Raw genomic sequence first — 56,888 nt, 5'->3', positions numbered from 1 at the left:
CAGAGGCATCGACCACGCGCAGGCCGGCCACGCCCTTCATGCGCAGATGCGGATCGAGAACGGCGGTTTCATCGTCCTCGCGGCCCATCTTGATCGTACCAACTGGGTGAAAGATCGTGCTGGCAATGTCGCCTGCCAACCGGGCCAGTTCCTCATCGGTTTGATATTGGATGCCCGGTTTGAATTCTTCTGGCTCGTAAGCTTCCATAGCGGGCTGAGCCATGATTTCGCGCACCTGCCGCAGGCTTTGGGCGGCCACTTTCCGATCTTCGTCTGTGTCCAGATAATTGGGCGTGATCTGGGGCGGCTGACGGAAATCCCAAGACGCGATGCGGACATGCCCACGGCTGGTCGGGTTCAGGTTGCAAACACTGACGGTGATAGCGGGGAAATCATGCAGGTCTTCACCAAACGCCTCAAGGCTCAGCGGCTGGACATGGTATTCGAGATTGGCGTGCGGGCGCGTCGGATCCGAACGGGTGAAAGCACCCAACTGGCTGGGCGACATGCTCATCGGGCCCGAGCGTTTCAGCACATATTCCAGACCGATCTTGGCCTTACCTACAAGGGAATTGGCCAAGGTGTTCAGCGTCTTGGTGCCCTTGACCTTGTAAACCGCACGGATTTGCAGGTGATCCTGCAGATTTTCGCCCACATAGGGCGCATCCATCACCACATCTATCCCATGCTCTTTTAAAAGGGCCGCCGGACCAATCCCCGACAGTTGCAGGATTTGCGGTGAGTTCACGGCACCAGCCGACAGGACCACCTCTTTTGAGGTCGCGACCGCAATGGGTTGTCCTTTGTGGTGAACGACCGCTCCGGTGCAATGCAATCGACCGTCTTCGCCTTTTTCAAAGGTCAGCTTCTCGACCTGCGCCTCGGTCCATATTGTCAGGTTCTGACGCGACTTGGCGGGGCGCAGAAACGCCTTGGAGGTATTCCATCGCCACCCCGCGCGCTGGTTGACGTCGAAATAGCCCACCCCGGCATTGTCGCCTGCGTTGAAATCATCGGTCTTTGGAATGCCGTTTTCGACCGCAGCATCGGCAAAACTGTCCAGAACATCCCAGCGCAGACGCTGTTTTTCGACCCGCCATTCACCGCCATGTCCATGCAGGTCGGAAAACCGGCTGTTGTCGCCGGTGTGCGGGTCGGCGCCATCGTCCAGCTTGTAGTGGTTCTCATGAGCCTTAAAGTCGGCCAGCGAGTTTTCCCAACTCCAGGCCTCTTCACCGGTAAGCTTGGCCCAGTTGTCATAGTCGCGGGCTTGGCCCCGCATATAGATCATCCCGTTGATCGAGGAGCACCCGCCGAGCGTCTTCCCGCGCGGGTAAAGCAGGCTGCGTCCGTTCAAACCTTTGGCTGGCTGGGTCTTGTACATCCAGTCTGCGCGCGGGTTGCCAATGCAGTAGAGATAGCCAACCGGGATGTGTATCCACGGATAGGTATCGGGCTTGCCCGCCTCAAGCAGCAATACCCGGTTCTTCGGGTCAGCACTCAGCCTGTTGGCCATCAGGCATCCGGCTGATCCGCCACCAATCACGATATAGTCGAACCTGTTAGCGCCGTCAGACATGTTCGTCTTCCACCTGTTCTGTCGTTTCGTTGCCAACTGCGCCGCGGGCGAAGCGATGAACCGTCCTGGTTCGTGCTGACCTAAGGCAAGCCGGTTTTGATGATTTCTGAAGCGCGCTTACAGAAAAAGCTAATGACAATTCGCACAATGCCATATTAGTAAATTTTATATGGACCGGTTTTCGAACATTAACACCATTCTGGCCTTTGTGACGGTGGCTCGTGAAGGCAGCGTTTCACGCGCAGCCGAGGTGTTGAACCTGACCCAACCGGCCATCAGCCATCAGATCAAGCGTCTTGGTGAAGAGACGGGGCTTACGCTGTTCAACCGAACGCCGACCGGGTTGCAGATTACCCATGACGGAGCGGCGGTCCTAGCGAAGGCGCAAAGAGTTCTCGATGCAGTCAGTGACTTCCACCGCAGCGCCCGCCAGCGCGTCGGTCGCCTGAGTGGAAAACTGACAATCGGCACGATCGTCGACCCGGAGTTCATTCGGTTGGGCCGTCTGTTGGCACATCTGCGCGCCGAGCATCCGGGCATCGAAACCGAACTGGTACATGGGGTCAGCGGAGACATCCTGACATGGCTCAGGCGGGGTCGGGTCGATGCGGGGTTCTACCTGTGTGGACCCGATGACCTTTCCAGCATCGAGTTGGACGGAGGCGATCCGGTGCACGCCATAAAGCTGGCCGATTTCACCTATCGCGTGATCGGGCCTGCTGGTTGGCAGAAGCAGGTGGAAAGCTCCGACTGGTCTTCGCTTGCAGCCCTGCCTTGGATTGGCACCCCCGAAGCCTCTGTCCACCATCGCCTTCTGGCCAAGGTTTTCGAAAGTCAGGACAGCCGCCCGAACGTGGTCGCCTTGGTGGATCAAGAAGCTTCGATGCTTGAAATGGTAAGATCCGGCATTGGCCTGAGCCTCTGCCGCGACTCCATCGCGCTCCATCAAAAACAATCCTTCGGACTTGCCGTCTGCAATTCTGTGTCGGTTCCTGCTTGCCTGTGTTTCGTGGCGTTAGAACGGCACAAGGATAGCCCGATGATAGCTGAGACATTCGACCTGCTGCACCGGTCCTGGTGAACTGGTTTTCAGAAGCGGCACAATGACTGACGTTGAAGCTGTGGCGGTTATCGAACCGCCCTGATCAGATGAAAGACCTTTTAGTCGCAAAAAAGGCAACACCTCGCCATTTTCGCCTCACGTCTTTCATCCAGCGCCTAGGCTGGCTTTCTGTTCAGACGGCGAAGCCGCCTGTTCTCGGTAGGCTACCGCGTGGTGAACGTGGGAGTGGGGCGAGGCAACGCTATTCTAGAATGGTGGTGCGGCGCGCAGGCGCAGCTTAAGAGAGGGTGCAGTTTGTTAGGGTCGCCCGTGGGGGAAGTCAGCGCCTTAACCACAAACAGAAGAACGTGGTACTGTTCCACGCTGGATCAATCCCCCAGCGGCTGCGGGCCTGTTCGTCCGTGATAGGCAGTCAGCGACGCCCGGATCCGCCGCAGGTTCTCTTTGGTCTCGTCCGTCATCTCTTGCGCCACGGTCATTGCCAGTGCATCGACGATGGCAAGATGGGCGTATCGGGACGCAGTTGGTTTGTAGATGTCGCTGTCTTCCGGCAGGTCGGTCAGCAGGGCGATCTTTGAGGCATTGGCCAGTCGCGTATTTGGCCGTGTGATGCAGATCGTTGTTGCCCCGTAACCGTTGGCGACTTCGGCTGCGGCGACGATGGCGTCCGCTTCGCCGCTGGCTGAGACCAGAAAAAGCACATCCTCGCCCCGCAGTGACGCGGCGCGCATCTGCAGGACATAGCTGTCATTGGTGAAGAACGACGGGATACCCAGCCGGAAAAACCGGTTGGACGCTTCCTGCGCAACAAAGGACGACCCGCCGCCGATGCCGGAAAACAGGATCTGGCGCTTGTCCAGACAGGCGTCTCGGGCCGCTTCCAATGCGTTTGTATCGACCTGACGGCGCATGGTCTCCATGGTAGCGAACATGGCACCAAGTACCTGATCGATGGCGGTATCCGCGTCCGATCCTGCGTTGCCGGGATTGCCAAACAGGTATTGCGCGCTGACCGCGATGTTCTGCGCAAGGCGCAACTTGAAATCCCGAAACCCTTCGCAACCAAGGCTACGGCAGAACCGGACGACCGTTGGCTTGCTGACCGCGCATTGCTCGGCCAGATCGCCAATCGCCATGGCGCTGATGTCGTTCAGGTGCTCTTTGACATAGTCCGCGACCTTCTGTTCCTGAACGGCCAGCTTGATCTGACCGCTGTGCAGGGCCGAGATCAAATCCACAGCGCCCGAGCGCCCTTTGTGGGGCGGGAATTCGTTCTGGCCGGAGGGTTGGTCGTCGTTCGGCACGGTTTGGCCTTTCTGCATTTTCATGAAACTTAGTTACACAATTTCTTGTGAGCAAACAAGAAATGCCGGGAAATTGGGGAATGTATAGCAAAATGTCGTAACTCAGTAACATTTTTTCGTTGATTTGACGTCGATTCCCGCGCAAAATGAAACTAAGTTACAGATTCGCGATCTTGGGAGGGATGCGAATGTCCAACTGGTTTGCTGGCGCAAGCGCGCGGATAAACTCTGTCATCGAGGGGATCGTTGCCGCGCTGATGCTGGCCCTGGTTCTGGATGTCTGGCTGGGTGTCATCGACCGCTATTACTTTCACTGGCAATTGCCGTGGCCCGAGGTGTTGGCGCGATACCTGATGATCTGGGCGGCGCTGCTGGCGGTGTCCTCGGGGATTGCGCGGCGCGATCACATCGGGCTTACGGCGTTTGTCATGGTGCTGCCGCGCCCGGTTCGACGCCTTTTGTTGATCGTGATGGACATTCTGGCGCTGGCCCTGTTCCTGTATGTCGCCTGGTTCGGCATCAGCTTTGCCCAAAGCGGAGCGCCGAGGCAGGCCATGATCTTCGGCGCAAGCCTTGCCCCGTTCTATGCAGCCATTCCCGTGGCGGCGGCCTTGTCGGCGGTGCAACTGGTGCTGGTCCTGTTTCGGGATCTGGGTACTCAGATCGACGAACCACCTTTTCCCCATGAGGTGGAGGATATGTCGTGATCGTCGCCGTCACATTCGTCGCCCTCATCCTGTTTGGAATGCCCATCGGGTTCGCCATTGGCCTGGCCGGAGTCGTTGGCCTGATCGACGTGGGCGGAACCCAGTTTCTGGCAATCGGGCCCAGCAAGGTCTTCAACGGGCTCAACATCTTTCCCTTTCTCGCCATGCCGTTCTTCATTCTGGCGGGCGAGATCATGAACGATATCGGGATCACCAGCCGCCTTGTAAAGCTGGCGCAGGTTCTGGTGGGCCGGTTTCGCGGCGGGCTGGCCCACACGAACATGCTGGCATCGGTGTTTTTCGCGGGGCTGACAGGCTCGGCCACGGCGGATGCGGCGGCCTTTGGCCGGACGCTGGTGCCTGCCATGGTGAAAGAGGGTTACAGGCGCGACTACGCCTGCGCCGTCACGGCAGCGGGGTCGATCATCGGCCCGACCATTCCGCCCTCGGGGCTGATGGTGGTCTATGGCTCGCTGATGGGTGTGTCGATTGCCGGTCTGTTCGCCGCTGGTGTCTTACCCGGACTGGTCATCTGCCTAGTGTGCATGGCCGTCATCGCCATCGGCGGCAAGCGCGAGAACCTGCCCAAAGCCCTGCGCGGTGCCACCCCGCGCGAAGTCTGGGAGACATTCGTATCTTCGCTGACGGCTCTGGCGATGCCCGTGATCATTCTGGGCGGTATTTTGGGCGGTATCGTCACACCAACCGAAGCGGCCTCGATCGCCGTCGCCTACGCACTGTTCATCGGTATCTTCGTGTACCGGACGCTGACGTTCAAAGGCTTCTACCGGATGCTGGTGCGCACGGCGCGTATCACCGGTGTGATCTTCGTCATCATCGCCTTTGCGGGCATTCTGGGCTGGTGGATGAGCTTTGAGCGCATCCCGCAACTGATCGCCGAAACCGTTCTGGGCCTGTCCGACAACCGGTATGCCGTCATCGCCATCATCATCGGGCTGTTGCTGATCGTCGGCATGGTGATGGATATCACCGCGATCCTGATCATCCTCGCCCCGGTTCTGGTGCCGCTGACACAGCAGGTCGGGCTCGAGCCGATCCATGCCGGGATCATTTTCGTGCTGGCCCTGAATATCTCGCTGATGACGCCACCTGTGGGGGCCTGCCTGTTCGTGTTGTCCTCGGTCACGGGTGAACGGCTGGAACGGATATCGCTGAAACTCTTCCCGTTTCTGATCGCGGAAATTGGCATCCTCTTTGTCTTTGCCTTCTGGGAAGACGCGGCCCTGTGGCTGCCCCGGATGTTGGGCTTTGCCCAGTGACGAACTCATCAAAACCAAACCAACAGGAGAAGTAACATGAAGAAACTGCTCACAACCGTCGCGATGACAGCGACCATGATGGCCAGCACGGCGCTGGCCGAAGGTGGTGTCATCAAGTTCGGCCATGACAACAAGACCGACCCGTTTGAAAATCCGGCACATGCCTGTACGGCCGTGTTTTCGAACCTTGTAACCTCGGGCACCAATGGCAGCGTGTCGGTTGAGGTCTTCGGCTCGAACCAGCTGGGATCAGCGGCCGAGCATGTGCAGCAGGTGCGCGACGGGATCATTCAGGCGACGCTGACCTCGACCGGTGCGTTGGCCAGTTACTATCCGCGCATCGATGTGCTGAACCTGCCTTTTGCCTTCAACGGCAACGCCGCGACCTATGAGGTTTTCGATGGCGAATTCGGCGAAGCTCTGGCCGCCGATATCGAGGCCGAACTGGGCGATGTTGTCGTGCTGGGTTTCCCGGATACCGGCGGTTTCTTTGCCGTCACCAACTCGCAACGGCCGATCGCGGACCTGAAGGATTTCGACGGCATCCGCATCCGCACCATGACCCTGCCGTCGCATCAGAAGATCGTGCAGGCGCTGGGGGCCGAGGCTTATCCGCTGTCCTGGGGCGAGGTCTATTCCGGGCTTCAGACCGGCGTGATCGACGGGCAGATGAACCCGGTTCCGATCATCTCTTTCGCCAACTTCGCCGAGGTGCAGCAATACCTGACGCTGACCAACCACCTGTTCTCGCCCTATACTTTCATGATCAACCGCGCCTTCTTTGAAAGCCTGTCCGAGGCTGAACAGGCCACGATCCGCACCGCCGCCGAAAACTGCGTCACCGCCAGCCGTGGCCTGTCGCGCATCATCGAAGCGTCGGATCGCGGGCTTGCGGGGCTGATGGACCAGATTCAGGTGACCGCGCTGAATGACGAACAGCGCGCCGCGATGGCTGCAGCAACGCAGCCCGCGTTCGAGGCGCATGTTCAGGAGAATCTCGACGAAAAGGCCAATGAACTGCTGACCAGCTTCAAGGCCGCGGTCGATGGCGCCAACAGCGCCTCGTATCTCGACTGATCCTCCCAGACTGCCGGAGACAACCGGCAGCACCTTACGTCGGAGGCCGCGATACGGCCTCCGACCTCACCAGCGAATTGGAATGAACATGCGCGTCTTTTGTGCGTCCCTTGCGACCGAAACAAATACGTTTTCCCCCCTGCGCACGGATTTCTCCGATTTTGAGCAGAGCTTTTACGCACCACCCGGCCAGCACCCCGAGACGCCAACCCTGTGCAGTGCCGTGTTCCCGGCATTGCGGAAACGGGCGCAATCCGGTGGGCTGGAGCTGATCGAAGGCACCGCCACCTGGGCCGAGCCGGGCGGTTTGCTGAACAAGGAAACATGGCAGCGGCTAAAGCAGGAAGTGCTGGATCAGGTCACAGCCGCACTGCCGTTGGATGGAGTTGTTCTGGGGCTGCATGGCGCGATGATCGCCGAAGGGTGTCTGGATTGCGAAGGTGTGCTGATCGAAGCCATTCGGGACATTGTCGGGCCGGACACGGTTATCGGCACCAGTTTCGACCCGCACAGCCATCTCAGCCGGAAGCGGGTCGAGAATGCGGATGTCATCACCGTGTTCAAGGAATTTCCCCACACCGATTTTGTCGAAGCGGGCGAGGCCTGCGTCGATCTGACTCTGCGCGCGATCAAGGGCAAAATCCGGCCCGTCATCTCGGTGTTTGACGTCCGGATGCTGGATGTCCTGCCAACCAGTCAGGAACCCATGCGCAGTTTCGTGGACCGGATCAAGCAGATGGAGACCGAAGGCGAGGTTCTGTCGGCCTCGGTCATTCATGGCTTCATGGCCGGGGACTCGCCGGATTTGGGCGCCAAGATCATCGTGCTGACCGACAATAACCCGTCCAAGGCAGATCGCATCGCCCACAATCTGGGGGCAGAGCTGTTTTCCTTTCGGGGCCAGACCAAACCCGACTACCTAACCCCTGCCGAGGCCCTGTCCAAAGCGGCACAGGCCCCGCGCGGTCCTGTCGTTGTGGCCGATGTCTGGGACAACCCCGGCGGCGGCGTGGCAGGCGATTCAACCCTGATCCTGGAACAGGCCATCGCACGCAATATGACCTCGATCGCTTTTGGCACGATCTGGGACCCGATGGCCGTGCGCCTGTGTCATGCCGCAGGTGAAGGCGCGGAGTTCGATCTGCGCTTTGGCGGGAAAACCTCGGCGTTGGCTGGCAACCCAATCGACGCCACGGTCAAGGTCCTGCGCAACCAGCGTAACGCAGTGCAAAGCTTTGGCGCATCCGTTGTTCCGATGGGCGATTGTTCGGTCATTCAACTGGGCGGGATTCAGGTCGTTCTGAATTCGAACCGCAGTCAGGCATTCTCGCCCGATCTGTTCACCAATCTGGGCATCGACATCTCGCAAAAGAAGGTGCTGGTGGTGAAATCGACAAACCATTTCCACGGCGCGTTTTCCGACGTCGCAAGTGAAATCATCTATGCCGCCGTCGAAGGCCCCTATCCGAATGATCCAACCAAAACGCCGTATAAGAACCTCACACGCGCGATCTGGCCCATTGTCGAAGACCCCCACAAGGAGGCCGCAGAATGATCTTTCCCGAAATCGACACTCCGGCGGTTCTGATTGATCTGGACATCGCCGAGGCCAATATCGAGCGCTTTCAGGCCCATTGCGCCAAACATGGGCTGGCCGTGCGACCCCATATCAAAACGCATAAGCTGCCATTGCTGGCCAAACGGCAAATGCAGGCCGGGGCCATTGGCATCACTTGCCAGAAGGTCAGCGAGGCCGAGGCGATGATTAGTGAGGGTGACATCGACGATGTGTTGATCACCTACAACATCCTCGGCGATATGAAACTGTCCCGCCTGCGTGCGCTGGCCGAGAAGACGCGCCTGACCGTTGTGGCCGACAACACGGAAACGGTAGACGGGCTGTCGCGGTTCTTTGCGGACGCGGCTGAGCCTTTGGGCGTGCTGGTGGAATGCGACACGGGTGCCGCGCGCTGCGGCGTGACTTCGCCCACGCAGGCGTGTGAACTGGCCCGATACATCGGGGGCAAGCCCGGCCTGACATTCCGAGGTCTCATGACCTATCCGCCGGTTGGGCAGGAAGGCGCGGTTCAGAACTGGCTCAGCACCGCAAAAACCCGGATCGAACAGGCCGGGCTGACGGTCAGCGTGATCTCGAACGGCGGCTCTCCGGGCATGTGGCAGGCGCAGGATGTACCGATTGCGACCGAGTACCGGATCGGCACCTATGTCTACAATGACCGCTCGTTGCAGGCGCGGGGTATCTGTACGTGGGATGAGTGCGCCCTGAGCGTTCTGACCACTGTGATCTCGGTTCCCGCCCCTGACCGCGCCGTGATCGATGCCGGGTCCAAAGTGCTGACATCCGATCTGCTGGGGCTGGAGGGGCACGGGTATGTTTTGGGCCGACCAGACATTCTGGTTCAGGGCCTGTCGGAAGAGCACGGCGTTTTAAAGGCCGACAAGATCAACCTCAAGGTCGGCGACCGTCTTCGGATCATTCCAAACCACGCCTGCGTGGTGACCAATATGGTAGATCAGGTCGAAACCGTTCGCGGCAACAGCCAACTTGGCCCTTTGCCGGTCGTCGCGCGGGGGAAAGTGCAGTGATGCGTTGGGAATGGCGGCGCGATGAGTGACCTGATTTGTCTGGGTGAGCCCCTGTTTGAACTGAACGCCCACCCGGACGGCACCTTCCAAAGCGGCTTTGGCGGCGATGTCTCGAACGTGGCGGTCGCCGCGGCCAGACAGGGCGCAAAAAGCGCACTGATCTCGCGCGTTGGGGCTGATCACTTTGGCGAGCAACTGAGGGGCTTATGGTCGCACGAGGGGGTGGATCATACCCATGTCGCACAGGTTCCCGACGGCGAGACCGGTATGTACTTTGTCTTCCATGACGAGGGCGGACACCGGTTCGTCTATCGCAGAAAGGGTTCTGCCGCGAGCCGGATGACCCCGCGCGACGTGCCCGAGGAAACCATCGCAAATGCCGGGATGTTCTACACCTCCGGCATCAGTCTCGGGGTGAGCGACGACCTGCGCGCGGCAACGCAGTACGCGATCCACACAGCGCGCACCGCCGGGGTTCCCGTTGCCATCGATCCCAATCTGCGCACCGCCCTGTGGTCGCTGGAACAGGCCCGCGCGGTCACGCATGACGCAATGCGAAACTGCCAAATCGCGTTACCCGGACTGGACGACGCACGGCAATTGACGGGTCTTCACAGCCCCGAGGACATCATCGGTTTCTACCATGATCTGGGGGCTGAAATCGTAGCCCTTACGCTGGGGTCGGACGGCGTCGCACTGTCACAAGGCGGCGGTATCCACAGCTTGCCCGGATTAAAGGTCGATGCCGTGGATGCCACCGGTGCCGGTGACTGTTTCAACGGCATTTTCCTGTCCTCCTACCTGCGCACGAGGAACGCACTGACATCCGCCGAGCTTGCCAACCGCGGCGCGGCGCTGTCGACCACGGGCTTTGGCGCCGTCGCCCCCATCCCTTACCCAAACGAGTTAACAGAAGGAAAAACCTGAATGTCTGAGAAAAAGATCCAACGCCTGGGCGATGACAAAACCGGAGCAGGCGGCCAGCCCTTGCCCTTTGCGCCCGCGGTACGTGCCGGAGATTTCGTGTTCATCTCAGGCCAGGTCGCGATGAAGGAAAACGGCGAAATCGAACCTGGCGGCATCGAGGCGCAAACCCGAAGAACCATGGAAAACCTGATCGCCGCTCTGGCACTTGCCGATTGTACGCTGGACGATATCGCCAAGGTCGGCGTCTGGCTGGACGATCCACGTGACTTCTGGACCTTCAACAAGGTCTACGCGAGCTATTTCCCCAACGGAGGCCCGGCCCGATCCACTGTCCGCTCGCAAATCATGGTCGATGCGAAAGTCGAGATCGACGCGGTTGTTTATAAGCCGGTTGGGTGATCCGTAGACGGGCCAGATTGCAGGAAGCCGACGTTCACAATACCTTCGCTACTTTGGCGTCAAACTTGAAGATGCACTTGCAATCGCAAAAGCGATTGAAATTTCGCCAAACATGGATGAGCATTGGCACAAGAAACTGGGCGCGTCTGAACGCGCCCAGTTTCGTCAAGTCGCGACGTGCGACACGTCTTTGTCAGGCGAGTATATGTCCAAGATGTTCCAGTGCCCGGTCGTTGGCGTCGGGTTGTTGATCATTGGCACGTCGAGCACGGTTGGCTTGCCGCTCGCGATTGCCGCTTCCAACGCGGGCAACAACTCATCAGCCGCGCTCAGCCTATGCCCTTCCGCACCATAGGCCCGCGCGATCTCGGCATAGCCCGGTCCGTTGGCGGGCGCTTCGGCTGATCCGGGGAAGGTTGTTCCATAGGTCAGACCGTAATGCGCCTTTTGCAGACCTGCGATGGTGCCGAAGGCGTTGTTGTTCATCACCAGCCAGATGATGCCCAGATCAAGTTCGACCGCCGTCGCCAGCATCGAGGGGTTTTGACCGAAACCACCATCACCAACCAGGCTGATCACCACGCGATCGGGTGCTGCCAGTTTCGCGCCGATCGCGCCCGGAGGGCCAAAACCCATCGTGGCGAACCCGCCCGGCGTCAGTATTGAACCGGGTGTCAGGATATCGAATTGCTGCCCGACACCGTTCTTGTTCCACCCAACGTCCGTGGTGATGATGGCATCCTCAGGCAGTGCCTTGCGGGTATCTGCCAGAATACGCTCGGGCATCATCGGAAAGGCCGATGAAGTCGCCATTTCCACGTTGCGCGCTTTGAAATCTGTTCGGAAGTCAGCGATCTTCTGTTCCAGCGCGGGGCGGTTGAAGCCGTCGGGATACATCTCGCGGGCAACGCGGGTCAGAACGCGCAGTGCGGCTTTGGCATCTGCGACCACACCGATCTCGGTGGGATAATTACGGCCGATTTCCTGCGGTTCGATGTCGATATGAATAACCTTTGAGCCGGGAATGTTGAACGTATAGCCGGGATACCAGCTGGAACAATCGGCCTCTTTGAACCGGGTGCCCACGGCAAAGATGTAGTCGGCATTCAGGCAGGACTGGTTGACCAGTTGGGTGCCCCAAAACCCGGTCATGCCCAGCACAAGCGGATGATCATCCCGCAATGCGCCCTTGCCCATTAAGGAATGCGCGACGGGCAGGCCCATATGTTCGACAAACTCGCGCAACTCCTCACTGGCCTGCGCCAGAAGGATACCGCCGCCGACATAGGCAACCGGGTTTTCGGCCTTCGCCAGTGCTTCGACGATCTCTCGCGCTGTTTCATCGTCAATCGACGGTTTCTTGAGCGCGCGCGTGTTGTCGCAGATACGGTCGAAACTGTCCGATGGGATCACCTCGGAGAAGATGTCCATCGGCACATTGACCAGCACCGGCCCGGGCTGGCCGCTTTCGGCCAGATGGAACGCCTTTTCCAAGATTTCCGCCATCAGGTCCGCGCGATCCACCCGCCAAGCACGTTTGACGAAGGGGCGATAAATCTCCCACTGGGCGGCGTCTGCGTGCAGGTTCACCTCTTGATGCGGATGCTTGCCGTAGTAATGCGTGGGAATGTCGCCTGCGATCACGACCATCGGAATACAGTCCAACGCGGCATTGGCGACCCCGGTGGCACAGTTTGTCAAACCTGGGGAGAGGTGTGACAAAACCACCGAGGCCTTGCCCGTCACGCGGGCATATGCATCGGCCGCGTGGCTGGCGATTTGTTCATGGCGCACCGTGACGAAATCAATCGGGCTTTCGGCCAAAGCGGCCAGAACCGCGATGTTTGTATGGCCACAAAGCCCGAACACATGCTTGACGTCACGGCGTTCGAGGAAATCAACGATATGCTCGGCGACGGTTTTGCCGTCCAGTTTTGCCCCGTCCATCACGCGACCTCCTGTCCGTAGAACTCACCGAACAGGTCCGGTTCCGAGGGGCGATCCTCGGGGATCGGACGGCTGACCCAGGTGTAGTTCATCATGTGTTTCATGGTGACGTTTTCATTGGTGATGTTGCCGCCCCAGATGCCGCAGCCCAGGCTGCTGGTCATGGGCATGCCATTGGTCCATGCACCAGCGTTGGCCTTGGACTGAGGCTGTCGAACCATCATGCGGCTGACCGGAGCCAGACGCGCCAACCGATCGATGTGATCGTCATTGTGGCTGTAGATGCCGCAGGAATGGCCCTTGCCCCCGGTGTTGTAGATTTGGCTGACTGTGTCCAGCGCGTCATCGAACGTGTCGAAATGGTACAGCGCCATCAGAGTGGTCAGTTTTTCCTTGGAGAACTTGTGCTGCGGCCCAATTTGCCCCTGATTTTCAACCATCAGAAACTTGCGATCTTCGGGGATGCTAAAACCGGCGACCTTGGCCGTTTGCTGAGGTGGGCAGGCGATGGTCGGGAATGTACGGTTTCCCTTTTCATCCCACATGGCTGCTTCGAGCATGGCCTTCTCTTCGTCCGAACACAGGTACCCGCCCTCGGCTTGAAGCGCCTTGACCATTTCGTCGTAAACCGAGCGCTGGATGATGATGTTGCCGTCGGCCGAGCAGCCCGACCCAAAGTCGGAGGTCTTTGAAATACGAGTGTTCTGCGCCGCGATGTCCAGATCGGCTGTCTCATCGATGACGATGGAGGAATTGCCCGCGCCGACGCCATAGGCCGGACGTCCGGAACTGTAGGCCGCTTTGACCATGGGCTTACCGCCCGTTGCCAGAGTCAGGTCGCAAATCTCCATCAGATGTTGCGTCAATGGGATCGACGGTTTGCGAATGGATTGAAACAGGTCTTCGGGCGCGCCTGCTGCTCGACAGGCTGCGCGCATGACCTCGACCATTTCAAAGGTGGTGTGGGCGGTTCGTGGGTGTGGGCTGAAGATGACCGCATTCCGGGCATTCGCGGCGGACACGCCAGTCACCGGCGGTGTCATCGCCGGGTTGGTCATGGGGATCAGGGATGCGATCACACCGGCGGGTTTGGCGTATTTCACCAGCCCTTTTTCTTCGTCGACTTCGACGATCCCGGTCGACGGCGTGCGCAAGACATCACGCAGTACCATATGGATTTTGAACCGTTTCGCAGGGCGTCCTTCACGATCTCCGATACCGCCTTCGTCCACGCCCTGCTGGGCCAGACGGGTAAAGGTCTTCTCGTTCCCCGCATACCACGCAATGGCCTGAGACAGGCGGTCCAGCCTGTCCTGATCCCAATCCTCGATCTCGGCCATGGCAGCGCGGGCGCGTGCCAGCATGTCGCCCGCCATGTTGCGGTCGTTTTCAGTGAGCTCTTTGCCCATGGTGATCCTCTTGGTGTTTTAGAATGGCTGCAACGGGCATACGGCGCTGTGACCGCGCCGCACCGAATGTTCGCTTGGCGTGGCTGAGACAGCGACGCGCGTGTTCTTCATATCCCAACTCGGCAACGCGGCTTTGGTTGGGCAGTTCGATGGAATAGTCTACGGGTGGCATCCGTTCGATGATGCCGGTGAAATCGATCCATCCCTCTCCGGGATAAAGCCGCGCATCACGGGCCAGCTGGATCATGCCCTCGCGCGTATCGGCGATGCCGGGCAGGCAGTCTGAGATATGCAGGAAGTGAAACAGGTCTGAGGGGACGTGCAAGAGCTCTCCCAAATCCACACGGCTGAGGTGCAGATAGAGTGTATCGACCAGAATACCGCCATTGGGCTGATCGGAAGCGCGGACAATATCCAGCGCCTCATCCAAGGTGCGCAGGCGGGAAAAGCTGGGAAACTCAAGGTCCACCGTCAGCCCGTAGGGCGCGGCCAGTTCGCAGGTTTCGGAATAGGCGTCGATCAGAAAGTCACGATCATCGCGGGTGTTGGTCCACGCGCTCATGATCATGCGCTTGGCGCCCAGTTCCCCGCCGATCTCCAGAGAAGGCTCAAAACTGCGTGGGTCAACATCTTCGGTGATGCGCGCAATCTCGATATCCAGAACCTTCAGGCCAGTGGTAGAAAGAGCGGTTTTGGTGGCCTGCACCTGCGCCTTGTCGATCGGGGATTGAGTGAATTCACCAGGCACATGCATCGGAATGAACCGGGGGCTGACGGCATCGTACCCGGCCCGCGCGGCGATATAGACCAGCTCGGGCGGCGTACATCCAATCAGCGTCAGATGCGCCAAGGAATAGAGAGAGGGGCCTGCGCCAGCCTCTTCGGGTTTCACCATGAACGACAGCTCCACGTGTCTGCGAATCTCAAATTCATCACATGTAGTAAAAAATATCTGATATTTTTAAAAATATCAACTTTTAATGCTGGGCAGGAGATGGAAACGCCCGGACAACGGCCCGGGCGTGTTTGATCTTCGTGCTGGCAGGACTTTAGACGGTGACCCAGTCGCCTCCGGACTGGTGTGAGCGCACAGAGGCATCAATGAATCGGACGCCATCCGCGCCTTGACCGACACCGGGATATGTCAGCCAATCGGCCGGAACGGTGACACCATCCCGGCGCGCGGCCACGGCCATGGCAAATTCCGTATAAAGGTTGGCCCAGGCTTCGATAATCCCTTCGGGGAAGCCGCGCGCAGTACGGACCAGACGTTCCGCGCCGGGGCCAATACCGTGCCCGTGACCTCGGCTGATGATACGGTCCGGCTCTCCGAACCGATTGAACTTCAGCTGTTCCGAGTTCTCAAGGTCCCACTCCAAGCCCCCTTCGCTGCCGAAGACCCGCAACCGCAACCCGCCCCGGTTTCCGGGGGCAAGGCGCGTTGCCATCAATGTTCCCGGAACCTCGTTTTGATAGCGGGTGAACATGAACACCGTGTCTTCCAAAGGCTTTGGCGCACCGCAGACATGGAACTCGGCCCGCAGATCGGTCATGGGCAGGCCCGAGACAAAACTAGCAAGATGCGCGGCATGGGTGCCGATATCGCCGACACAGCTGGTCGGACCAGAAATCTTTGGGTCCAGCCGCCATTTCACATGGGGCGCATCGGCCACATCTTCGGGCGTCATCCAGTCTTGCATGAACTCAACAAGGATTTGGTTGATCTTGCCGATGCCGCCTTCGGCCACGATTTGCTTGGCCTGCCGGATGACCGAAAAACATGACATCGCGTAGCCGACGGCAAAAACCTGCCCCGTGCGCGCGGTGATCTCCTCAAGCCCCTCCGCCTCGGCGACTTCATTGGTCAGTGGCTTGTCGCACAGCACGTCAATACCCGCCTCCAGAAAGGCTTTGGCCGCTTCGAAATGAACATGGTTCGGGGTGGTGATCATCACCGCGTCCACACCATCAGGCCGTGCCGCCTCGGCCTGCGCCATCTCGTCGAACGACGTATAGCACCTGTCTGCTGGCAGGAACCACTCGGCCCCGCGCGCCTTGCTGCGCGCAGCGTCAGAACTGAGCGCGCCTGCGGCGACCTCCCACCGGTCGGTCATCCGGGCCGCCGTTGCCTGCGTGACAGAGATTCGCCCACCGCCAACAACGCCCAGCCGCAAACGGCGAGACAAGCGGGGAAAAGGGCCGTCAAAATTAAGGGTTTCGGGTAGAAGCCGCTCAGCCATTCTGAACCTCCATGTCCGGGGCCCGTGCGCCTTCGGGCAGGATTTCAACCGCCATGAAGATGCTGGGGGTGATCGTCTCGTACTGATGCCAGGGATAGTTGCCTTCGGCGTCATACATCGGCTTGTGCGTCGTGCCGGGGGCCATGAATTCTTCGAGATAAAGGGTTTCAACGTCCCGTTCGCGGCATTGCTGCATTTTGCCAAAGCCTACGATTTGCGTATGCACTTCGCGAAACCCCGGAACCGGGCAGAACGGATGATCCTTATGCAATCCGACATTCAGTGGAACCGAGCCCGAGTGGTACATGGTCAGTCCAACGTTACCCACGAAGACCTTTGGCGACATGTAGTGGCTGACACCGCGCAGACGCTCTTCCTGGCGAACATCAAAGGCTGAAGGCCACGTATCTTTCACCCATGCGAACAGCGCATTGTCATCGGCGTGGGCGTCGAAACCATGAACAATGACTGCACGTTCCACGTTTTGGACGGTGCTGTTCTGCACGATCACCGACGAAAGCGGCGCAACGGTCTGATCCTCGACCGCGAGGTCCTTCCCCCCGAGGTTCAGAACAATGGCACGACCCTCGACAGATACTCTGTCTTCATCAGTGATGTGCTGGACGCGAAAAAATGGCTGGGCAAAGTCGAGTGTCTCAATCGGCATGAACCAATTCCTTCCTCTCATCGTTAAGGAAATCGACCGGTAAAGGCACCGGAGCCGCGCAGCGGCTTTCTATCGTCTGATAGGCACCAAATTTCGGTGCCCGTTCAATCGCGTCCATGACTTCGAAAACGTGATAGGCCAGCGCGCCACTTGCACGGGGTTGGCGTCCTTCTTGTGCCGCCAGGGCCAGATCCAACAGGCCGAGGCCACGGCTGTCTTCGTTAAATCCATATTTGTTCTCGACCACCTGCCAGTCTTCCCGACCGGTTGGGCGGGGCTGATGCGACCAGCGCGATGTGTCCCGCGTTTTCAGCCAGACATCGCCCTGAAAGATGTTGGCCCCATGAACCGGGTCAGGGTCGGGGATACTGATGGTCCCGTCTTCACCGTAGATTTCGAACCGAGGCGTTTCGCTGTCCCAAACGTCGAAACTCATAGTCATTGACCCGATGGCACCGGACGAGAACTGCAGCAGGCTTAGGGAGTGTGTGTCGACCTCGACATCCATCCATTCACCGTTGCGAGCGCCATTTTCGATCATCCTTTTGTCGAACGTGCGTCGCGCCATTCCGGCGACGCGGTCAACGGGGCCAAGGCAACAGACCATCGCCGTCAGGTAGTATGGCCCAAGGTCCAGCAAGGGCCCGCCACCCGCCTTGTAGTAGAAATCCGGGTTGGGATGGTGGCGTTCGGTGCCGTGGGTTCCGACATGGGCAAAAACCCCTGTTGGTTTGCCAATGGCACCCTCGTCGATCAAGCGCCGAACGGTCTGCCAACGACCGCCCAGAAACGTGTCGGGCGCGCAGCCGACCAGCAGCCCCTTTTCCGAGGCCATGTGCAGGATCGCCCGTCCATCCGTTCGGTTCATGACCAGCGGCTTTTCGGAATAGACATGCTTGCCCGCCTCCAGCGCGCGCAGGCTGATTTCGGCATGGGCGGCTGGTATTGTCAGGTTCAGGACGCAGTCAATCGCTGGATCATCGAACACCTCATCCGGCGTGCAGGCCCTGGATATACCGTATTGATCCGCCTTGGCGCGGCTTTCCAAAGGATCAAGGCTGGCGCAGGCCACGACCTCGACGTTCGAAAATTTTGATAGTGTTTTTAGATAGATATCGCTGATACGACCACAGCCGATAAGGCCGACCCGGAAGGATTTCGATGTCTCAATTGTCATCATTCCTGTCTTCGTAGAGGGGTAAGTAATTCGGGGGCATGGGCCCTTTGTTGCGCCCGCCCTGGCCCATCTGTTCCCAGGCGTGGGCGAGTATTCCAACCGAGCGGGACAGGCAGAACAGCCCCCGCGACAGGGGCGCGGGAAAGCCAAGTTCGCAAAAGATCACCGCCGTTGCGCCGTCGATATTCATGGCGATGGGCCGACCGCCGCGTTGGCGGCCAAGCTCGGCCTGAACCTCTTCTCCGATATCGGCAAAGCGGCCAGATACTGTGCCTTCTGCCGCCGCGTCACGAACAAGCTGCATCAGCCGGGGGGCGCGTGGATCGACGGGTTTGTGAAATCTGTGGCCAAAGCCCGATACGATCTTGCCGTAGGTCTCGCGCCAGCTGTCCAGACCGTCCCGAACCGCGTCATTCAACGCAGCCCCCGCATCCATGCGGGCGGCGATATCATAATACAGCTCGGCGCATTGCTCCCCTGCCCCGCCATGTACATCGCCCAGCATGTTCACCGCAGTCGCCATCGCGTTGTTGAGACCAACCCCGCAGGTCGCAGCCATACGCGCCGCCGCGATCGACGGGGCCTGTGGGCCGTGATCCACGCCTGCGACCAATGCAGCCTCGAACAAACGCGCCTGCGCGTCGCTGGGCAGATCGCCCCGCACCATCAGCCAGATCATCTGCGGGAACGAGACGTTCCCGATCAGGTCCTCGATAGGATAGCCACGAAAAGCGATCTGGCCGGGTTTCATGTCGATGATCGAGGTTCGCCACCAATCGCGGACCGCGCGCTCATCATTTGTCATCTGTGTGGTCATTGCGTCTGCACCTCTTTCACCGCTTGGGTTTTGCTTTGTGCAGCAAGGCGAATGGGCGCGTTGCGCGCGCCATACCCGGCATAGCCCGCGCGGCGTTCAACAATTTCAAAGAAGAAGCCGTTAAAGATGGGGCGGCTGTAGATCTGAAAATATTCGGCACCCGCTGCCCGGTCGAAAAGGATGTTGCCCTGACGCATCTGGGCGATCAGATCGTCATCCAACCCGAAAGTCGCTTGCAGATCGGCGTAGTAGTTTTCCGGAATCGTCAGGCTGGGAAAGCCGGACTTGCGCAATTGCGCCGAGGTTTCAAATATGTCGTCCGACTGAAAGGCGATGTGCTGAACGCCCGCTCCGAAACCGTCTTCCAGGAATGACGCCGCCAAAGTCCGACGACCAACGGCCCCGTTCAGGTTCAGGCGCACTTCGCCCTCGGGGCTTTCGATAGCCTGGCTTTGCACAACACCCGACGGGTCGGCGACGTTCACGATGGGCGACTTTGCCATCTCAAAGGTCGAAATGTAGTAGAGCAGCCAGCTTTGCATCTCATCGTGGCGCATGGTCTGGGCCAGATGGTCGATGCGACGCAGACCGGCGGGTTGGGTCGCCTTTGTTTTCGCAACCGGCTCGAATTCGATATCCCACACCCGATGCAGATCGGATTTCTCATCGATAAAATGAACGACGTTACCACCGACACCCCGAATGGCCGGGATATCCAGCTCTCCGGTTCCTACCGGCTGCGAAAAATCCGGGGCCCCCAGCGCGGTAGCCCGCTGAACCGTCTGATCCGCATCCTTGACGCGCAATCCCATGTCACAGACCGATGGGCCGTGGCCCAGCAAGGCTGAATGGGCGAAACCTTCCTTTTCGGTATTCACCACGATGTTGATCGCGCCTTGCCGCCACAGCTCGACGGATTTGCTGACGTGCTTTCGCTCCATTCGAAAACACATGGCTGACAGCATGTCTGCCAGCTGCGCACCGCTTACCTCGTCGGCTGTGAATTCGACGAACTCAAAGCCTGACGCATAGACACGTTCGGGCAGTTTCGGGATGCCATAATCTGCGCTTGGTTCGGTCCGCGACACCTCATCCAGAAGGTTTACCAGCGACCTGTAGCTGTCTCGGGCCAGTGTGCGACCTCCGGGTTGGGGGGCCGCCTCGTTGACGCGGGCGATGGACCAGGGCCCCTTGTACCCGGCGCGGGACAACACCCGCACAAAGCCCGCAAGGTTCAGCGCCCCAAGCCCCGGCAAAAGCCCAAAGTGCCGTTTGAGCCTGCGAATATCCATCTCAAGCCGGGGTGCATCGGACAGTTGTACATGGAACAACCGCTCTCCGGGGGTGTCCCTAAGACGGGCTGGTTTGGACCCGTCGGCAAGCGAGAAAAATGAATTCAGGGCCAACCCGAAATGAGGGCTGTCAATCGCCTCGACAATGCGCAGCGCCTGTTCGTCCGAGTGGATAAGATCGGACCATGGCAAGCCCATATAGGCCAGACGCAGCCCCATCTGTTTGGCGATCTCGGTCGCCTCGCCAAGGTCCGCGATCACCTGTTCTTCGGTGGCATCAGTGCCCACTTCGAACGCGGACCCCACAAGCAAAAGATCTGTGCCCAACGCATCCATCAGATCGAATTTACGCTTTAGCCGGTCAAAGGCGCGTTCCCGCCCCGGGCCGGTCTGACCTTCGAGGTTATGGAACGGCTGCAGCAGGCAAATCTTCAGGCCGAGGTCCGACGCAATATCGCGGATGTGCGAAGGCGGCCCGTCAAACGCGGTCAGGTCAGGTTCGTGCAACTCGACGCCGTCAAACCCAGCCCCGGCGATGGCATGCAACTTCTCTGCCAGATCGCCGGGTATGGAGGTTGTCGAAACCGACAGGCACATTACCCCTGATACCCGAACAGACGCGGCAACCACAGGACCAGATCGGGCATCAGCATCATGATCATCAGCGCGAAGATGAGCACAGCCAGAAAGGCCCAGATTTCCGAGATGATTTCACGCAGCGGAATGTCCGTCACGGCGTTGATCACAAAGAGCAGAATACCATAGGGCGGCGTGATCAGACCGATCATCGAGTTCACGACGACCAGCACTCCGAAATGCACCAGATCGATCCCAAGCGCCTCGCAGGTTGGGATGAACAGGGGCACGATCACCAGAATGATCGTTGTTGCGTCCAAGACGCATCCCAGCGCGAGGATCAGCAGGTTGACGAGGATCAGGAACACAATCGGGCTGACATCCGAACCCTCCAGCAGGGCCGAGATCGACTGTGGAATCTGTTCCTGAATGACGATGAAGTTCAGGATGAACGCACCACCAATGACCACCCCAACGGCTGCGGAAGACCGCGCGCTGTCGACGAACACCTGATAAAGACCACGGAAGGTCAGTGCGCGGTAGAACAACGCTGCCAGCAGCAGGGCGTAGAAGGCAGCCACGGCGGCGGCCTCGGTCGGCGTGGTGACGCCGCCATAGATACCATAGAGCAGGATCGCGGGCATCAGCAGCGCCGGGAACGCATTGGCGGTTTTAGCGGGCAACTCGCGCAGTGGAACAGGTTCTTCCAGGGCAAAGTTCCGCTTTCCAGCCAGATAGTAGTTCATCGCCATGAGGACGACGCCCATGATCAGACCCGGCAGAATACCGGCCAGGAACAGCGATCCGATAGAGGCCTTGGAAACGAGCGCATACAGAACCATCGGGATCGAGGGCGGAATGATCGGACCAATCGTCGCCGATGCCGCCGTGATTGCGGCTGCGTAACCTCGGCTATAACGGCCATCCTTGGTCATCATCTCAATGATGATCTTGCCGATCCCCGCCGCATCCGCGACGGCAGAACCGGACATGCCGGAAAAGATCAAAGACGCCACAACGTTGACGTGCCCAAGACCGCCCTTGAACCGCCCGACCGCAGCGACGCAGAAATTCAGCAGACGGTCCGTGATCGAGCCCGCATTCATGATATTGGCGGCGACGATGAACAAAGGCACGGCAAGCAGGATCGTGCTTTTGTAGAAGCCTTGCAGGATTTTCTCACCCGCAAGCGCGACGTCCAGACCAGCGACACCCAGATACATCAGTGACGCCAACAAGATGGAATAGCCGATAGGTGTCCCGATGCCTGCCAGAACAAAGAGTGTGAGCAGGCAGGAAAGAAGTTCAAAGCTCATTTGCTTGCGTCCTCGTCGTCTTCCACGTCAACGCGGGGATGATCGTCGACCACGTTAAATCCCACGACCATTTCAAGTTCGGTTTTAGGTGGTCCATTGCGCATGATGTCGAAGAACAGCCATGCATAGCGCGCGGCTACGACCAGCATGAACACGGCATAGATCGAAAACACCGTGCGCAGCGGTACCTTCTCGCCCGAGAACGGGTTGCGCACGGTCGCGGTCTTGCGGATTTTCATCCAGTCTATGTAGTCCCAGGTCGGCAGGAAGCTGTAGAGCATCCCAATGACGATCGCCGCAGCCGCCAGCATCGCAAAGACCTGACGGACACGTCGGGGTACCGACAGGTAGATAATGTCGAACTTCACGTGATCCCGCTCGCGCACAATGAAGGCGCAGCTGAAGAAGATCACCCAGACCCAGAGGATGCCGATCAGTTCAAGCGTCCATCCGGCGGGGGTGAAGAAGTACCGCAACAGAATTTGCAGCAGAAAGATCAGGAAGATTGCCGCCAGCATCCCGCCGGCAATCGCTTCGGTCAGTCGGGAGAACCCCTTTATGAAGCCTTTCATGGTGGTTCTCCCTTCCGTGATTGGTCTTAGTTGCCCAGCGCGTTGATCTGTTCCAGAACGCCGTCCGGCCACGACCCCGCAAACTCGCTTTCAAGATACATGGACTGCACCTGATCGCGGAATGCGGCCAGATCGGGCTCATAGACTTCCATGCCCTGCTCTTTCAGGAAGCTGACCAAATCCTCTTCCTTTTGCAGCTGCTTCTGGCGACCCGATTCCGCTGCTGCGTCTGCAGCTTCCTGAACCTTGGCCTGTTGTTCCGGCGTCAACCCGTCCCAGACCTCTTTGCCGATGGCGATGTAGTTCAGGTCGACCAAGTGGGACGTCAGGATTATCTGATTGGTCACTTCGTAGAACTTGGCATCCACCACGGTCGGCAGCGGGTTGTCCTGGCCGTCAACGGCGCCGGTGGACAGCGCAGTATAGACCTCGGAGAACGCCATCGGAGTCGGGGCAGCGCCCAGCGCCTTGCCAAGGAACTGCCACGCATCAGTACCCGGCATCCGCAAGTTCACGCCTTCCAGATCGGCCGGAGTTGTGACCGTCAATTCATCCTTGGGCTGGCGCAGGTTCACCTGACGACGACCCAGATACATGACCGACAGCAGTTTGACGCCCAGTTCATCCTCGGCCTTTTGCTTGAAGGCATCCATAAGGGGATCGTTGAAGACGGCCACCTGATGCGCTGCGTCCTGATGGACATAGCCGGCGGTAAAGATCGAAAACTCGGGAAAGAACTGTGCCAGTTCCTGCGCCGAGGTGATCGACATCTCCAGATTGCCCCGGCTGATGGCGTCCAGCTCGGTGCCTTGCGCGAAGATGGTGCCGTTATAGCTGGGCTCATAACTTGCGAAATCGGCGACCATGGGCGCAAAAATCTCGGCCATGGCGACCGAGCGCTGGTCGGTCTCCGATCCCGACGTTGCCATTCGAAGTTGCACTTTGTCTTCCGCCAGCACGCCACTTGTTGCGCTGAACAGAACACCGGTTGCGACCAGGGCTGACACAGCAGCCCGGCGGGTAAGATTGGTAATCACTTTGCTCCTCCCTGAGACATCATGATGTTTTTTGACGATTCCGAGTTTTGACCTATTTTGGACATTTTGCAAGATTTTTTACAAAATATCTGATATTTTAGATTACCGAGATCTTAGCCTGCGGTGACTGCTGATAGCTTTCTATCCTAACGGTTTTCCCCGTCCGGCAGGAATTTTGTATTGCTTCAATGACTTGAAGCGTTCTCAGCCCCTCCCACCCGGAGACAATCGGCTCTGCCTTGTGGCGCGCCACGTCAACAAAATGCCTGAGCTGATTGACCAAAGGGTCCGAAGCCCCCTTTTTCAGCGCCGTTGACGAGATCGGAGTCCACCAATCCCGTTGCCCGCCCGGATAATTCCAGAGCCGAAGGTCAGGGACGGATAAGGACCCATGAGATCCCCCGATCATATAGCTGCTTTCCGTGGTTGATGGGTAAATCGGATATTCCTGGGACGTCATCTCCCAACTCCACGGGGCAACGATGCTGTCGGACACGGTTATTGTCCCGATCGCGCCACCTTCGAATGTCAGCAACGCCCCGGCCACATCTTCGTTGTCATACCCGCGTTGCGACGCGGCGGACTGCGCCTGTACGGTCACGACCTCTCCGGCCAGATAGCGCAGAAGATCGACGTCATGGACCAGATTGACCGAGATGGGCCCCGCCCCTGGTTTCTTGCGCCAGGGCGCAGCCTCAAAATACGCGTCTGGCTTGTAAAACCAGCAATTCGCATGAACCGCGCGAACATCGCCGATCTTCCCGTCTGCAATCGCTTCCTTGGCGGACTTGATCAAAGGGTTGTACCGTCGATGATGCCCGACCATGAGCGGCACATCTGCCTTCGCAGCCTCTTGTACCAGCTCAAGCGCTGCATTGGCTTCGACAGCAATCGGTTTTTCGACCAGAACAGGGCACCCGTGTCGGACGCATGTCAGCCCCTGTTCAACATGCAACGTCGTCGGGGTCGCAAGCACAGCGCCGTCCGGTGATTGGTGGGCAAACATATCCTCGAGGGTCTTGTAACACGCGACACCATGCTCGGCGGCATATGCACGGCCCTCGTCGCTGGGATCGACGACCGCCACAAGATCGACATGACGCAACGCCCGGATCGCGTCCGCGTGGCGGCGTCCAACAAGGCCAATGCCAATAATGGCAATGCGAAAGTTCTGAGACACTGTGTTTCCTTCCGGAGGGTTCGGACATCTCCGAAACCTGAATGTTCGACCGAGCAGCGTTGCCCAACTTGACCGCGACCGTATTGGGGTTTTAGCGATTCCGCAATAATGTATGATATTTTTATTTTTACCATACATCAGTTTGGATTGCTGATACCCCTGAAAAATGCTAATTGAGCGAAGAAACCAAGAATATCGGGTGAAACGCATGGCGAAGCAGCCGTCTACGATAGGTGCAAGCACCTATCAGCGCATCAAGCGGGATATCATCTTCGGAGAGCTGCAGCCCGGCTCCAAACTGAAGCTGGACGCCTTGAAGGAACGCTATTCGGCAAGCCTGTCGACACTTCGCGAGACCTTGAATAGGCTTGCCAGCGACGGATTTGTCGAAGCCCCCGAACAACGGGGTTTTCTGGTCACGCCGGTCTCTCGCGAAGACCTGACCGAGATTTCAGAGCTTCGGGTCCTGTTGGAATGCCACGCTTTGGAACTGTCCATTGCAAACGGTGATACGGATTGGGAAGGCAACCTGGTTGCCGCTCATCACAAACTGCACCTGATGGAACAGCAGCTTCTAAAGGGTGACGAGTCCGAGAAAGAAACCTGGAAACGATATGACTGGGAGTTTCACCAGGCGATGATCGCGGCCTGCAATTCCAGGAATCTACTGTCTCTGCACTCGATCATCTACGACAAGTATCTGCGGTATCAGATGCTTGTGCTGACCTATCGCGGCGAAGAGGCCGTCAAAGAGCACAAGGGCATGTTCGATGCGGCATTGGCCCGAGACGCTGGCACCGCCAAGAAGCTGTTGGAAGATCACATCCGAAACGGTCTCGCACACACGCTGGAGGCTATGTAGGGCGGCATACAGATAGCGTGCTTTTACCTCTTCAGGTCGATTTGGAAAAGACTATCTCAAAATTCCACAGCTACATCGAGAAATTTGTGAACGGCCCTAGGCGGCCGTTCGATCTTGCTCGCTAACGTTGCCCGCGCAATCCGCAACAAGGGCATTCGCTCCGCTTGATCGATTTCGGTTGCGGAAGAGGTCAGGACGGCGAGACGGAACGACCGTTCGCTTGGTGACAGCGAACGGTCAGGCTGAAGCGAGACAAACGCTGAATCGCTAGAGCCCCGTGTCGTAGCTGGTCAGTCGAAAGCTCTTTGGTTTGACCAGTTCGCCCATGGCCGCAAACTCGTCCGCCCAGCTTTGTGCTTGCGCGTTCAGGGTCTCCATATCTGGGCGATTGGTCCAATAGTTTACGCAAAGCCAAATACCGTTTTCACCTTGGCCCACGGTACGGTAGAGCAGCGTGTCGTTCTGGTTCATTTTTTGCGTGATGGTCTCAAAAAACGATCGAACATCCGAGGGGTCTGCGCCGTCGGCTTGTTCAAACAAAACGATCTCAACATGTTTCGGCACACGCAGATCATCCGCGCCTACTTTCTGGGTCTTTCCTCCCTTCAATCGCCTGAGTGGCATCTGCAAAGCTGTCGGACGGTCGTCGGGTTGGGCCAGCGGCATGCCGTCAACAGGCCGCGCGCCAAAGTAGAGATGGCCGGCTGAGACATAGAGCACCTCATATTCTGTGGTAGGCGCATTCGCCGCTATCCCCATGACTGAGCATCCGGTTTCAAACACATTCTGCTCATTGCCGACGGACCACTCTTCAGGTCCACAAGCGCCCGTCTCGGCTGAGTTCAGAAACCCCGCGAAGCCTTCCAACTGCGGCGTGATGGTCAGATAGTCGTTGACGATCAGATCAACGTTACGTGCGCCCTGCGTCACTTCGGATGCCCCTAGGATGTTGACGTCACCGCCAAACTTCAACTCCAGAAGCGCTGCGGAACAGTTGGCATCGGAATAAGTGGTGAAATGCGCATCGATGCGGCCGGGTGCAAACGTGATCGAACGCTTAAGGTACCAAGGTGCGACGCCATCCTGCCCGACCTGTGGGCGCAGTTCGCAAGCAATGCTTTCCCAAGTCCCGTTAAGATCAAACGCGCTATCCTGTGCCAGGGCAGGTGTGGCCAGTACACTGGCAGCAAGGAGGCAAAGTGTTTTCGAGGCCAGTTTCACAGTCTTATCCCCTTTCGGCTCATGATACTGCAACGCTGACAGAGCAGATGACATGAATCAAATCGATGAATACAATGCTTGCATGAGCAAGATTAATGGAAGCCTCGCAGCCCTCGACTTGAACCTGATCACCGCATTGGATGCGCTTCTGGACCGACGATCCGTTTCGGACGCAGCTGACGCCGTAGGTCGCACACAGTCTGCAATATCGCACAGCCTCGCGAGATTGCGCGACCATTTTCGCGATCCAATTCTTGTTCGTGACGGATGGACGATGCGGCTCACTCCATTTGCAGAAAAGTTGCGTCCCCGTGTAACAGCCGCGGCCGAAGCCGCAAAACTGATGTTCACAACCGATTTCGAGTTTGACCCTGCCACGACCACACGCCGCATTCGTGTTGCGACGCCGGACCTTTGCACGTCGCTGTTCACGGATTTCATCGGCGACCTCGCGAACGCGGCTCCGCTCGCTTCCGTTGAATTCATTGAAGGGAACATGGCGCGGCAAGCCGTTTTGAGCTCCAAGGCAGACGTTGGTTTGGGCTTTGGCCGCCAAAAATCGGACACGAACCTGGTTCTGCACAGAATTGCGCCACTCGACTGGTGCACGTTCACGCCCGAAACGCATGAATACAGCCGGAATCCGACAACAGAGGTTTGGAGCGTATCTCGACATGTCCTTGTTGGATTAGGTGGTGCGCAAGAAGGGCCGGTGGAAAAGTTGCTCCGCAAACACGGCATCGGTCGCCATGTCGTTTGCTACGCGTCAAACTTTTCTGCTGCGCTTAACCTAGCTTCGGAGACAGATGCACTCATAACGACATTGCGCGCGCCGTTCGGGAAAACAGCACGGCTTTTGGGGATGTTGGCCCAACCAACTCCGTTTGCGATGCCTCAAGCGACGGCCACGCTGATGTTCCGTGCCGATCACGGGAATCCGTTTTCAATCTGGTTGAAGAAGCTCTGCCTGGGCGCTATTTAGACGGTGTTCATACACGGCCTACATTTGGTGAATTGGAGTGGGCGCGTCAATGAAGTTAACGCAACCGTTCTCCAACTGCGAAATGGTGGGTAGGCCTGCTCCAATCGTGCGAATTTCCATAGAGGTCACTTCGCACGAGGCACTATAAACTTCCTGTGGATTTTACCTGGGGGCAGTGGAAGATCCTCGAACGACGACAGAACCTTCAATCATAAGATCTTCATCAAAAACGTTCTTTCCATCCAGCAGACGGGTTACCGCGGCGTGGCAAAGTTCCATTGCAGGTTGTGAAACGGTCGTCAGGCGGGGGATTACATGCAGTGCAAGGTCAATGTCGTCAAACCCGACAACTGACAGGTCATCGGGCACTCGTAATCCTAGATCATTTGCTGTCCGCAGCGCACCAATTGCCATCTGATCATTTCCGGTTGCTATCGCACTTGGTCTGGGCGTTTCAGATTGGGTGAGAACCTGCCGCGCAAGTGCCTCGCCGCTGTCATAGTCAAACGTGCCTTCCAGTACATTAAGTGCCACATCGTCAGCACTCGATGCGAACCGTCCTACAGCTTCGACAAAACCCTGTTTTCTAAGCCTGCCAACTTCGGTGTCTTGTGGACCGGCCAGGTAGGCTATCCGTCTATGGCCAAGATCAAGCAGATACTCGGCCGCTTTTGCGGCCGATGCGGAATGATCGATACTCACAAGTCCCGCGGTGCCGAAGCGACGGTCCAGAGACACGATCGGGATGTCAGAGTTCCCCAGTGTGGCGTTGCTGGAATCGTTTGTTGCGACAATGACAAGCCCGTGCAGCGACTGTTCGAGCAATGCCGAGATCTGACGTGCTTCTGTTTCCGGATCGTCCATGGTTGTTGTCAGCATCACGGTGTAGCCGCGCGCTGACGCCTCTTTTTCGATCCTCATCGCCAGCTTTGCAAAGAACGGATTGGTGATATCCGGAACAACAAGTCCAATCACATTCACCTTCTTCGTGCGCAATGCGCGCGCGGCCTGATTTGGCTTGTAGCCAAGATCCTCGACCGCCTTAAGAACCTTTTCCCGTCGCGCTGGTTTTACCGTGCTGTCATGCGACAGAACTTTCGACACCGTCCCGACCGAGACCCCCGCAAGCCTGGCCACATCTTTTACTGTTGCCATATCCGAACCCGATTTAGCCTGGCCGAGTAGTTTACGGCCACAGTTGGTATTCTCAACCATTTGCCAAACAGTGGGAATATGACCTTTTCCTGAAACTTTCCAGTTGGTGTTTGAAGGGCGCGGATGTTGACGCCCCGCGCTGCGTGGTTGCAAACGCCGCTGCATCCATTGCGGTTACAATGGCCTGATCGATGGTCTCTTTGGCGGCCAATCCGTGTGCAAGGGCACCGTTAAAGCAATCACCCGCTGCAACAGTGTCGATTGCGGGGACATTCGGCGCGGTCATCTGACCGTCCTCGCCATCAATGCACCAGGCAACACCCAGCCTGCCCATTGTAACTATCGCGCCCCGCCGCACCGAAGAACACAGCGCGCGCGCGGCGATGCGTGCCTCATCCAGTGTGGTTGGCAACGTTCCGAGAATGAGGTGCGTTTCATGCGTGTTGGGTGTGATGATGTCTAAGGCTTTCAGGATCGATTCACTCCAGAACGGAACAGGCGCGGGCGCGGGATCCATGATGACCAATCCTCCGGCTTCATGCGCAATGCGCGCGGCGGCCAGAGATGCTGAGATCGGAACCTCGTTTTGAAGCAGCACAACAGTACTTTGCCGCAGGGCATCCGCGTGGCGTTCAACCATCTTCGCATCCATGACAGCATTCGCCCCTTGCGAAAGACGAATGATATTCCCTCCATCGGGTCCGACATCGATAAATGCCATGCCCGAGGACCGATCCGGCAGCTCAGCAACCCGCAATTCGACGCCCGCTGCCCGAATGTCGGCAACGGCGTCGTGGCCAAAACTGTCTTTGCCGACGGCGCCGATCATCGTCACCTGACTGCCCAGCCTTGCAGCGGCCACTGCCTGATTGGCACCCTTGCCGCCAAGTGTGATCTGGGTGCTGCCCGCCGCGACCGTCTCGCCAACTCCGGGCCAGCGCTCGAGATACGATGTCAGATCGACATTGATGCTTCCTACGACAGAAATACGGGTCAAAACGCCACCCCGCACACCAGAATGACATTTGCGAAAGGTGTGGTTTCACCTGTGCGAATGATTGCCTTTGCCTGTGATGTTCGCACCTTGAACTCTGCATGTGGCAGGACGGACTGTCCTACCGCCGCACCCTGATTGGCGGGCCAGACGGTCAGCAGGTCAGTGATCTTGCCGGTGACTATCGTGCTGGCTTCGGTCGTAAGTATCGCGTGTTCCACAATCAACTCACTTCCCAGTGCTGTCAGGACCTGCTGCAGATCGGGCACGCCGGCCGTCACAGCAAGGTCGATTATGGGTACGCCCCTAGGGTGTGGCAGCCCTGCATCTGCCACCACAACTTCATCGAGGTGGCCAAGCTCGGCGACGAGGGCACTCAGGTGCCGGTTCAGGAGGACGCCGCGTTTCACGACGCCGAATACTTTGCGCGATAATGATCAAGAATGACCGCTACCACGATGACAACACCGGTGATCATCTGCCGCATAAAGTCACTCAGGCCGATCAGGATCAGACCATTGGCCAATACGCCGATGATGATGGCCCCCAAAAGCGTTCCGATGACTGATCCACGACCACCGCTTAGGCTGGTGCCACCAATGATGACGGCCGCAATTGCGTTCAGTTCGAACCCAATTCCTGCAATCGGAGAGGAGATGTTCAGACGTGCCATATATATGATCGCTGCTATCCCGGCGGTCATGCCACAAATCGAAAAGGCTGCGACCTTATACCAGAACACGGGATGACCGGCCAGGCGCACAGCCTCTTCATTGTTGCCGATCCCATAGATCAGACGCCCGAAAACGGTGCGGTTCAGCACGAACCAGGCAACTGCGACCAACCCAAGCGCAACCAGAAAGACCACCGGCACGCCATAGATCAGCTTTGAGCCAAACTCTTCGAAGGCAAACGGAAAGGAGTAGATCGTTTGCGCATCCGAGATCTGAAGCGCCGCGCCCCGGGCAATGTTCAGCATGCCCAAAGTGATGATGAAAGAGGGCAGAGCCCAGTAGGCGCTGATGGCCCCATTCAAAACCCCACACAAGGTTCCCGCCAGAACACCGGCCAATACGGCCAGAATGATCAGCTCTGTTTCGCCAATTCCGGGCAGTGTGATGGCTTTGCCTGCCACAATGGCGGCGAAGGCCATGACGGACCCGACGGACAGATCGATGCCTCCGATCAGGATCACAAAGGTCATTCCAACGGCCAGGATCAGATTGATCGTAATCTGCGTCAGAATGTTGGTGATGTTATTGGCAGACAGAAAATGTTCGCTGGCAATCGAAAAGAAAACCACGATCACAAGCAGGGCCAATCCGATACCTGCATTGTTGACGATAGATCGTAAAGACACAGCGTTCTCCCTTGATGCAGGCGGAATTGATTCAATCGTGCTCATGCCGTTTTCCTTTCAGTGTCGCTCTGCTGCCCGTAGGCGAGATGGAGGATTCGTTCCTGTGAAAATTCCGTCCGCTCCAGACTGCCCTGAATGCGGTGATTGGCCATGACGAGAATACGGTCCGCCAGTGTAATCAGTTCGGGCAGTTCCGAAGAGACAACGATCATCGACATACCTTCGGACACCAGATCGCGCAGGATCGAGTAGATTTCTGCCTTGGCACCAACATCGACGCCGCGTGTCGGCTCATCCAGCAATAGAATGTCGGGATTCCGAGCAAGCCATTTTGCCAAAACGACTTTCTGTTGGTTGCCGCCGGACAGGCTGGAGGCCGCATCCGACAGTTTCCCGTATTTCAAATGCAGTCTGGCACCGCTTTGGGTCGCCAGTCGTCTTTCTTCGGCAAAATCCAGAAGCCCGCGCTTTGTTACCGAGGCCAGATCAACCAGCGTCGTGTTTGCCGCTATCGGCATATCGAGGATCAGACCTTCTTCTTTACGGTCTTCCGTCACGAAACAGATCCCGGCCGAGATTCCATCCCTTGGGCCCTTGATGTTCAACGGCGCGCCGTCGCGGAACACTTGTCCCGACACAGTTGGATCGGCCCCGAATATGGCCCGCAGAACTTCGGTGCGTCCGGCGCCCACCAACCCGGCAATTCCAAGAATCTCGCCCTTGTGCAGATCAAAAGAAACGCCGTCGGGCCCGGGATTGGCCATGGTGCGCAGGTTTTGAACCGAAAGGGCGATGTCGCTGCTTTGTTTGACCTCGCGCGCATGCGAGGCGTCGACCTCCAACTCGCGCCCGACCATATACCGGACAACGTCCGCCGATGTTACATCTGATATGTCTTTGGTCACGACCGTCTGACCATTGCGGAACACCGAGACACGCTCGCAAATGGCAAAGACCTCTTCCAGATGATGCGATACGAACACGACGGTTACGCCCTTCGCCCTGATCCCGGCCACGATCTTGAACAACCGCTCGGTTTCGCGCTCGGTGAGCGTGGCTGTCGGCTCATCCAGAATAAGGATGCGGCTTTCGCTTTGCAGGGCGCGGGCGATTTCAACCAACTGCCGATGCGCAATCCCAAGTGTTCTTACGGGGGTCGAAACGTCGATGTCACTTAGCCCGATTGCATCCAGTGCCAGCCGAGCCCGGCGCTTCATTTCGCCCCGGTCCAGAATGCCAAACCGTTTGCGCGGCAGATGTTCGATCGAGATGTTTTCCGCGACGCTGAGATCGTTGAGCAGATTGAACTCCTGATGAACCACCTGAATTCCGGCTGTTTTTGCGTCATGCGGGTTTGACGGCTTATACGATTGTCCGTCCAGTTCCACTGTGCCTTCGTCAAAGGGGTGGACGCCGGAAAGCACCTTGATAAGGGTCGATTTTCCGGCGCCATTCTCGCCAACAAGTGCGTGGACCTCGCCCGCGATCAGGTCAAAACTTACCCCGTCAAGAGCATGCACGCCACCAAAGGACTTTCGCAGGTTCTTCACAGTCAGGAGTGAGGTATCAGCGCACATTGGATCGACCTTGTTCAGCCAGAGTGATGGATGCCCGATTAGAGGGGTAACGGGCATCCGCAGGAGTTGCGTCTTATTTGGTAACCAGTTCGATAGGTGTCTTGACCCACCCTTCCAGTTGCGGCCCACCGGCGATGACTTCGAGGGCCAGATCGATCGAATTCGCGGCCATGTCGGCACCAAACTGATCCACCGACGCAAGCAAGCGACCATCCTCGATCATCGGAAGAACCGCTGGGATCGCGTCAAATCCGACCACCAGAATGTCGTCGCGCCCCGCAGATTCCAGCGCCTTGACCACACCGATGGCCATCGAGTCATTGGCTGCCATCACGCCCTGAATATCGGGGTTTGCCGTCAACATGGTCGAAAAAACCTGATTGGCTTCTTCGGTTTCCCAATGCGCAGTGCGGCTGTCGAGCAGATCAAGCTTGTATTCCGCAACCGAGTCTTCGAAGCCCATGCGCCGCTGATTGGCATTGTCTGCACCGGGGTTGCCTTCGATGATGACGACCTTGCCACCCTCGCCCAGAGCTTTGCCCAAAGCATCACCCGCCAGTTTCGCCCCGCCGCGATTGTCCGGGCCGACAAAAGCCAGTTCCACGCCCTGCTGTTCCTTTGCGCCTTCGTCCAGTGCGACGTCAAAATTGACCACAATGATCCCCGCTTCCATCGCGCGTTTCAGCGGGCGGACCATCGCCTTGGAATCTGCCGGGGCAACGACGATTGCGTCGACGCCCTGCGTGATGAAGTTCTCGACCGCATTGATCTGGGATTCAAAATCCGTCTCGTTCTGCATCCCGACGGCAATCAGTTCATAGTCGCCACGCTCGACAGCGTGCGCCTCTGCCCCAACCAGCATGTTTTGAAAAAACTCATTGGCCAGCGACTTCATGATCAGGCCAACAACCGGTTTATTGTCAGCCGCCGCCACACCTGCGGACAATAGAATTCCGGTCGCTGCCGCGGCAGCGAATTTCATGAGCTTCATAAGAGCCTCCCTAAGTTTTCAGCTTGTTCGGAAAGGCAATCTTTCACGCCGATCCACCGTCTTTATACGAAGCCATCGAATCGCTTTTCTGTCAATATGAAACGTTTCATAATTGAATATTCAGGACCCGCCGAAAACACTTACGGCGCGCCTTGGAAAATTTACCTTATTATTTTCAACTGCTTACCGACCGTTCGCCACGCGGCGGATTTATGGCAACTAAAAACGATGGAACCAGGGACCCACGCTGAAGCGCAACGATGATTTTCGCAGCCGAAAGGCAACGGAGGCACTTTCCGAACATTCCGTGAAAGCAATGATTCGCCATCGAAACCGTCGCGAAACAAGTGCTGAAACAACTTTGTTTTCTGGCGCCCGGAATCGCAGGTTTTGATACCGGTGCCCCGCGGTTGAGAACCGCCAAGCCGGTTCAGGCAACGTTGATCATGCCTCGCCTTACAGTTCGGGTGTGCACACTGTTTCAGCGCGATGCTCAGCAAATGTATTGGAGAACGGATGATCTCAAATTTCTAAGTCTGCATTTGGCCGGCCTTCAGCGCTGCAATATGTATTCGTTTACATTTTTATGTAATCGTATACATTTTGAACAAAGAATCATCGAAACTGGGAGGAAAAACATGAAAAGGTTTGTCACAGCCAGTGCGATCGCAACTGCGATTTCTTTAGTGCCAATAATGACATACGCACAGTCGGAAGTGGTTGTTTGGGTTGCCGGGGAACCCGGGCAAACAAATGTCTACGATGATCTCGCCGAAGCCTATAATGCGCAGAATTCGGATGTTACGGTGACAATCGTCAAGAACTCTTCCGACCTGTTTAACCCCGCTTTGATCCCCGCCCTTTCGGCTGGCGAAGGGCCTGATCTTTTCTCGTTTGGAACCGGCCCGGGTCAACCGGCGGCCCTTATTGCGGGCGGCCTCGTCGCCGATCTGACAGATGCCTATTTCGCAAATGACTGGAGCAGCACAATCCCCGAAGGCATCGTGGTGCAGACATCAAGCGACGGCAAGCTTTGGGCCTTTGGCAATGAGGTCGAGACGACCGGTATGTTCTACAACAGGGCAATCTTTGACGAACACGGAATTTCCGTGCCCACCACATGGGCTGACATGGAAGCCGCCGTGGCGAAACTGCAAGAGGCGGGCTTTGATACACCCATTGGTCTCGGCGCTGCCGACAAATGGCCCGTGTCGCATTGGCAGTCCATGATGTTTGGTCGCTACGCGGGTCCCGAAGGTATCGAGGACGTTCTATTTGGCGATGGCGCATGGACTGACGAGCCCTTTGTGGCTGCCTCGGCAAAACTGCAAGAGATGGGCAAAGCGGGCTGGTTCGGACCGACACCGGTTGCAATCGGATATGGTGAACTGATGGACCGGTTTTGGGCCGGTGAAGTGCCGATGACCTTCACCGGACCTTGGGTGATCGGGGGCGGAACCGAGGCTGCAGGTGATCGCATCGACGACTTTAGCGTCTTCGCCGTGCCGCCACTTGAAGATGGCCAGATAATCCACCCCACCAACTCTATCGGCAGTGGCTGGTACATTCGCGAAAGCTCTGACAACAAAGACGCCGCGATTGACTTCATGAACTATATGTTCGCGTCGCAAGAAGGTCGCGTCGCGCTGTTGAACGCCGGAACAGTTCCTGTCGGTCCACTTGATCAGGCGCTGAGCGAGGCCCAGATGCCCGCGATGGCCGTAGACATCTGGAAAGCATCGGACGATCACGCAGCAAACGGATCCGTTCCGGCGTTTCTGGACACCATCACACCGGGAAGCCTGACCACGGTTTCCTATGATGGGCTGCAGGCCCTGCTTCTGGATGTCATGACGCCCGAAGAATTCACTGCGGAAATGCAATCCGCATGGGCCGCCGCGAAGGAAGCCGGTGAAATCATGCTGCCGGGTGGCATCGCCGAACGGTAAGGCCTTTCGGCAAAACGCCGGTCCATGGGCGCCGTGCCTGTGGACCGGCGCACTCCCTAAGAACCACTCGCATTAGTCGAAGGTGGAGCCATGTTTCTCGACCCGGATTCCAAATTAGCGCAGCGCCTGAACCCTGTTCTGTTTCTGCTACCCGCACTGACGATCTACATCGTCTTTGCGATCTACCCGACCTATTCGGTGCTGGAATATTCCTTTACCGATTGGGACGGTATCAGCCCCGAACGGAATTTTGTCGGGTTGGAGAACTATCAAAAACTGTTCTCTGACAAGATCTTCTGGGAGGCCTTTCGGAATACATTTGTCTGGTCCGGCGTGATCATCGTTATCAATGTCGGTCTTGGCCTGGTGATTGCCGCTATGCTCGCGCGGGTTTGGAAAGCGCGATTGCTGATCCAAACATGCATCGTTCTTCCGGTCGTGATCTCTCCGATGGCCGTCGCCACGATCTGGCGGTGGATGTATCAGCCGACAGGTGTCATCAATCAGGTGCTTGAGAATATCGGGTTGGGGGCTTTCGCCACCCCATGGCTGGGCAGCCCCGATGTGGTGTTATACGCGCTGGCCTTGGCACATAGTTGGTCGACAATCGGGTTGAGCGTCATCATCTTCCTTGCCGGACTTCAGGCCGTTGACGAGGACCTGTACGAGGCCGCGCGGGTCGATGGTGCAAATCCGATGCAATCCTTCCGCTATGTCACTCTGCCCGCCCTTAGGCCTGTCACGGCTGTTGTCTTCATTCTGACACTCACGCAATCGTTCAAGGTCTTCGACATCGTCTGGGCCACAACTCAGGGCGGCCCGATCCGGTTCAGCGAAATTCTATCGACCTACATGTACAAACGTGGGGCGCTGGAGAACCAGTATGGCTATGGGTCGGCCATTGGCGTCGCGCTGCTGGTGATCGTCAGTATTGCAACGATCATCTACATGCAGATCCAGAACAGAGAGGATCGGTGATGGGACGCTGGATTTTGCTGTTCATTCTCGGCGTCATCGCTGTTGTGATGGTCTCTCCGCTCATTCTGACGGTCTTTACATCGCTGAAGCCCACGACCGAATTGGTGAATCCTCCGTGGTATCCGCCGATCGGCCTGACCTTCGAGCATTATGCGCGCGTTTGGACCGATGGTGGCTTTAGCGTGTATTTCTTCAACACCCTGATCATCTCGGTCGTTGATGCTGTTGTCATGATCTTTATCGCCTCGCTTGCGGCCTATGCCATGGTTTTCATGGAGTTTCGCGGCAAGGTGGTGCTGCAAATCCTGTTCCTGATTGGATTGATGATCCCTGTGACGGCCATTGTCCTGCCGCTGTTTCAAATCGTTCGGTCCTTTGGCCTTCTCAACACCCATTTGGGTGTCATCTTCGCGGACCTTGCCCTGGCCGTGTCGGTTTTCGTCTTCATGTTCTCATCGTTTTTTCAGGGCGTCCCCAAGGCGCTGCACGAAGCGGCCCGGATCGACGGTGCGACCGAGTTTCAGATTTACCGCCGCGTCGTCATGCCGATTGCCACACCCGCAGTGGTCACAACCGCACTGCTTGAGTTTCTCTGGAGCTGGAACGATCTGTTGCTGCGACTGCTTCTGTTGACCCAGGACGAAATGCGCACGCTGTCGGTGGGTCTGTTGAACTTTCAGGGGACCATGACCCGCGACGTGACCGGATTGTCCAGCGGTACCGTGATCATGGCGATCCCGGTCGTTCTTTTGTTCCTGTTCTTCCAACGCCACTTCGTGCGCGGCATGACCGCGGGCGCGGTGAAGTGAGGCGAAACATGTCGAAACCCCTGCTCATCCTGGATCAACACTTTCGCCAGTTGGAAGAATTATTCCGACCGTCTTCCTACACCGCCTTGGGCGAGCTTTGCGACATTCATGGTGGCGTAAACTGGCCGATGCCGCGTAAGGATTTTCTGGCCCATCTGCCAGAGGCAGAATTTGTGGTGGCAGCGAAACCGGAACTGACCCGACCAGAGCTGGATGGCGCCAAAAACCTCCGGGCTGTGATCGAGGTTTCGGGCACCTTTCAAACCGGTCTCGACTATGATGCGTGTTTCGAGCGCGGTATCGAAGTGTTGTCTTGCGCGCCGGGATTTCGACGCTCGGTCGCGGAAATGGCGCTTGGTCTGATGATCGCAGGCAGTCGCGGCATCGTTGATGAGCACGAACGCTTCCGCGCCGGATCCGAAAGGTGGTTCAACGACAATATCGGCACGGATTTCTCGCTTTACGGTCAACGCATTGGGTTTGTCGGATTCGGGTCCATCGCGCAGGAATGCGTACGTCTTCTTGCGCCATTTTCCCCAAAGATCGAAGCCTATGATCCGTGGCTGAAAGCAAGCGGAACAGTGTTTGACGGTGTCGAATTCTGCGATTTGGAGCAAGTGACCACCAACAACCGCCTTGTCGTCATCGCGGCAACGCCCACCGACGAGAATTATCAGCTTGTGTCCCGAACCCTTATCGAAAAGATGAAACCCGGGACGCTGGTTGTTGTGATCAGCCGGTCTCATCTCGTCGACTTCGACGCCCTTGTTGAGGTCGCCAGCGCTGGCCGCATTCGCGTCGCCAGCGACGTGTTCCCACAAGAACCGGTGTCCAAGCGCGCCGCGTTGCGACAGGTCGACAATGTCATCTGGTCGCCGCACCGTGCAGCTGCCGTGGAAGGTGGCCGCCACCCGATTGGAGACATGATCCTGCATGACGTCGAAGCGATTTTGTCAGGGTCCCCTGAACGGCGGCTGCAAGCTGCGTCTTTGGACACCGTAAGAAACATCATCCGTGCGCCACTGGCGGCCGGGTAAGGGAGGAAGAGATGGCTGGAGTTGAACTCAGGAACCTGTCCAAGGCTTATGGTAATGTCGAAGTGCTTCATGACATCAACCTGTCAATTGCAGACGGGGAATTCATCGTCTTTGTCGGCCCTTCAGGATGCGGAAAATCTACGCTGCTCAGGATGATTGCAGGCCTTGAAGAAGTGACCGGAGGCGATCTGATGATTGGCGGCAAACGCGCCAACGATCTGTCGCCGCGCCAACGCGACATTGCCATGGTGTTCCAGTCCTATGCGCTTTACCCCCAAATGACAGTGGCCGAGAATATGGGGTTCTCGCTCAATCTTGAGCGCCGTTCGAAAGATGAAATCCAAAAGAAGGTGCAAGAGGCCGCCGATGCGCTGAAACTTGACCCATTCCTTGACCGTAAACCGGGCCAGCTGTCCGGTGGTCAAAGGCAGCGCGTGGCCATCGGTCGCGCCATTGTCCGCAACCCGCAGGTTTTTCTGCTGGACGAACCGCTTTCGAATCTTGACGCGGCGCTTCGTTCGGAAACTCGGGTGGAAATCAGTGAACTGCATCAACGTATGGCAACAACGATGATCTACGTCACCCATGATCAGGTCGAGGCAATGACCATGGCGGATCGTATCGTGGTCCTGAACGGCGGCTATATCGAACAGGTCGGCAGCCCAATGGACCTGTACAACCACCCCGCCACCGAGTTTGTCGCGGGGTTCATCGGTTCACCCAAGATGAACTTCGTCAAGGGCCGTTATGCTCAGGCCGTAGGTGCCTCGACCTTGGGCATTCGGCCCGAGCATTTTGCCGTCGGTCAGGCTGACGACGCATGGGAAGGCAAAGTGACTCTGGTGGAACGGCTGGGCCACGACACAATTCTATATGTGCGGGTTCCGGATGCAGGTGTTCTGACCGTAAGCCTTGATGGTCAGCAGAACCAAAATGTAGGAGACACCATCCACTTGCGACCCCAACCGGGATTCATCCATAAATTCAATGACCAAGGGCGGCCGATCGCCGCCTGAATCAAGTTGGAAGAAGATATGAGTTCAAAGCGTCCAACCGTCAAAGATGTGGCTCGCGAGGCTGGTGTCTCGATCGCAACCGTCAGTCGAGCCATGTCGCGCCCGGACGATGTGAAAGCCGCAACGCGCGAGCACGTGTTCGAGATCATGAAACGGCTGGGCTATCGGGCCAATCAGGCGGCAGGCGACCTGCGGCGTGGGCGCAGTAAAACCCTGCTTGTTCTGGTCTCTGAGATCACGAATGCCTTTTTCGCCGAGTTCTTCAAGGGCATCGAAGAAGAAGCGCGCGCGCATGGTTACGTCCTTCTCATAGGCGACACCTCGGAAGACGCCGAAAGCGAGCGCGCGTTCTCGGACATGCTGTTGATGAACAAGGCTGGCGGGTTGATCCTGAACACAAACGGCTTTCTCGAGGACTTGTTGCCCAGCGACGCCAACGGCGCCTATTCAGGCCCGCCGGTCGTTTCTTGCGGCGGGCACAAAGAAATTGATCTGCCGACAGTGCGAACGGATGACGTCTTGGGCGGGCGTCTGGCCGCCGGGCACCTCATAGAACTTGGGCACCGCGATATCGCTCAGGTGTGTGGACCGCTACACACCAATGGGTTCGAGCGCCGCTATCACGGCTTTAACCAGACGTTGAAAAACGCGGGCATCCCACTGCAAAAAGACCGTGAATTGATGGGTCAGCTCTCGGTCGATTATGGTCTGGAGGCAGCCGAGCAATTGCTGGCATCGGGCAATCTGCCGACTGCGGTATTCGTTCACAACGATGAAACAGCCACCGGATTGCTGCACGGGCTGGTGCGCGCCGGAGTGCGGGTGCCGGAAGATATTTCTGTCATCGGCTATGATGACATGCCCTATGCCGCCATTTTCAACCCGGGCCTGTCCAGCATACGCCTGCCACGCCGCGACTGGGGACGTCTGGCTTGCCGAAAGCTCGTGTCGATCCTGAACGAAGAAGAAGGGGCCGACCAACCGATCATTATCGCCCCCGAACTAATCCCACGTGCAAGCACCGCCGCGCCACGAAACAACCGCTAATCGGAGCCTTTCATCATGATCCGCGCCGTCGTATGGGGCGAAAACGTCCACGAACAGACCAATCAGGTAGTCGCCTCGATTTACCCCCGTGGTATGCATGACTGTATCGCCGGCGCGCTCAACCAAGACCCGGAAATCGAAGCGACAACCGCAACTTTGCAGGAACCGGAACATGGTTTGCCCCAAAGCCGACTGGACGGAACTGACGTGCTGCTTTGGTGGGGGCACGCCGCACATGGCGGCGTCTCGGACCAGGTTGTAGATCGCATTTCAGATGCCGTTTGGGGAGGGATGGGATTGATCCTGTTACACTCGGCGCATTTTTCCAAAATCTTCAAAAAACTCATGGGCACGCCATGCTCAATAACCTGGCGCGAAGCTGGTGAGCGCGAACGCCTTTGGGTGACAGCCCCCGGACACCCGATCACGTCAGGGCTGCCGAACTATTTCGAACTCGAGCATGAAGAAATGTACGGCGAGCCTTTCAGCGTTCCGGACCCGCTTGAAACGGTTTTTGTCAGTTGGTTTCAGGGCGGCGAGGTCTTCCGGTCAGGCCTGACCTACCGCCGCGGGGCCGGTAACATCTTCTATTTCCGGCCAGGGCACGAAACCTATCCCACGTATCATGACGAGACTGTTCGACTGGTTCTCCGCAACGCGGTGAAATGGGCAAAACCATCCACAACACGCATCACCGATGTCCACGCCGCGCCCAATCGAACGGTCGAAAACGCAATTGAACCTATCGCAGAGCGCGGTCCAAAACTGCACTCGGACGGGGAAGATGGGTTTCGCTAAGTGCGTCTTGTCGAGAACTTGACTAAAGCCAAGGTTGATCGCCCTTGCCCAACTACTCTGGATATCACTGTTGATGGCAACCGTACCCGCAAATGCTGAGGAGTTGTGGCCGAACAGATCCTTGAACCAAAGCCTGAACCTCTTTGGTCTGGTGAAAACAAGCCAAAAACACAGTTTCGGCCATTCTGGAATGGACTTCGTAACAGACTCTATCGGGTAACAGCTCAATGTCCGGTAGCGCTTTCATTGCTGCCGAGCCATAAAAGCCTCGGCGACGATCAGGTGCTTTTTCTTGGTCTCCGAATCCATCCGTATTGCCGTTTTACACATCATCGACCAGCGCGGATTGTGTGCAAGCTCGTCCAGATGTTTGAAAATGAAACGCCAATACAGGCCGTCCCAAACCTCTGCCCAAGGGCCTTTGCCCCAATGGCTCATCTTCCGGATATAGTTTGAACCCGAAAAATAGGGTTTGGTGGTGATTAGCCCGCCATCGGCGTGCTGGCTCATGGCATAGGTGTTTGGAACCATGACCCAGTCATAGCTATCCACGAACATCTCCATGAACCAGCGATAAACTTCATCAGGGTCGATCTCGCACAGGAACATGAAACCACCCAGAACCATCAGCCGTTCGATGTGATGACAATAACCGGTCTGCAGAATGCGCCCGATTGTGTCGTCAATCGGGTCGATGCCCGTGGTACCATTGTAGAAAGATGCGGGCATCTTGCGGCTGTGGCCCCAATGATTGGTGGTCCGCATCTCGACGCCAAGATGTTCATAGGTGGCGCGCATGAACTCTCGCCAGCCAATGATCTGCCGGATAAACCCCTCGACGGAATTGAGGGGGATATCCCGTGTCTGCGCGTGTTCAAGCGTCGCGTCCAGCACTTGTCTGGGCGTCAGCAGCCCGATGTTCAGCACGGGTGTCAGAACAGCGTGCCAAAGCCAGCCTTCCCCTTCGACGATGGCATCTTCAAAATCGCCGAACTGACAAAACCGGCGTTCGAGGAATTGTTGCAACCAATCCGCTGCCGCCCCATGCGATGTCGGATAGTAAAGCCTGTCCAGCGACCCAGGCGCGTCCGGAAACTCAGAGATCACGCTATCCTTTGCAGCGTGGTCAACGGGGCCATGCGCGGGCCAATCAATCCACGGCAAGCTGCCAAGCAGCGCTTTGGGAACCTTTTTTCGATTATCCCCGTCAAAGCTCCACTGGCCCCCCATTGGTTGATCGCCGTCCATCAAGACATCCAGACGACGGCGCTGACTTTTGTAGAACTCGGCCATGAACCAACGTTTTCGGCCTGTGATCCATGCCGCGTTATCGGCACCTGTGTTCAGAAAACCAGGCGATGGACGTATCTCCAGAGCGATACCCATAATCTCAGAAGCCTTTTGGAGCCGATTTCGCGCAATGAAATCCACCGGATCCGCCATCACGACGCGATCAATCCCTGTCCTTGCCAGCCGCTGAAACAGACGTGCGCAAACATCTGTCCGCATTTCATAAGGATAAACCTCGGCATTCAAACCTTTGGCGATTAAATCCTGCTGGTAACGCACCATGCTGGCCCGATGGAGCCAGAGCTTTTGCTTATGCATCCGCGCGGGATATCTCGCGTCGCCAAAGAACAATGGATCCTCGAACAGAACCACCAGGTCCGGGGGCTCTGCAAAACCCGGATGATCGGTAAATAGCTGGTTGGGCAGAAGGATTGTGGCAATGGGCATGGTCGTTCCGGCGCGTTCTGTTTAGAAGCGAAATATGACACGCCGTACCTTTGGCAAATAATTGTTCTTCTTTTGCCCCGGTCGCCGCCGTTCGCGCGCGCCGGAACGATTCATCGCAACAAGTTCAGATTTGCTAGAATGGTTGGGATTTTCTTTTTTAACCTGAAAAAGCCGGATTTTGCGTAGGGCCAGGCAACACTATCGTACTTGCGCCTCACCCGGTGCAGCGAAACACCAGCCTCGGCCAATTTGGGTTCGGCTCTATCCAGATGCGTCCTCACGGGACCGATGGGTGGATAGGCGGTAGCGACGGTTCGCACCCCGATCTGTTGGGCGGCTGCAAGGATCGGTACACTCCAGTCATCGACGGGCTGAGGCCGCATGTCAGAGCTTGCCAGCATGCTGTTCAATGCAGCCCCAGCAAATCCGAGCGCCGCCTGACCCATTGGCTGAGGAGACCTGCCAACATCCCCAATACACCTGCCGGTTCGTGCGACATAAGATGTGCGCCGCATAAACGCACGACCTCGTCAACGCATGTGTAGAGCCAGTCCAAATTAGTTTCGCAGAGCCACGTTTAAAACTGCAAAACGACGGCCAGTGCAGATCCTTCCTTTCAACCACTCGCCCAACTACCTCTCGGAAAAGGACGTCAAAATGAATATGTTTGCCAAGACACTCTGTACCTCCTCGGCTTTGCTGACCGGCGTTGCGCTGGCCGATCCGTACATGGAAATGAGTATTCCCCTAGAATCGGCACAAACTGCGGCCACAGTCGCATCTCAAACCTGCGCAGATATGGGATTTGCCACCACGGTTACGGTCGCAAACCAACGCGCGCAGCCCCGCGTCCAACTGATGCGCGAAGGCGCGTTTCCCCACACCGTTCACACCAGCAGCCGCAAAGCAATCACGGCCGCATCACGCCGCGAAGCGTCCTCGGTGATTGAGGCCCAAAATGAGCATGAACCTACGTTAGGTGCTGTCTTCAATTAAATCGGCCTGGTTACCCTCTCAGGGGACATCCCGATCGTTTACGAAGGCGCCGTCATCGGTTGCATCGAAATTGTCGGATCTCCTGGTTAGGACGCAAATGGCAAGGAATTCGTCGACATCTGCGCCGAAGCAGGTATTGCGGCTATCAGTGAATATCTGAAGCCGTCGTGCAGGTTAAATTGAACTGAGGGGCAACTTCTACAAGGTCTAATTTTGAATTAACCAGAGACTTTAGCGTAGCGTGGGAACAGAGCCGAGACGCCAGCTACATTTGGTGATACGCTTTTCTCATAGATCAATCGTCACTTCACAAGCCAAGCCGCCTAAACGTTTCGATGCTCCGAGTTCTAGCTTCGCACCGTACGCGGCCAATAAATCAACAGAAATAGACAGGCCCAACCCTGTTCCCGTTACAGAGGTGTCCAACCGACTGCCGGAACGCAAGACCTCATCTCGGGCACTTTCCGGAATACCGGGTCCGTCATCTTCCACGCAAAGCTCTATACCGCTTTCCGTTCGCTTCGCAGTGATTTGGAATGCTGCCCGACTCCACTTAAGGGCGTTGTCAAGAAGGTTTCCGATCACTTCCTCGATATCCTGAGGGTCCATTCGGACGCGAAGACCAGCCTCGCAATCCGAGACAAGCGTCTTCCCCTCGCGCTCTGCCATGACCGAGAACAGTCGGGACAGTCGTTCGACCGAATTCGATAGGTCAGTCCTGGAATGCGTCAGCTCTCCGGTGTTTGAAGCACGCATGCGCGCGAGTGAACGGCTAAGCTGCGCGTCTATTCGGGTCAGGGCCTCTTCCGCGGGCTCGGTATGTGCTCCGGCGTCTACCAGTTCGGCCAATTCGTTTCGCAAGATGGCCGTCGGTGTTTTGAGCGCATGCGCCAGATCCGCCGCTTGCCTTCGCGAAGCGGCGACAATTTCGCGATTTCGATGCAGCAATTTATTGAGATCTTCCACCAAGGGGGAAACCTCATCCGGGTAGTCTTTGGGAACCAGATCATCGCCCTGATCCCAGCGATGGGCCACATCGGCGCGCAATTTCCTGAGCGGGCCGACAATGGCGGACATCAGCAAAAGAGAACTGGCCACGCCGATCAAACCAACCAAGCCGAAGACCGGTAACAAGTTTCTTTGTGCAGCGCTGCGTTCGTTGATCAGTTCGCTTCTGCTTTCGGCGACTGTTACGCCCCACTCCGTCCCGTCTTCGAACGTAATCTTCTGGTAGACGCTGCGAATGGCCTCACCATCCGGGCCCATGGTGTTCCAAACGGTTGTTTCGCCACTTGCGCTTGGAGGTTCGGCAATCGTTTCATCGAAGAGCGAGGCAGACGTATAAATGGCCCCGGCACTGTCCGTTACTTGCCAATAGCGTCCCGAGTAAGGCGTGCCATAGGCCGGGTCGAACACCAATTGTCGCAAGGTTTCAGGGTCATCCGTGGTGGCGCTGAGACCAACGACAAGTTGGGTATGCCGGTCCTGCAACGCTCCGTCGAACTGATCCAGAACGCGCGTATTGATGTAGGAAAACACCACCAACGTACCAACGCCTACCGACAAAGCTCCCGAGGCGATACCACCGAGTAAGGCCCGTTGACGCAACGAGAGCATCAGGTTGGATCGATCATGTAGCCGCGCCCCCTGACGGTGGTGATCAAATCAGAGCCCAGTTTTTTGCGCAGGCGAGTAACGAATACGGCAATCGTGTTGGAATCTCTGTCGCCGTCATATTCGTAGATATGTTCGGACAACTCAGTGCGTGACACCATACGACCTATGTTGTGCGCCAGATATGTCAGAACTGCGATCTCCTGCGCGGTCAAATCGACAGGAATGCCTGCAACACTGACCCGACCGTTTCGTGTATCCAGTGAGACATCCCCCATTTCTATTACGGGGTTCAACTGGCCGCTCTGGCGCCGCAAGATGGCACGAACCCGCGCGGCCAGCTCGGGCATGTGAAACGGCTTGGTCATATAGTCATCCGCGCCGGCATCCAGGCCGTCGACACGTTCGCTCCAGCCGTCTCGGGCAGTCAGGATCAAAACCGGGGTTTTGACACCCGCGCTGCGCCATTCACGCAGAACCGAGATACCGTCACGCTCGGGCAGGCCAATGTCGAGGATGATCATGTCGTACGGTTCGGTCGACCCCAGATGCAGGGCATCCGTCCCATTATTTGCCACGTCGACCACGCGGCCTTCCGCACCCAACAGCTTTTTCACTTGCTCGCAAAGCTGGGGTTCGTCTTCAGCAAGGAGTATTCGCATATCGAGAGACTATAGGTAAAGGGTCGTCAGCTTCACGCTATTTTTTACCGCCGCCCTTTCCACCACCATTGCCGCCGCCATTACCGTTGCCATTTCCGCCGCCGTTGCCGCCCCCGTTTCCGCCGCCATTGCCGCCTCCGTTACCGTTGCCACCGCCATTGCCGCCACCGTTACCATTGCCACCGCCGTTACCGTTGCCACCACCGTTGCTGTTGCCGCCGGCATTGCTGCGACCTGCGCTGTTTCCACGGGTGGCAGAGGCACTCTGACCATTATTGCTTTTGGATTTGGTTGAATTGCGTGCGGCCTCGGAAATCTCGCGCCCGATACTCGAACGGTTCGAGACGACTGTGCCGGTTTGGGCATTTACGATCACACTGACGATCTTTCCGCCCGGCTTTTTGACCAGAATACGATAGTAAATCTTGTCCGTTTTGAATGCGCGCGCATCGACTGGCGTTCCACCGAAGGCTTTTTCCACGCCCTTGATGACACGGTTCAGCCGTATTGCGCTGCCGGACAACGTCGCCATGCGCAGTTCAGACTGTTTGAGTTCACGCGCGTCCGCCGCCGCTTGCCCTCCGGACAAGACGGTCAGCACAGCCACAACCAGAAATAACACTTTGGCTTGCATTACACCCTCAAACACAGTCGACGAAGACTATAAGGCCGGACATGAACCGATGATGAACAAGCAGTTAGCCCTGCGTTCAAGCGACCTCAAGTTTAATGCTGTCCAACTTTGTTGATTCGACCAGGGATCATGCTGCCCGGATACAGCGGCTAAGCTGTGAATGCTGACAGCCGTTGCTGTGAGTTGTGAGGAGATTGAGATGAAAACCACCAATTGCGGACTGCTGAAAGCCTCGACAATCGCAATCGCCTTGCTGGGCTCAACGGCCATTGTCGCCACTGTCGCAACTCCCGATTTTGCCTATGCCAAGCCAGGCAACGGCAATGGCGGCGGCAATGGCAATGGCGGCGGCAACGGTAATGGTGGTGGAAACGGCAACGGGGGCGGAAACGGCAACGGCGCTAAGGGCGACAGCGGAGATCGCAGCTCTGCTGGCAATAGCGGCAAAGGGGCCGACAAAAGCCGTGGCGGCAGCAAGGCCGGGAAATCCGGTCAGAGTAAAACAAAGTCTCAGTCTGCTCGGTCCGGTCAGAAGAAAGGCGGAGGGTTCTCTCTGAAGGACTTGTTCAAAGGGAAAAGCAAAGCCCGCAAAACAGAATCCACTCGCAAGGGCGCCACGACAACACGTGGAGCGCAAAAGGCCAAGGCGCAAAAAACGGTTCGCGAGACTGTAATTGTGGAAGAGTCGAAACGCCCCGTTTCCCGAACCAAAGGCAACCGTCTTGCAGCGCTACTTGGCGCTCATCCCTCGGAACTGGGCGCGCTTAACGCGGCCAATGCTAGCCCAACTGCACTGGCCAATGCCGCACCCAATTCACGGGTTGGCAGAATAGCCAAGTACCGAGACACGGTGCTGGCAGGTGAGCCATTGCGTGAGGAACTGGAAGAACAGTTGGAGGTTCTTGCAGGACTGGAACAACCAGACCGGTCAGTTCAAGAAATCGAGGATGATTTGGAAACCGCGCTGGGCGATGTTCAAGCCAACCGAGACAAGGTTGAAGAGCTTGAGCAGGCTTTGGACGACGCGGGCGGTACAGATCCTGACATCGAAGCACAGCTGGCAGAAGCCCAGGCCGCTTTGGACGACTCGATCGAGGAAGCCCAGGACCTAAATGACGAAAGACAAGCCGCCATTGACTACAACGAAGCTGTCGAAGAGGCGGAAGAACTGGCAGAGCTTGTTGAAGAGCAGGATCTGGCTGAACGTGAAGCCTTGGAAGCAGCCGCCAACAAACCGGTCACCGACGCGGTTGAAGCGCAGGTTAAATCGCTTCTTGGGCTATGAACCGAAGCTGATTGCCCATTGTTGACCTCCACTCTTGGACGTCCCGAAAGCCGGGACGGTCAAGGGCCTTTCGGCACTTTAAGTGTTGGCTTTCGGCAATCGCGACGCGCACAAAGAAAACCCCGCCCCAAGATGGGACGGGATTTAGGTACAATTCCGATATTTAGGACGAAATCGAGAATTGTTCGGGGGTCAGCTGACTCGCCTTCAGACGTTTTGGTGAGCCTCGGATAGCCGCTTGTTTTTAATAATCTCTGTCAGTGCATTTTCGACAGGAGGGAAGCGACCATTGCTCGAATTCATCGTGGTTTGCAGACGCTCTTCAACAGATTTACCGGCGGTTCGCATCGCAGCAGCTCTGCTGTCGTCTTCAGTCACAAAGGCAGGCTTGACCATCTTATTCCCCTTGTTTCCACCAAACGAACTAGGTGTCGTTCGATCCAACTAGATCACTATGCCCAAGCTTGGTTGAACGCATTGAGAATACATTGTTCACCTTCGGTTAATGTTGTTTACGAGACAAAAACAAATGAATTGTCTGGCCGCGCGACCCAGCTATTACCCCTCCCGGTTTGACGATTTGGAAGGTCGTTAGGTGAGAATGTCGTGCGAAACAAACCAACGCGGCAGAGCACAAATCGCCATCGACAAGCCATTCTCCGCCTATGGGTTGGTTAAATCCGATGGAGATCATAACTGGGATATGACGTCAAAGGAGGCAAAAAATGATGAAAACGGCATTGAGATTCGCGGCGACGTTATTCATCGCTCAGACCGCGCCTGTTTCGAGCGCGAGCTTCGACGCTCATTCTCACAATCTTAAACATATTATCGATAAAAACACGGAACTGCAGCCCGTTCTCGTAAAATCCAAAGCAAAACATTGCCCACCGGGATTGGCCAAGAAAGCGGTTCCATGCGTACCGCCAGGCCAAGTCAAACGATATCGGGTTGGGGATTACATCTACGATGGGTATGTGCGTATCGACAATCCCAGCCGATATGGGCTGCGGCGAAACGGCTATTATGTGCGTGCCGGAGACTATGTGTATCAGGTGAACCGAGAGACGCACGAGGTGTTGAACCTGATAGGTGCCATAGCTGATATTCTTAACTAACTGTCTGCTTCACTGACTAAGTATGCACGGTTGGACGTCGTTCGGACGCAAACCGAAAACGGGGCAATGGACTCGAACGGGATACTGGCCCAGCTATGAAAGTTCTTCGGGGTTCAGGTGATCCAGGGCCCCGCGCTCGGCCAAAATAGTGATCAGATCAACGCCATTCATCGATCTCTACATCATCGCGGCCTGAAAGACGCTTAGCCCATTTTCAATGGCCGGTTCTCCAAAGCCCACTCCAAACGGAATTACAAAGATGGTTATTGGAGCCAACCGCAGCGCCCCGCACAGGATTCCCCGCCATGTCTGGACGAACCTAAGGTTTTCATAACATATATTGGGCGCAGCATTTTTCAAACCATGGTAAAGGTAGCGTTCAAAGCGCCATGCCGGTCAACCCTAATAGTGGTTAGAAAGCGCCACGAACTACAGTACACAAACCATCGTTCGACCGATTACAGGCTGGCTGGCATTGGATTCCCTGAACGCGGCAAACTGGGCGAACGACAATCAGGTCCTAAATGATAAAGTTGGAACGACCGCAAATTTAGACATTTTGGCTCAGAAACTCGGGCTGCCCAATGCGCTTCACTCTTCGTCAAACGAGACAATTCGTGCGTTCATATCAAACCTGAGAAGTGCAATTTTGAACCCCGCACAATTTATAGATCTGAACATTGATATACAATTGCAGAGGCTTGAAGCCTTGCCAAACCGGTCTTTATTAAGCCTGCGCCGCTGGCCTTTGATTCGGCTGATCGCAATCTCCGCGTTGTCGATATTGAGCGATAAGCGCGCACTGACTCGCGTGAAGACGTGCCCCGGCTCCGATTGCGGCTGGCTGTTTCTTGACGAAACCACAAACGCCCGGCGCAAGTGGTGCATCATGGAAACCTGAGGAAACAGAGCCAAAGCCTCCCGCAACTACTCCCGCCGGAAGCAAACAAAATAAAGAGCTTAGCTCAAATACCTGCGCGGCGAGCGATGGAGAGAAATGGGCTTAACTGATGTCTGCAGAGCAGAGGCTTGCACAACATGACGGTGCTGCGGTGAAGCAATTGAACCAGCAATAACGCTGGTTTTCTGACACTATGTTAGATAAACAAGCCCACATTCACGAGAAGCGTTGCTATGAAAATCGGTGAGATCGTCGAAAAATCAGGTTTGACGGAGCGAATGCTGCGCCATTACGAGAGTCTTGGGATCATTGCACCAACAAAGTCGGCAAAGGGTACGCGACTATACAGCGATGCCGACTTATCGGTTGCGCGCTTGATTCATCGGTTGCGATTGCTGGATATCGGTTTGGACAGCCTCTCGGAAATAGCGCAAGAGCGCCTGAAACATCAGACCGGTGATGAGTCGGCATCATCTGTTGGGGGGTTGTTGGATAACCTTGCCGAGTTGCTTTCTGAGAAAGCGCAACAGGCTTTGGAACTCAGGTCTGAAATTGTCGAAGCATCCAAGACAGTCAGTAAGTGCCAGGGTTGCAAGAACGTTCCGGCTCCGGAGACTTGCCCGGATTGCCCGATGAATGATGTGGTCCATCACAATTCAGTGGCCGCGATGGTCTGGAAGTAGTCAGTAACGATACACCTGACCGATAATACGCCACCTGCATTCAAATTTGTATTTTCGTGCAAGCCGCAAGACGCGAGTCGTGGTTCTGGAAACTCGATGCCGCCCCTGGAGGCCGCTTGGACCCCAGACCATGACGCCATTTCGGTCTCAAGACCCTCTGGTGTAAGCCACTTTGTGAGGTGGAACTGTGGGATCTCAATGCGCAGCCCCGGGAACCTGAAACTTTTATATCCGCTGACAACCCACTTTCGCTCCGTCTCCCAAAATGGGGAAATCGCTTCAAAGACGGGCGCATAGGCCTGAGTTACCTGAATTGGCAACTCTGCCACTCCCCATGAAAAGACAGCGAAAATCCCGCCGGGCCGCAAGACCCTTCTTACCTCATGAGTATGTTTTTGAAGATCAAAGTAGTGAGCCGCTTGCATAGAAAATAGAAGGTCTACGCTGCTTGCCGAGTACGGTAACGCCTCTGCACGGCACTTTTGCACGGGGACGTATTGCAACGACTTGCATGGCGGCGCGGAATCGGTCGCGATGACCCGGCTAAACATTGGCTGCAAGTATGCGGAAAACTCGGCTCGACCGGCTCCACATTCCACACATAAGTCTCGTTTGAAGGGCAAAGCAGCAAGCCACCGCAAGAAATCTGCGGGGCCTGGCTGCGTTGTGTGATCCATATCCTAGTTGATCATTGCGAGGAACTTTTGATGTTCGCCCTCATGCATCGTATGACTCTGATCAGGCTTAGGAAACTGCCCGTTCGTTGCGGCAGCGAAGTAGGCTCCGTAGGCACGTTGCATCTCGCCCCATACATCGCCGAAAACCTCTCGCTTTGGCGGGATAGGAAAGACCGAGCACCCGATGATATCGCTCGATACATGGAAAATCCCGTGCGCGTGAGGGCCAGATCCAAGGCTGGCCACGGCCACAGGTAGGTTTTCATAGCACCACTTCGTAAGCTCAACAGATGTATGCTCGAAGAGCGCCGCGAAAATACCAGCATCAATCGAAGCCTTCACCAATTCGACAATCTGGGCGGCTTCTTCGGCCGTTCGTCCTGCGGGAGAATGACCAGAGTTCATGACAGCACGTTCACCTTGAACACCAAAATGACCAACAACAGGTATCCCAGCATCTACGATTGCTCGGATGTGATCTACAGTTCCAAGAGAGGGTTCGATGTGGACCCCGTCAGCACCAAGTTTCACGACTTTTGCTGCGTTGCGCACTGACTCTTCAATCGAGATACAGGCCGTTGTGTTCGGCATGTTGCAAATGATGAACGGGGACGACGCGCCTCTGAGAACACCTTCCAGCATGTAGAGTTGTTCTTCGAAGTCGACCGTTGCCATGGACGGATGGCCCATAAGTCCCATGGGTCCTGGACTGCCGCAGCACAGAAGGTCCATTCCGAGCTCTTCTGCCATGACTGCACTTGGCGTGTCATGGCACTCCATGCCGACGATACGCTCGCCTTTTTGTACTTTTTCGGCGAGGTGCTTCAGTCGTGTCTTTCTGCGCATTGTCTTAGTTCCTCCCACTGCGTCTTAATTTTTGGTGAGAGTATTATCTGACATTAATGTTAGATTCGCAATCCTAATGGGAATATTAGGCCTATGACGCGAAACCTGAACTTCATAATCCAATCATGGCCGTATGGATTGCGCTCTCGCGTCTCCAATTCGAAGAGCGCACGGCGACACTAACCCCGACTGGCTCATGAGGCAGAGCGCAACGAAGCTCAGCTTCTATAATCTGCTGGCCGCACCACTATTGTCGAATAGCATTGCCTCGCCCCCATCCGCGTTCGCTACGTGGCAGATCAGCAGGAACAGGCGCCTTTGGCGTCTGATCTGCAAATCAGCCCTGATTTTCCCAAAAGGAAGTCAGATCAATAATGTCGGCCTGGAAGCTGGAAAAAGGGAGTGAGGCGAAAATGACAAGGTTCTGTCGCTGGTGGCAGAACTATGTGTCGCCAGACAAAGCTGTGGAACGTCACTGTTTTCTGACTCAACCGACTTCCAAAACCTCAACAAATGGATAAACTGCGTCATCCAATTCTGCCCCAAACGTCAAGCAATTCTGACCCAACATAGACAACGGCCATTCACTAGCGCTGCGGCTAAGGTCCGCGTTGAGCCAATAGGAGATCTCTCAGATTTTCGCTGCGAGCGCGCGCAGCACGAAAATCGCCGCAGGTGCTCGGTTTAGGACGCCGCGTGGTGGAAGAGATCGCTGCCATTCGTTCATGGCGCAGCGAAAATCTCGACGGCAATTCTCACATGCGTGACAAAGCCGCCTGTCGTCAGGCAGGCACCAATGGCTGCTGTCAGTCTCAATGAACAAAGCAGAGCGTGTCGAAGTCTTTTCTCCATGAGGCCACCTCCTGACCCGTATCGTCGCCGTTAAGGCCACGCTTTATCAGCCCGGCAAGCTGACTTGCATCGGTCGTCGTCATGCCCCAACGGACCAGTTCTGGCGTGCCAATGCGCAACCCGTTCATATCGCCGTCAACCGCAGCCACAGGCAGTCCGATGCCGCAGGCAAGGAACCCATTCGGGCGCAGCTTCTTCGACGCCGCCTGACCGCCACCAAAGGGTTCGGCCAATACGGCGAACTGGTGGGAGTTCGTAAATCCATCGGCCCCTGCGAAGACCGAAACCCCCTCAGAGTCCAATGCCGCAGCCAAGGCTTGTGACATTGCGATCATCTCTTTGGCATAGGCTTCCCCGAAGTCGCGCCAATCCAGCATGGTCACCGCCAGAGCAGCCGTCTTCGCAGCATCGAAGTTGGCAGTCATCCCGGGAAACGCGATGGCATCCAGCGCCTTTGCTATCTCGGCATCGTTGGTGACGATCAGTCCGCCAGCCGGCCCCCCAAGGCTTTTGTAAGTGCTCATCGTCATGAAATGGGCCCCTTCCTTCAGCGGGTTCGACCATGCCCGCCCGGCGATGATCCCGCATTGATGGGCCGCGTCGAACATAACCTTGGCATCGACCTCATCCGCAATTGTACGGATGTCGGCCACTGGGTGTTCAAACAGGTTCAGACTGCCGCCGATTGTGATCAGCTTGGGTCGTTCGGCCCGGGCCAATACTCGAAGCTGATCCAGATCGACCGTGTAGCCATCTGCGTTTACCGGAGCCTCGACCGTTCGCAGGCCGTAAAGCCCAGCACAGCCCGCGATATGGTGCGTCACATGCCCGCCTATCGACGCAGGCGGCGCAATAATCGTGTCACCCGGTTTGCACGTCGCCATGAATCCGTAAAGGTTCGCGATCGCGCCAGAGGGCACGCGGACTTCAGCAAATCTGGCGTCGAACACCTCGGCGGACAGCTGGGCGGCGATGACCTCGATCTCTTCGATCGCTTCCAATCCCATTTCATACTTGTCACCGGGATAGCCCAAGGACGGGCGCGAACCGATACCTGACGACAAGAGCGCCTCTGCCCTGGGGTTCATGACATTGGTTGCCGGGTTCAGGTTGAAGCATTCTTCCTCGTGGATCACACGGTTCCGTTCTGCGAGGTCCTGAACCCGGGCCAGAAGATCGGCCGAGGTATTGGACGCAGTCTGGTTGGCAATATCCTGAACCAGAGTTTCGCTCGTTCCGGGAACCCAGTTTCGCTGTGCAAGTATCATCCACCATCCTCCTATTTGCGCCAATCTGGCGCCCAAAGCGTGACAGCGCAAAGCAGATTTGCTATTTCTTGGCGTAGAAAAACTAAGGCTAAAAATGAGTGTCGCCCCCAAACGTCCGAAAGGACCACCACTGAACGCCATGCGGGCCTTTGAAGCCGCTGCGCGGCACGTCAGTTTTGTCGCGGCTGCGGATGAGCTTTGCGTCACGCCCGGTGCGATCTCTCAGCAAATTAAAACTCTGGAAGATTGGGCAGGCACGTCACTCTTTCGCCGAAACGCTCAAGGAGTTGAGCTTACAAAGGCCGGAGCATCGCTGGTCTCGAGGTTCACATCTGCCTTTGACGCTTTGGCGGATGCAACGCGCGCCTTGCGAAACCTTGGACCGGACGTGGATTTTCACATCGCAGCCCTTCCCTCTGTCGCTCAGCTTTGGTTGCCGAAAAGACTGAGTAAGATCAGAGCACACTTCCCCATGATCAACTTCTCGGTCACGGCCATGGAAACCCCGCCGAGCCTGTCGAGAGAACTGTTCGATCTGGCGATCTTCTTCGATGTGCCGGATGGATCCCCCGATCAGGTCGCGATTTGTGCCGATGAGATTGTTCCCGTGTGCGCACCTGCGCTTCTGGAACGGGGCGCAGAGTTCGAGACAGCGGCGCTTCTGCACGACCAGACATGGGCAGATGACTGGGCCGTTTGGTCAAAGGCAACAGCCACGCCCACAAGCGATCCGACGCGCGGTCCGAGGTTTTCCCTTTATAGCCTTGCGGTAGAAGAAGCCAAAGCCGGTGCCGGCGTCTTGATCGGGCATCTTTGCCTGATTGAAGACGCCCTGGCGAACGGAGCGCTGAAACCTGCCAGCGAACGCACCTGCCATACCGGGCGTCATCTGTGCGCTCAACTACCTAATGTTGGCAAGCGGAGGCCCGAATCCGATCAAGTCGTTTCGCTGCTCTGCTAGAATTTTCAAAACCCGCCCTTCGAACGCTGTGCGGCATTCGGGAGGCATGGGCTCAGACCGGCCCAATGCTGCCACGGCATTTCCCAACGAACAAGCAACCGGACAACGGCCGTTCTAAACGCCAGTTAGAGTCAGGTGTCAGCGCGATGCTGATGTCTGGGCTTGGAGGGAGGATTGGAGGACCTAATATGCCAAGAGGCCAACTTCCCGCAGTCACCCCGAAACGCAGAGCCTGGAACAGGGCCCGGACCGTCCGCCAGAAAATGTCGCTGCTGCCGAAACAGGTCTGGGCGAGCCACGCGCGGCTCGAACTGGCGCGTAATCTGCACGACCTTGCGCTGTCCAACGTGGCCGTCGACAGCAAGCTTCGCGGATGCGATTTGGTGAAACTGTGCGTCAGCGATTTGGTCAGAGATGACGGCGTTCGCGAGAGTGTGTCTGTGACCCAGAGCAAACCCGGCGACCCGTTCAGTTTGAACTCTCGGTAAACACTAGGGATACCATTGACGCATGGGTCAAATCGCCGGGCATGATTGATTACCGTTTCGATTTCCCAGCCGGTTTCACGACCGCCGCCATTTCTCAATCCGCCAATATGACTGACTTTCGCGGGATATGTGCGCATGACCAAAGCTCAACGACCGCCAAAGCCAAAACCCATGCCGTACACCCCAGAGCCGGACCGCTACGAGCGGATGGTGTATC

At 56.9% G+C, this 56,888-nt stretch carries 52 protein-coding genes and 1 pseudogene (1 of these 53 running past the window's edge); 24 read left to right on the top strand and 29 right to left on the bottom strand.

Annotated elements, in window-relative coordinates; all coding sequences use genetic code 11:
• On the bottom strand, positions 1 to 1,579 hold the 5' portion of the coding sequence (locus ACR0LW_RS16195; RefSeq protein ID WP_480883272.1) for a GMC family oxidoreductase. 89 nt of this gene lie to the left of the window's left edge; 1,579 of the gene's 1,668 nt are visible here — the first part of the coding sequence; its start codon is at positions 1,577 to 1,579; its stop codon lies beyond the left edge, outside the window.
• A 169-nt stretch (positions 1,580 to 1,748) separates the two neighbouring features.
• On the opposite strand from ACR0LW_RS16195, the gene ACR0LW_RS16190 reads away from it, so the two are divergent.
• Positions 1,749 to 2,660, top strand: a complete 912-nt coding sequence (locus ACR0LW_RS16190) for a LysR family transcriptional regulator (RefSeq protein ID WP_170452961.1) — start codon at positions 1,749 to 1,751, stop codon at positions 2,658 to 2,660.
• A 350-nt stretch (positions 2,661 to 3,010) separates the two neighbouring features.
• Here the strand turns inward: ACR0LW_RS16190 and ACR0LW_RS16185 are convergent, their stop codons facing one another.
• Complete coding sequence (locus ACR0LW_RS16185) at positions 3,011 to 3,970, bottom strand: MurR/RpiR family transcriptional regulator (protein ID WP_480883270.1); 960 nt, start codon at positions 3,968 to 3,970, stop codon at positions 3,011 to 3,013.
• Between the two features lie 164 nt (positions 3,971 to 4,134).
• On the opposite strand from ACR0LW_RS16185, the gene ACR0LW_RS16180 reads away from it, so the two are divergent.
• From ACR0LW_RS16180 to ACR0LW_RS16150, 7 genes are all read left to right on the top strand, one after another.
• Positions 4,135 to 4,653 (top strand): TRAP transporter small permease, encoded by a 519-nt coding sequence (locus tag ACR0LW_RS16180; protein ID WP_480883268.1) that lies wholly within the window; start codon positions 4,135 to 4,137, stop codon positions 4,651 to 4,653.
• Positions 4,650 to 5,933 carry a TRAP transporter large permease gene (locus ACR0LW_RS16175; RefSeq protein ID WP_480883266.1) on the top strand — a complete coding sequence of 428 codons (1,284 nt, stop codon included), beginning with the start codon at positions 4,650 to 4,652 and terminating at the stop codon, positions 5,931 to 5,933. Before ACR0LW_RS16180 ends, ACR0LW_RS16175 begins: the two co-directional genes overlap by 4 nt.
• Before the next feature lie 36 nt (positions 5,934 to 5,969).
• Positions 5,970 to 7,010 (top strand): TRAP transporter substrate-binding protein, encoded by a 1,041-nt coding sequence (locus ACR0LW_RS16170; RefSeq protein ID WP_170521489.1) that lies wholly within the window; start codon positions 5,970 to 5,972, stop codon positions 7,008 to 7,010.
• A gap of 88 nt (positions 7,011 to 7,098) precedes the next feature.
• On the top strand, positions 7,099 to 8,565 hold the full coding sequence (locus ACR0LW_RS16165; RefSeq protein WP_480883264.1) for a M81 family metallopeptidase: 1,467 nt from the start codon (positions 7,099 to 7,101) through the stop codon (positions 8,563 to 8,565).
• Entirely contained in the window at positions 8,562 to 9,617 is a 1,056-nt protein-coding gene (locus ACR0LW_RS16160; RefSeq protein ID WP_480883262.1) for a D-TA family PLP-dependent enzyme, read from the top strand. The genes ACR0LW_RS16165 and ACR0LW_RS16160 overlap by 4 nt, the downstream gene beginning before the upstream one ends.
• 21 nt (positions 9,618 to 9,638) lie before the next feature.
• The gene (locus ACR0LW_RS16155) at positions 9,639 to 10,544 is read left to right on the top strand and encodes a sugar kinase (protein ID WP_480883260.1); all 906 of its coding nucleotides are present in this window, start codon (positions 9,639 to 9,641) and stop codon (positions 10,542 to 10,544) included.
• Positions 10,545 to 10,943: a RidA family protein gene (locus tag ACR0LW_RS16150; protein ID WP_170521481.1), complete on the top strand. Its 399-nt coding sequence runs from the start codon at positions 10,545 to 10,547 to the stop codon at positions 10,941 to 10,943.
• Positions 10,944 to 11,108: 165 nt separating this feature from the next.
• On the opposite strand, the gene ACR0LW_RS16145 is transcribed toward ACR0LW_RS16150, so the two are convergent.
• The 12 genes from ACR0LW_RS16145 to ACR0LW_RS16090 form a co-directional block, all read right to left on the bottom strand.
• Complete coding sequence (locus ACR0LW_RS16145; protein ID WP_480883258.1) at positions 11,109 to 12,890, bottom strand: thiamine pyrophosphate-binding protein; 1,782 nt, start codon at positions 12,888 to 12,890, stop codon at positions 11,109 to 11,111.
• Positions 12,890 to 14,299 carry an aldehyde dehydrogenase family protein gene (locus ACR0LW_RS16140; RefSeq protein ID WP_480883256.1) on the bottom strand — a complete coding sequence of 470 codons (1,410 nt, stop codon included), beginning with the start codon at positions 14,297 to 14,299 and terminating at the stop codon, positions 12,890 to 12,892. Before ACR0LW_RS16140 ends, ACR0LW_RS16145 begins: the two co-directional genes overlap by 1 nt.
• Positions 14,280 to 15,209 carry a sugar phosphate isomerase/epimerase family protein gene (locus ACR0LW_RS16135; protein ID WP_480883255.1) on the bottom strand — a complete coding sequence of 310 codons (930 nt, stop codon included), beginning with the start codon at positions 15,207 to 15,209 and terminating at the stop codon, positions 14,280 to 14,282. Before ACR0LW_RS16135 ends, ACR0LW_RS16140 begins: the two co-directional genes overlap by 20 nt.
• 139 nt (positions 15,210 to 15,348) lie before the next feature.
• Positions 15,349 to 16,539, bottom strand: a complete 1,191-nt coding sequence (locus ACR0LW_RS16130) for a Gfo/Idh/MocA family protein (protein WP_480883254.1) — start codon at positions 16,537 to 16,539, stop codon at positions 15,349 to 15,351.
• Positions 16,532 to 17,206 (bottom strand): hypothetical protein, encoded by a 675-nt coding sequence (locus ACR0LW_RS16125; RefSeq protein ID WP_480883253.1) that lies wholly within the window; start codon positions 17,204 to 17,206, stop codon positions 16,532 to 16,534. The genes ACR0LW_RS16130 and ACR0LW_RS16125 overlap by 8 nt, the downstream gene beginning before the upstream one ends.
• Positions 17,196 to 18,383: a Gfo/Idh/MocA family protein gene (locus tag ACR0LW_RS16120; RefSeq protein ID WP_480883252.1), complete on the bottom strand. Its 1,188-nt coding sequence runs from the start codon at positions 18,381 to 18,383 to the stop codon at positions 17,196 to 17,198. Before ACR0LW_RS16120 ends, ACR0LW_RS16125 begins: the two co-directional genes overlap by 11 nt.
• A complete protein-coding gene (locus ACR0LW_RS16115) occupies positions 18,373 to 19,188 on the bottom strand; it encodes a citryl-CoA lyase (RefSeq protein ID WP_480883389.1) in 816 nt (271 codons plus the stop codon). The genes ACR0LW_RS16120 and ACR0LW_RS16115 overlap by 11 nt, the downstream gene beginning before the upstream one ends.
• Before the next feature lie 8 nt (positions 19,189 to 19,196).
• Positions 19,197 to 21,089, bottom strand: a complete 1,893-nt coding sequence (locus ACR0LW_RS16110) for a bifunctional sugar phosphate isomerase/epimerase/4-hydroxyphenylpyruvate dioxygenase family protein (RefSeq protein WP_480883251.1) — start codon at positions 21,087 to 21,089, stop codon at positions 19,197 to 19,199.
• Complete coding sequence (locus ACR0LW_RS16105) at positions 21,089 to 22,384, bottom strand: TRAP transporter large permease (RefSeq protein ID WP_008755425.1); 1,296 nt, start codon at positions 22,382 to 22,384, stop codon at positions 21,089 to 21,091. The genes ACR0LW_RS16110 and ACR0LW_RS16105 overlap by 1 nt, the downstream gene beginning before the upstream one ends.
• Positions 22,381 to 22,956, bottom strand: a complete 576-nt coding sequence (locus ACR0LW_RS16100; RefSeq protein WP_170521464.1) for a TRAP transporter small permease subunit — start codon at positions 22,954 to 22,956, stop codon at positions 22,381 to 22,383. Before ACR0LW_RS16100 ends, ACR0LW_RS16105 begins: the two co-directional genes overlap by 4 nt.
• Positions 22,957 to 22,982: 26 nt before the next feature.
• Positions 22,983 to 23,993, bottom strand: coding sequence for a TRAP transporter substrate-binding protein DctP (gene dctP / locus ACR0LW_RS16095; RefSeq protein WP_480582896.1), 1,011 nt, complete (start codon positions 23,991 to 23,993; stop codon positions 22,983 to 22,985).
• Positions 23,994 to 24,090: 97 nt separating this feature from the next.
• Positions 24,091 to 25,173 carry a Gfo/Idh/MocA family protein gene (locus tag ACR0LW_RS16090; RefSeq protein ID WP_480582899.1) on the bottom strand — a complete coding sequence of 361 codons (1,083 nt, stop codon included), beginning with the start codon at positions 25,171 to 25,173 and terminating at the stop codon, positions 24,091 to 24,093.
• Positions 25,174 to 25,381: 208 nt separating this feature from the next.
• On the opposite strand from ACR0LW_RS16090, the gene ACR0LW_RS16085 reads away from it, so the two are divergent.
• Positions 25,382 to 26,035 (top strand): GntR family transcriptional regulator, encoded by a 654-nt coding sequence (locus tag ACR0LW_RS16085; RefSeq protein WP_170622700.1) that lies wholly within the window; start codon positions 25,382 to 25,384, stop codon positions 26,033 to 26,035.
• Between the two features lie 267 nt (positions 26,036 to 26,302).
• Here the strand turns inward: ACR0LW_RS16085 and ACR0LW_RS16080 are convergent, their stop codons facing one another.
• Complete coding sequence (locus ACR0LW_RS16080; protein WP_480883250.1) at positions 26,303 to 27,256, bottom strand: hypothetical protein; 954 nt, start codon at positions 27,254 to 27,256, stop codon at positions 26,303 to 26,305.
• Positions 27,257 to 27,308: 52 nt separating this feature from the next.
• Here ACR0LW_RS16080 and ACR0LW_RS16075 point away from each other — a divergent pair, with 52 nt between their 5' ends.
• On the top strand, positions 27,309 to 28,238 hold the full coding sequence (locus ACR0LW_RS16075) for a LysR family transcriptional regulator (protein ID WP_480883249.1): 930 nt from the start codon (positions 27,309 to 27,311) through the stop codon (positions 28,236 to 28,238).
• A gap of 162 nt (positions 28,239 to 28,400) precedes the next feature.
• Here ACR0LW_RS16075 and ACR0LW_RS16070 read toward each other — a convergent pair whose 3' ends face one another.
• From ACR0LW_RS16070 to ACR0LW_RS16045, 6 genes are read right to left on the bottom strand one after another with little or no spacing between them, the layout of a single operon-like run.
• A complete protein-coding gene (locus ACR0LW_RS16070; protein ID WP_480883248.1) occupies positions 28,401 to 29,453 on the bottom strand; it encodes a LacI family DNA-binding transcriptional regulator in 1,053 nt (350 codons plus the stop codon).
• A complete protein-coding gene (locus ACR0LW_RS16065; RefSeq protein ID WP_480883247.1) occupies positions 29,446 to 30,390 on the bottom strand; it encodes a ribokinase in 945 nt (314 codons plus the stop codon). Before ACR0LW_RS16065 ends, ACR0LW_RS16070 begins: the two co-directional genes overlap by 8 nt.
• Entirely contained in the window at positions 30,387 to 30,797 is a 411-nt protein-coding gene (gene rbsD, locus ACR0LW_RS16060; RefSeq protein WP_480883246.1) for a D-ribose pyranase, read from the bottom strand. The genes ACR0LW_RS16065 and rbsD overlap by 4 nt, the downstream gene beginning before the upstream one ends.
• Positions 30,794 to 31,747 carry an ABC transporter permease gene (locus tag ACR0LW_RS16055; protein ID WP_480582921.1) on the bottom strand — a complete coding sequence of 318 codons (954 nt, stop codon included), beginning with the start codon at positions 31,745 to 31,747 and terminating at the stop codon, positions 30,794 to 30,796. Before ACR0LW_RS16055 ends, rbsD begins: the two co-directional genes overlap by 4 nt.
• A gap of 41 nt (positions 31,748 to 31,788) precedes the next feature.
• Positions 31,789 to 33,381 carry a sugar ABC transporter ATP-binding protein gene (locus ACR0LW_RS16050; protein ID WP_480883245.1) on the bottom strand — a complete coding sequence of 531 codons (1,593 nt, stop codon included), beginning with the start codon at positions 33,379 to 33,381 and terminating at the stop codon, positions 31,789 to 31,791.
• 16 nt (positions 33,382 to 33,397) lie between these two features.
• Positions 33,398 to 34,315 carry a substrate-binding domain-containing protein gene (locus ACR0LW_RS16045; RefSeq protein WP_480883244.1) on the bottom strand — a complete coding sequence of 306 codons (918 nt, stop codon included), beginning with the start codon at positions 34,313 to 34,315 and terminating at the stop codon, positions 33,398 to 33,400.
• Positions 34,316 to 35,010: 695 nt separating this feature from the next.
• On the opposite strand from ACR0LW_RS16045, the gene ACR0LW_RS16040 reads away from it, so the two are divergent.
• From ACR0LW_RS16040 to ACR0LW_RS16010, 7 genes and pseudogenes are all read left to right on the top strand, one after another.
• Entirely contained in the window at positions 35,011 to 36,264 is a 1,254-nt protein-coding gene (locus ACR0LW_RS16040) for an ABC transporter substrate-binding protein (protein ID WP_480883243.1), read from the top strand.
• 90 nt (positions 36,265 to 36,354) lie between these two features.
• Positions 36,355 to 37,215, top strand: a pseudogene (locus tag ACR0LW_RS16035) (carbohydrate ABC transporter permease); the annotation flags it as partial.
• Entirely contained in the window at positions 37,107 to 38,051 is a 945-nt protein-coding gene (locus ACR0LW_RS16030) for a carbohydrate ABC transporter permease (RefSeq protein WP_480883387.1), read from the top strand. The pseudogene ACR0LW_RS16035 and the gene ACR0LW_RS16030, both read left to right, overlap by 109 nt.
• Before the next feature lie 8 nt (positions 38,052 to 38,059).
• Entirely contained in the window at positions 38,060 to 39,088 is a 1,029-nt protein-coding gene (locus ACR0LW_RS16025; protein WP_480883242.1) for an NAD(P)-dependent oxidoreductase, read from the top strand.
• A gap of 11 nt (positions 39,089 to 39,099) precedes the next feature.
• Complete coding sequence (locus ACR0LW_RS16020; RefSeq protein ID WP_480883241.1) at positions 39,100 to 40,104, top strand: ABC transporter ATP-binding protein; 1,005 nt, start codon at positions 39,100 to 39,102, stop codon at positions 40,102 to 40,104.
• Between the two features lie 18 nt (positions 40,105 to 40,122).
• The gene (locus tag ACR0LW_RS16015; RefSeq protein WP_170521435.1) at positions 40,123 to 41,151 is read left to right on the top strand and encodes a LacI family DNA-binding transcriptional regulator; all 1,029 of its coding nucleotides are present in this window, start codon (positions 40,123 to 40,125) and stop codon (positions 41,149 to 41,151) included.
• Positions 41,152 to 41,166: 15 nt separating this feature from the next.
• Complete coding sequence (locus ACR0LW_RS16010; protein ID WP_480883240.1) at positions 41,167 to 41,949, top strand: ThuA domain-containing protein; 783 nt, start codon at positions 41,167 to 41,169, stop codon at positions 41,947 to 41,949.
• A 243-nt stretch (positions 41,950 to 42,192) separates the two neighbouring features.
• Here ACR0LW_RS16010 and ACR0LW_RS16005 read toward each other — a convergent pair whose 3' ends face one another.
• The gene (locus ACR0LW_RS16005; RefSeq protein ID WP_480883239.1) at positions 42,193 to 43,686 is read right to left on the bottom strand and encodes a cryptochrome/photolyase family protein; all 1,494 of its coding nucleotides are present in this window, start codon (positions 43,684 to 43,686) and stop codon (positions 42,193 to 42,195) included.
• A gap of 657 nt (positions 43,687 to 44,343) precedes the next feature.
• Here ACR0LW_RS16005 and ACR0LW_RS16000 point away from each other — a divergent pair.
• Positions 44,344 to 44,682 carry a heme-binding protein gene (locus ACR0LW_RS16000; protein WP_480883238.1) on the top strand — a complete coding sequence of 113 codons (339 nt, stop codon included), beginning with the start codon at positions 44,344 to 44,346 and terminating at the stop codon, positions 44,680 to 44,682.
• Positions 44,683 to 44,970: 288 nt separating this feature from the next.
• Here the strand turns inward: ACR0LW_RS16000 and ACR0LW_RS15995 are convergent, their stop codons facing one another.
• The 3 genes from ACR0LW_RS15995 to ACR0LW_RS15985 are packed head-to-tail and all read right to left on the bottom strand — an operon-like array spanning position 44,971 to position 47,592.
• Complete coding sequence (locus ACR0LW_RS15995) at positions 44,971 to 46,299, bottom strand: sensor histidine kinase (protein ID WP_480883237.1); 1,329 nt, start codon at positions 46,297 to 46,299, stop codon at positions 44,971 to 44,973.
• On the bottom strand, positions 46,299 to 46,958 hold the full coding sequence (locus ACR0LW_RS15990; protein ID WP_480883236.1) for a response regulator transcription factor: 660 nt from the start codon (positions 46,956 to 46,958) through the stop codon (positions 46,299 to 46,301). The genes ACR0LW_RS15995 and ACR0LW_RS15990 overlap by 1 nt, the downstream gene beginning before the upstream one ends.
• A gap of 37 nt (positions 46,959 to 46,995) precedes the next feature.
• Positions 46,996 to 47,592 (bottom strand): PepSY domain-containing protein, encoded by a 597-nt coding sequence (locus ACR0LW_RS15985; RefSeq protein ID WP_480883235.1) that lies wholly within the window; start codon positions 47,590 to 47,592, stop codon positions 46,996 to 46,998.
• A gap of 160 nt (positions 47,593 to 47,752) precedes the next feature.
• Between ACR0LW_RS15985 and ACR0LW_RS15980 the strand changes: the two genes are divergently transcribed.
• Positions 47,753 to 48,877 (top strand): hypothetical protein, encoded by a 1,125-nt coding sequence (locus ACR0LW_RS15980; protein ID WP_480883234.1) that lies wholly within the window; start codon positions 47,753 to 47,755, stop codon positions 48,875 to 48,877.
• Positions 48,878 to 49,084: 207 nt separating this feature from the next.
• On the opposite strand, the gene ACR0LW_RS15975 is transcribed toward ACR0LW_RS15980, so the two are convergent.
• Positions 49,085 to 49,273 carry a hypothetical protein gene (locus tag ACR0LW_RS15975; RefSeq protein ID WP_170456588.1) on the bottom strand — a complete coding sequence of 63 codons (189 nt, stop codon included), beginning with the start codon at positions 49,271 to 49,273 and terminating at the stop codon, positions 49,085 to 49,087.
• Between the two features lie 329 nt (positions 49,274 to 49,602).
• Between ACR0LW_RS15975 and ACR0LW_RS15970 the strand changes: the two genes are divergently transcribed.
• From ACR0LW_RS15970 to ACR0LW_RS15960, 3 genes are all read left to right on the top strand, one after another.
• The gene (locus ACR0LW_RS15970; protein WP_480883233.1) at positions 49,603 to 49,995 is read left to right on the top strand and encodes a hypothetical protein; all 393 of its coding nucleotides are present in this window, start codon (positions 49,603 to 49,605) and stop codon (positions 49,993 to 49,995) included.
• A gap of 475 nt (positions 49,996 to 50,470) precedes the next feature.
• Positions 50,471 to 50,896 carry a CGNR zinc finger domain-containing protein gene (locus ACR0LW_RS15965; RefSeq protein ID WP_480883232.1) on the top strand — a complete coding sequence of 142 codons (426 nt, stop codon included), beginning with the start codon at positions 50,471 to 50,473 and terminating at the stop codon, positions 50,894 to 50,896.
• A gap of 233 nt (positions 50,897 to 51,129) precedes the next feature.
• Positions 51,130 to 51,579: a MerR family transcriptional regulator gene (locus tag ACR0LW_RS15960; protein WP_170736673.1), complete on the top strand. Its 450-nt coding sequence runs from the start codon at positions 51,130 to 51,132 to the stop codon at positions 51,577 to 51,579.
• Here the strand turns inward: ACR0LW_RS15960 and ACR0LW_RS15955 are convergent.
• From ACR0LW_RS15955 to ACR0LW_RS15945, 3 genes are all read right to left on the bottom strand, one after another.
• Complete coding sequence (locus ACR0LW_RS15955) at positions 51,546 to 52,256, bottom strand: class I SAM-dependent methyltransferase (RefSeq protein ID WP_480883231.1); 711 nt, start codon at positions 52,254 to 52,256, stop codon at positions 51,546 to 51,548. The genes ACR0LW_RS15960 and ACR0LW_RS15955 overlap by 34 nt on opposite strands.
• Positions 52,257 to 52,259: 3 nt before the next feature.
• The gene (locus ACR0LW_RS15950; protein ID WP_170456597.1) at positions 52,260 to 53,102 is read right to left on the bottom strand and encodes a 3-methyl-2-oxobutanoate hydroxymethyltransferase; all 843 of its coding nucleotides are present in this window, start codon (positions 53,100 to 53,102) and stop codon (positions 52,260 to 52,262) included.
• An 812-nt stretch (positions 53,103 to 53,914) separates the two neighbouring features.
• Positions 53,915 to 55,222 carry an aminotransferase class I/II-fold pyridoxal phosphate-dependent enzyme gene (locus ACR0LW_RS15945; protein ID WP_480883230.1) on the bottom strand — a complete coding sequence of 436 codons (1,308 nt, stop codon included), beginning with the start codon at positions 55,220 to 55,222 and terminating at the stop codon, positions 53,915 to 53,917.
• 94 nt (positions 55,223 to 55,316) lie between these two features.
• On the opposite strand from ACR0LW_RS15945, the gene ACR0LW_RS15940 reads away from it, so the two are divergent.
• Positions 55,317 to 56,183 (top strand): LysR family transcriptional regulator, encoded by an 867-nt coding sequence (locus ACR0LW_RS15940; RefSeq protein WP_480883229.1) that lies wholly within the window; start codon positions 55,317 to 55,319, stop codon positions 56,181 to 56,183.
• A gap of 263 nt (positions 56,184 to 56,446) precedes the next feature.
• Positions 56,447 to 56,671, top strand: coding sequence for a site-specific integrase (locus ACR0LW_RS15935; protein ID WP_480883228.1), 225 nt, complete (start codon positions 56,447 to 56,449; stop codon positions 56,669 to 56,671).
• Positions 56,672 to 56,888: the final 217 nt, after the last annotated feature.

This window comes from Ruegeria sp. N4 (genome assembly GCF_056531425.1).
The sequence above is the reverse complement of the archived record's forward strand: the minus strand, read 5'-3'. Positions and strand labels throughout refer to the sequence as shown.

What these genes read in the sequence shown, in the direction of transcription:
- ACR0LW_RS16190 (WP_170452961.1), top strand. Translation starts at nt 1,749, where the DNA reads ATGGACCGGTTTTCGAACATTAACACCATTCTGGCCTTTGTGACGGTG.
- ACR0LW_RS16185 (WP_480883270.1), bottom strand. Translation starts at nt 3,970, where the DNA reads ATGAAAATGCAGAAAGGCCAAACCGTGCCGAACGACGACCAACCCTCC.
- ACR0LW_RS16180 (WP_480883268.1), top strand. Translation starts at nt 4,135, where the DNA reads ATGTCCAACTGGTTTGCTGGCGCAAGCGCGCGGATAAACTCTGTCATC.
- ACR0LW_RS16170 (WP_170521489.1), top strand. Translation starts at nt 5,970, where the DNA reads ATGAAGAAACTGCTCACAACCGTCGCGATGACAGCGACCATGATGGCC.
- ACR0LW_RS16165 (WP_480883264.1), top strand. Translation starts at nt 7,099, where the DNA reads ATGCGCGTCTTTTGTGCGTCCCTTGCGACCGAAACAAATACGTTTTCC.
- ACR0LW_RS16160 (WP_480883262.1), top strand. Translation starts at nt 8,562, where the DNA reads ATGATCTTTCCCGAAATCGACACTCCGGCGGTTCTGATTGATCTGGAC.
- ACR0LW_RS16155 (WP_480883260.1), top strand. Translation starts at nt 9,639, where the DNA reads ATGAGTGACCTGATTTGTCTGGGTGAGCCCCTGTTTGAACTGAACGCC.
- ACR0LW_RS16150 (WP_170521481.1), top strand. Translation starts at nt 10,545, where the DNA reads ATGTCTGAGAAAAAGATCCAACGCCTGGGCGATGACAAAACCGGAGCA.
- ACR0LW_RS16145 (WP_480883258.1), bottom strand. Translation starts at nt 12,890, where the DNA reads ATGGACGGGGCAAAACTGGACGGCAAAACCGTCGCCGAGCATATCGTT.
- ACR0LW_RS16140 (WP_480883256.1), bottom strand. Translation starts at nt 14,299, where the DNA reads ATGGGCAAAGAGCTCACTGAAAACGACCGCAACATGGCGGGCGACATG.
- ACR0LW_RS16130 (WP_480883254.1), bottom strand. Translation starts at nt 16,539, where the DNA reads ATGGCTGAGCGGCTTCTACCCGAAACCCTTAATTTTGACGGCCCTTTT.
- ACR0LW_RS16125 (WP_480883253.1), bottom strand. Translation starts at nt 17,206, where the DNA reads ATGCCGATTGAGACACTCGACTTTGCCCAGCCATTTTTTCGCGTCCAG.
- ACR0LW_RS16120 (WP_480883252.1), bottom strand. Translation starts at nt 18,383, where the DNA reads ATGACAATTGAGACATCGAAATCCTTCCGGGTCGGCCTTATCGGCTGT.
- ACR0LW_RS16115 (WP_480883389.1), bottom strand. Translation starts at nt 19,188, where the DNA reads ATGACAAATGATGAGCGCGCGGTCCGCGATTGGTGGCGAACCTCGATC.
- ACR0LW_RS16110 (WP_480883251.1), bottom strand. Translation starts at nt 21,089, where the DNA reads ATGTGCCTGTCGGTTTCGACAACCTCCATACCCGGCGATCTGGCAGAG.
- ACR0LW_RS16105 (WP_008755425.1), bottom strand. Translation starts at nt 22,384, where the DNA reads ATGAGCTTTGAACTTCTTTCCTGCCTGCTCACACTCTTTGTTCTGGCA.
- ACR0LW_RS16100 (WP_170521464.1), bottom strand. Translation starts at nt 22,956, where the DNA reads ATGAAAGGCTTCATAAAGGGGTTCTCCCGACTGACCGAAGCGATTGCC.
- ACR0LW_RS16085 (WP_170622700.1), top strand. Translation starts at nt 25,382, where the DNA reads ATGGCGAAGCAGCCGTCTACGATAGGTGCAAGCACCTATCAGCGCATC.
- ACR0LW_RS16075 (WP_480883249.1), top strand. Translation starts at nt 27,309, where the DNA reads ATGAATCAAATCGATGAATACAATGCTTGCATGAGCAAGATTAATGGA.
- ACR0LW_RS16070 (WP_480883248.1), bottom strand. Translation starts at nt 29,453, where the DNA reads ATGGTTGAGAATACCAACTGTGGCCGTAAACTACTCGGCCAGGCTAAA.
- ACR0LW_RS16050 (WP_480883245.1), bottom strand. Translation starts at nt 33,381, where the DNA reads ATGCCCGTTACCCCTCTAATCGGGCATCCATCACTCTGGCTGAACAAG.
- ACR0LW_RS16045 (WP_480883244.1), bottom strand. Translation starts at nt 34,315, where the DNA reads ATGAAGCTCATGAAATTCGCTGCCGCGGCAGCGACCGGAATTCTATTG.
- ACR0LW_RS16040 (WP_480883243.1), top strand. Translation starts at nt 35,011, where the DNA reads ATGACATACGCACAGTCGGAAGTGGTTGTTTGGGTTGCCGGGGAACCC.
- ACR0LW_RS16025 (WP_480883242.1), top strand. Translation starts at nt 38,060, where the DNA reads ATGTCGAAACCCCTGCTCATCCTGGATCAACACTTTCGCCAGTTGGAA.
- ACR0LW_RS16020 (WP_480883241.1), top strand. Translation starts at nt 39,100, where the DNA reads ATGGCTGGAGTTGAACTCAGGAACCTGTCCAAGGCTTATGGTAATGTC.
- ACR0LW_RS16015 (WP_170521435.1), top strand. Translation starts at nt 40,123, where the DNA reads ATGAGTTCAAAGCGTCCAACCGTCAAAGATGTGGCTCGCGAGGCTGGT.
- ACR0LW_RS16010 (WP_480883240.1), top strand. Translation starts at nt 41,167, where the DNA reads ATGATCCGCGCCGTCGTATGGGGCGAAAACGTCCACGAACAGACCAAT.
- ACR0LW_RS16005 (WP_480883239.1), bottom strand. Translation starts at nt 43,686, where the DNA reads ATGCCCATTGCCACAATCCTTCTGCCCAACCAGCTATTTACCGATCAT.
- ACR0LW_RS16000 (WP_480883238.1), top strand. Translation starts at nt 44,344, where the DNA reads ATGAATATGTTTGCCAAGACACTCTGTACCTCCTCGGCTTTGCTGACC.
- ACR0LW_RS15995 (WP_480883237.1), bottom strand. Translation starts at nt 46,299, where the DNA reads ATGCTCTCGTTGCGTCAACGGGCCTTACTCGGTGGTATCGCCTCGGGA.
- ACR0LW_RS15990 (WP_480883236.1), bottom strand. Translation starts at nt 46,958, where the DNA reads ATGCGAATACTCCTTGCTGAAGACGAACCCCAGCTTTGCGAGCAAGTG.
- ACR0LW_RS15985 (WP_480883235.1), bottom strand. Translation starts at nt 47,592, where the DNA reads ATGCAAGCCAAAGTGTTATTTCTGGTTGTGGCTGTGCTGACCGTCTTG.
- ACR0LW_RS15980 (WP_480883234.1), top strand. Translation starts at nt 47,753, where the DNA reads ATGCTGACAGCCGTTGCTGTGAGTTGTGAGGAGATTGAGATGAAAACC.
- ACR0LW_RS15975 (WP_170456588.1), bottom strand. Translation starts at nt 49,273, where the DNA reads ATGGTCAAGCCTGCCTTTGTGACTGAAGACGACAGCAGAGCTGCTGCG.
- ACR0LW_RS15970 (WP_480883233.1), top strand. Translation starts at nt 49,603, where the DNA reads ATGATGAAAACGGCATTGAGATTCGCGGCGACGTTATTCATCGCTCAG.
- ACR0LW_RS15960 (WP_170736673.1), top strand. Translation starts at nt 51,130, where the DNA reads ATGAAAATCGGTGAGATCGTCGAAAAATCAGGTTTGACGGAGCGAATG.
- ACR0LW_RS15955 (WP_480883231.1), bottom strand. Translation starts at nt 52,256, where the DNA reads ATGGATCACACAACGCAGCCAGGCCCCGCAGATTTCTTGCGGTGGCTT.
- ACR0LW_RS15950 (WP_170456597.1), bottom strand. Translation starts at nt 53,102, where the DNA reads ATGCGCAGAAAGACACGACTGAAGCACCTCGCCGAAAAAGTACAAAAA.
- ACR0LW_RS15945 (WP_480883230.1), bottom strand. Translation starts at nt 55,222, where the DNA reads ATGATACTTGCACAGCGAAACTGGGTTCCCGGAACGAGCGAAACTCTG.
- ACR0LW_RS15940 (WP_480883229.1), top strand. Translation starts at nt 55,317, where the DNA reads ATGAGTGTCGCCCCCAAACGTCCGAAAGGACCACCACTGAACGCCATG.
- ACR0LW_RS15935 (WP_480883228.1), top strand. Translation starts at nt 56,447, where the DNA reads ATGTCGCTGCTGCCGAAACAGGTCTGGGCGAGCCACGCGCGGCTCGAA.